This is a genomic window from Pseudomonas sp. BJa5 (genome assembly GCF_030272875.2).
Lineage (GTDB): Bacteria > Pseudomonadota > Gammaproteobacteria > Pseudomonadales > Pseudomonadaceae > Aquipseudomonas.
In genome coordinates, this window is sequence record NZ_JALRNG020000025.1 from 1 (window position 1) to 55,226 (window position 55,226).

Consider the following 55,226-nt stretch of genomic DNA (forward strand, 5'->3'; position numbering starts at 1 on the left):
CCTCCTCGCGCCCCTCCTTCCCTTCCCGCCCTGTTTTTGCCGCGGGGGGGGGGGGGGGGGGGGGGCGCGCTGGGCCCCCCCCCCCCCCCCCCCCCCCCCCCCCCCCCCCCCCCCTCCCACAGGGGTGTTCAGAAGCTGTAGGTCCCCGTCACCACCAGGCTGCGCGGATCGCCGAACTGGATCTGCGCGGCGCTGGTCGCCGAGCTGTAGTAGGTCTTGTCGGTGATGTTGTTCAACGCCGCACGCAGGTCCCAGTCCTTGGTGCGGAAACCGGCCAGGGCGTCCCAGCGCCCGTAGCCCGGCAGCACGGCGGTGTTCTGGTTGTCGGCATAACGCTCGCCGACCAGGGTCAGGCCGGTTTCGCCGTACCAGCCCATTTCCGGTTTCCAGGTCACGAACAGGCTGCCGTTACGCTTGGCGACGTTGCTCACGCGGTTGCCTTCCTGGCCGTTGTTGTCTTCGACGATGGTGGCGTCCTGCACGCCGATGCCGCCGCGCACATACCAGTTGCCGACGATGTTGCCGGTGGCGGTCAGCTCCACCCCGCGCGAGCGCTGCAGGCCGGTCTGCAGGGTGATGCCCGGGTTGTTCGGGTCGCTGGTGCGGCGGTTGTAGAGCTCCAGCTCGTAGATGGCCAGGGTGGTGCTCAGGCGATCGTCCAGCCAGTCGCTCTTGACCCCGATTTCCTTCTGCCGGGTTTCCTCCGGGCTGGTCTCGTTGGTGTTGCCGGCGGCGCCCGGGGTAATGCCGATCAAGCCGCCGCCCACCGGGGAGAAGGTCTTGCTCCAGGAGGCATAGAAGGAGTGATCCTGCCACGGCGAATAGACCACACCCAGACGCGGGCTGGTGCTGTCGCTGTCCTGCTGCTCGGAAATGCCGCGCAACTTGTTGGTGGTTTCCACTTCGAAGCTGTCGAAGCGCACGCCGGCCAGTACTTGCCATTGATCGTTCAGGCGGATCTGGTCCTGGACGTACAGGCCACGGCTGTCGACCACGGTGTGGTTGTTGCTGGAGACCACCATGGTGCCGGTGTGCTGCAGGTTACGGTTGGGGTTGTTCAGGTCCAGGCTCGGTACCGGGCGGGCACCGGGCCCCGAGGTGGCGGCGGTGTAGAGCAGCGGGTCGCGGCGCTGGTTGCCGAACTCAAGACCGGTCAGCAGGGTGTGCTGCAGGCCGAAGGTGTCGAAATTGCCTTCCAGTTCGAGGTTGTTGAACAGGTTGCGGGTGTTGAGGTCCTGCTGCCAGCGCTGGCGGATCACCTGGTTGGTGGTGGCGTTGTAGCCGGTCTGGTAGGTGTTGTCGAAGTCGCTGTTGAGCTTGAACAGGCCCAGGGTGTGGCGTGCCTGCCAGTTGTCGCTGAGCTGGTAGTTCAGGCGCGAGCGCAGCGACTGCGCCTTGTCGTCGATGAAGTCGCGCTGGGTGTCGCCGTAGGTGGTGTCGCGGCCGACATCGGCCGGGCGGCCGTTGACGCTGGGGATGCCACGGTCGGGGGTGCGGTTGTAGCGGCTGTACTCGTACTGCACCAGCCAGTTCAGGTCCGGGGTCAGCTGCCAGCTCATGGACGGGGCGAACAGCTGGCGGCTGCCGTCGATGCCGTCGCGGAAGCTGTTGTTGTCCTGGTTGCCCATGTTCAGGCGCAGGCTGATGGTGTCGGTCGGGTCGGCGCTGAGGTCGGCATACAGACTGCGCAGGTCTTCGCTGCCGCCCTGGGCCTCGATGCTCGAGCGCCGGCCGGCTTCGGGCAGCTTGCTCACGCGGTTGACGATGCCGCCCTGGCTGCCACGGCCATACAGCACCGCCGCCGGGCCCTTGAGTACCTCGATCCGCTCGATGTTATGCAGGTCGCGCACGTACTGGCTGTCGTCGCGGATGCCGTCCAGGTAGAAGTCGTTGCTGGCATCGAAGCCGCGGATGCGCACGCTGTCGAAGCGGGTATCGGCGCCGCTGCTGACGTTGGGGATACCGCTCAAGGCCTTGCCCAGATCGTTGGTGCCGTATTCCAGCACATTGCTGGTCTTCACCGCGTCGATGGTCTGGGGCACATAGCGTGCCGGTGTCGAGGTGCGGGTGGCGGTGGTGACCTCCTGGACCCGTGGATCATCCCGGTCGCGTTCGCTTTCGGCGGTCACCGAAAGCTCGGGCAGGGTGGTGCTGGCGGCGAAGGCCAGGCCGGAACTGAGGAACAGGGAGACACCCAACGACAAGGGTGACAGACGGCAAGGGGCAGGCATGAAAGACATCCGCGAGGGCATAAATGTGTGGACGGTGGGAAAAATGGGTCGCGAATGATAATGCTTGTTATTTGCTTGTGTTAATTGTTTCTAGGCGGCTGTCACGGGTATTTGTTTCTAAATATTTCATGATGTTAAAGTGCGGAAAGAAAATCGGTTTTCGCGTCTTTTCACGAATTTTTGACACATTGATCTGCACGCGGATAGGATTCGATCAACGCCTGTAGGCCCATCGGCCAAGAGTCCAGAATAAAAGGCCCGCTGCGAGAACTCGCATGCGGGCTTTTTGTTTTCAGACCCGTGAGCGTCAACCCACGCAGGGGGCGTGGTTTTTGGCGTCGGCCGCAGAGCGTCTTTGACTAAGCAATAAGGAAAATAAAATGTTGAAAACCAGGATCAGCCTGATCGCGCTGGGGCTCATGGCAGCGACTCAGGCCATGGCCAATGACCAGGCCGCAGCCAAAGGCTTCGTAGAAGACAGCAGCGCCAGCCTGTTGCTGCGCAACGGTTTCATCAACCGCGACAAGAAGCACGGTACCGAGGACCAGAGCGAGTGGGGCCAGGCCTTCATCGGCAAGTTCTCCTCCGGCTACACCCAGGGCACCGTCGGTGTCGGTGTCGACGCCTTCGGTCTGTACGCCGTGCGTCTGGACGGTGGTAAAGGTCGCAACGGCGGCGGCGGTATCGACTTCTTCAAACCGGGTGATGGCGACTCGCCAAGCAACCCGCAGAATTCCCCGCACAACCTCGCCCGTGGTGGCGCGGCCGTGAAATTCCGCATCTCCAACACTGTGCTCAAGTACGGTGACCAGATGCCGGAACTGCCGGTACTGCAGTACGACGACGGTCGCCTGCTGCCGGAAAGCTACACCGGTACCCTGCTGACCTCGCGTGAAATCTCCGGCCTGGAAGTCAACGCCGGTCGCTTCACCCAGGAAGCCCGCAAGAGTGCCGAAGGCCGTGACAGCGGTGGCCTGAAGTCGATCAACGTATTCGGCGGCAGCTACAAGTTCACCGACAACCTGTCGGCCTCCCTGTACACCTCCGACGTCGAAGACGTGCTGAAGAAGCACTACCTGGGCGTGAACTACGTTCACCCGATTGCCGACGACCAGTCGCTGACCCTGGACTTCAACGGCTACAAGTCGGACATCGACAAGAAGTACGTCTCCGCCGCAGGCCTGACCGGTGACTCCAACACCATCTGGAGCCTGGCTGCGACCTACGCCTTCGGTCCGCACTCGATCACCATCGCGCACCAGCGCAGCACCGGTGACACTGGTTACCAGTACGGCTTCTACCAGAACGCTGGCGGCGTGGGTGACGGTGGTTCGACCATCTACCTGGCCAACTCCTACTGGTCCGACTTCAACGCTGAAGACGAGCGTTCCTGGCAGCTGGGCTACGGCCTGGACTTCGGCGCCTTCGGCGTGCCGGGCCTGACCTACAAAGTGGCCTACGTGCGTGGTGACAACATCAACACCCACGGCTTCGGCGAAGGTACCGAGCGCGAGATCTTCAACCAGTTCAAGTACGTGGTTCAGGAAGGCCCTGCCAAGGACCTGTCCGTCAAACTGCGTGGTTCGTTCCTGCGTACCTCCGAGAGCGTTCGCCTGAACGGCTACAACGACGACGGCAACGAAGTCCGCGTATTCATCGAGTACCCGATCAGCATCTTCTGATCAATTGCGGGCAAGTTTCGCTCCTGTAGGAGCGGGCTTGCCCCGCGATCTGCACAATCAAGCTGGCGCCGTCACCTTGCGCTGAACCGCCGGCTTGATCGCCATCACTTCCCCCGTCTCCGGTTCGAAGCTGTCGCTGCGGGCCATCCGCCACATCCGTGCATAGAACTCACTGTCGATCGAGCCGCTGAGCAACTCACCGGGCTTGAGGAACACATGCAGCTGGGAAAACAGGCGAATCTCGCTGGCGCTGATGCGTCGCACCAGGTGCTTGGGCTTGAGTTGCGAGGGATGGTCGAGCCCGGCAGCGGCGAGCATCTCGGCCAGGGCGTGCAGGGTGTTGCGATGGAAGCTGTAGACCCGCTCGGCCTTGTCCGGTACTACCAGCGCGCGCTGGCGCAGCGGGTCCTGGGTGGCTACGCCGGTCGGGCACTGGTTGGTGTGGCAGCTTTGCGACTGGATGCAGCCAATGGCGAACATGAAGCCGCGCGCCGAGTTGACCCAGTCCGCACCGATGGCCAGCACGCTGGCAATATCAAAGGCGCTGACGATCTTGCCGGCGGCGCCGATGCGCACCTTGTCGCGCAGGTTCAGGCCGACCAGGGTGTTGTGCACGAACATCAGGCCTTCGCGCATCGGCACGCCGATGTTGTCGCTGAACTCCCGGGGCGCGGCGCCGGTGCCGCCTTCCTTGCCGTCGACGACGATGAAGTCCGGCACGATGCCGGTCGCCAGCATGGCCTTGGCGATGCCCATGAACTCCCAGGGATGGCCCAGGCAGAACTTGAAGCCCACCGGTTTGCCGCCGGACAACTCACGTAGCTGCGCAATGAACTGCAGCAACTCCACCGGCGTGCGAAAGGCGCTGTGGGCGGCGGGCGAAATGCAGTCTTCGCCGATCATCACCCCACGGGTGGCGGCGATTTCGGCGCTGACCTTGTGTGCCGGCAGTATCCCGCCATGCCCGGGCTTGGCGCCCTGGCTCAGCTTGATTTCGATCATCTTCACCTGCGGATCGCGGGCCTGCTCGGCGAAGCGCTCGGGGTCGAAGCGGCCCTCGGCGGTGCGACAGCCAAAGTAGCCACTGCCGATTTCCCAGATCAGGTCGCCACCGTGTTCGCGGTGGTAGGGGCTGATGCTGCCCTCGCCGGTGTCATGGGCAAAGCGCCCGCGCCTGGCGCCCTGGTTCAGCGCGGCAATGGCATTGGCGCTCAGGGCGCCGAAACTCATCGCCGAGATATTGAAGATCGACGCCGAGTAGGGCTGGCGGCACTGCGGGCCGCCGATGGCGATGCGAAACGACGCCGGGTCGGGGGTGTTGCTGGGCAGCATCGAGTGGCTGATGAACTCGAAGCCCGGGCGGTAGACATCGTTGAGGGTGCCGAAGGCCTTCTCGGCGCTTTCGTTCTTGGCCCGGGCGTACACCAGCGAACGCTGGGCGCGGGAGAAGGGCAGCTTGTCGTCGTCGCCTTCGAGCAGGTACTGGCGGATTTCCGGGCGTATGGTTTCGATCAGGTAACGGATATTGCCCAGGATCGGGTAGTTGCGCCGCACCGCGTGATGGGTCTGGCGCAGGTCGTTCAGGCCCACCAGGCTGAGCAGGGCGCAGATCAGGGTAAAGGGCCAGAGCCAGGTGTGGGTCGCGAGAAAGAACGGGCTGATGCAGGCGAAAAGCAGACAGCCGGCCAGACAGGCGTAGCGGCTGGGAAGCGAAGCTTTCATGGATCTTCCGCTGATGTGAGAGATCCTTCCTAGGATAGGGCAAGCGTCCGGAGGGAAAACCCGTGATTTCGGTAAAACACTTTTATGGACGCTGTGCTTGACCCGTGTCGGCAAGGGGCTGCGGCGAAAGTTCGCTCCAGCCTGATCCCAACTCCGGTAGTTGTATAACAGCCGCTTGCGCCTGCCGTGCTACAAGGCGGCTTCCGTCTTTTTCGAGTGTTGTCGCGTGAACTCCACTACCCGCACGCCAGTGGCCGGGCAGGGCTTCGGCCTGCTTTGCCTGGCCAGTTATCTGTTGTCGTTGTCCTACGGCTCGACCTTCCTGCTGTCACTGTTGGTCAGCAGCCGGGGCGGCAATGAACAGGATGCGGGGCAGATCATCTCCGTGGCGATGCTCAGCACGATTGTCGCCGTGCTCGGCAGTGGTCATCTGGCGGATCGACTGGGCTCGGCGCGAGCCATCGCGCTCTCGGCCTCATGCCTGGTGGCGGCCTGCCTGGGCTTTGCCCTGATTCCCGGCACGGGGGCGGGCCTGATGCTCTGCGGCCTGGTGCTGGGTCTTGGCTGGGGCGCGTTCTACACCCTGGGGCCGATCCTGGTGGCCGAACGGGTCGAGCTGCAGCGGCGTACCCACTGCTTCGCCCTGCTGTCGGGCAGCATGATGAGCGGCATCGGCTCGGCACCGCTGGTGGGTAAACTGGCCAGCCTGTTCGACTTGCCGATGCAGGTGGCCTTTCACGCCGCCGCGCTGGCGGCGCTCCTCGGGTTGCTGATCTTCAACCATCTGGCCCGTCAGCCACAGCCGTCCTCCAGCCGTGTCGGCATCAGTCGCCGCGCAAGTGCCCGGGTGCTGGGTTCGCCGGCGCGCTGGCCGATCCTGATGGTCGGCCTGGGCGGCGCGATATTCGGTGGCCTGGGCAGCTTCCAGACCTCCTACGCAGCGGCGCGTGGCCTGGACTACTCGCTGTTCTTCATCGGCTTCATGAGCGCGGCGATCAGCTGCCGCCTGTTGGTCGCCGGCTGGGTGGTCAAGCGCGGTGCCTACCGCGCCTCCTGCCTGCTCACCGGGTTTATCGTCCTGGCGGTGCTGGGGTTTGGCTGGTGGGTGCAGAACAACCTTGGCTACCTGCTGGCGGCCGCCTTGCTGGGCGTCGGCTATGGCCTGAACTACTCGGTGATCAACGGCCTGGCGGCCAACCAGGCGCCGGCCGGACACACACCGCAAGCCTTGCTGCTGTTCAGCCTGGCGTACTTTCTTGGCGTGTTCGGCTTCCCCTGGCTGGCCGGCAAGCTGATTGTCAGCGGCGGCACCGAGGCCATGCTGGTGGCCCTGCTGATCGTCGCCCTGCTGAACTGGCTGATCAGCTGCGCGCGCCTGTTCGGGCGCTGGCGTTCCAGCGTTGGTGCGCGAGCCGGTGCAATGTCGCCATTTATTGATCCTGATTAAATTTTGTTCAACCCGCTCGCCGTAGACTGCAGCCTCCTCACCCTAAGCAGGGGGACACGGCATGACCCTTATTGTCACCGGCGCGGCCGGCTTTATCGGCAGCAACCTGGTCCAGGCCCTCAACCAGCGCGGCGAAACCGAGATCATCGCCGTCGATGACCTGAGCGATGGCGACAAGTTTCGCAACCTCGCCGACGGCGAGATCGCCGACTACCTGGACAAGGACGACTTCCTCGAGCGCTTTGCCCGCGGCCAGTTCGGCAAGGTCCGCGCGGTGTTGCACCAGGGCGCCTGCTCCAGCACCGTCGAAGGCGACGGGCGCTTCATGATGGACAACAACTACCGCTACAGCCGCGACCTGCTCGACGCCGCCCAGGGCCTGCAGGTGCCGATGCTGTATGCCTCGTCGGCAGCGGTGTATGGCGCCGGCGGGGTGTTTCGCGAACAGCGCGAGAACGAGCGGCCATTGAACGTCTACGGCTACTCCAAGTTCCTCTTCGACCAGCGCGTGCGCCGGCAACTGCCGTCGGCGCGCAGCCAGATCGTCGGCCTGCGCTACTTCAACGTCTACGGCCCCCACGAACAGCACAAGGGCGCCATGGCCTCGGTGGCCCTGCACTGCATCAACCAGTACCGGGCGCACGGCAAGGTCAGCCTGTTCGGCAACTACGGTGATTACCCGGCTGGAGGGCACCTGCGTGACTTCGTGGCGGTGGAGGATGTGGTCAAGGTCAACCTGTTCTTCCTCGATCGACCGCACCTGAGCGGCATTTTCAATGTCGGCAGCGGTCGCGCCCAACCGTTCAACGACGTGGCCCTGGCGGTGATCAACTGCCTGCGCGAGCGCGAGGACCAGCCGCCGTTGTCGTTGGAAATGGCGTTGCTGGAGGGGATTCTGGAGTACAGCGAGTTTCCGGATCACCTGCGGGGCAAGTACCAGTGCTACACCTGTGCGGATCTGGAGGCGTTGCGCGAGGTGGGGTATCGCGAGCCGACGTTGACGGTGGAGCAGGGAGTGGCGCGGTATTGCGAGTGGTCTGCTTGCCTAGGCTCCTGATGAACGTTAGGCTTCTGCGGTCGCTGCTGATCAGCGACCGGGTTTGGTCGCCCGAACATGCAAATTGCAAATGCTCCCATCCACGAATGTTGGCGTTTTTCGTCCGCATCTTCGTGCTATGGCGGCTGTGCGCGGGAGGCATTCGTGCCTGCCGGGTTTGCCTTTTGCCCCGGTCGACCAACCTGCGTACAGCTGTCACCCAATTTGTTTGGTCGCAGACGGTGACAGCTCCACTGCAAGAGGAGCTTCACAATGACAAAGAAACTGGTTCCCGATCCCCCGCAATCCCTTCTCGGCAAGACTGCCGCAACCCCTTTCGGCTCCTGTGGCGCCGGACACCCACCTCTGTTCGCCGTGCGTGACGGTATCGAAGCCGAAGACGCCCTGGTCCATGCCTCGCTGTTACTGCAGGGCATCTACGATACGGCCCAGCAGGCGTGTGAGCACATCGACGGCTTGCCCAAGAAAGGCTTGCTCTGGTCTACCCTGCATTCCGCCGAAATGGCCAAGGGCCTGGTCGATGCGGTGCTGGATGGCCTGGAAAACGAAGCCCTGAACCGCAAAGCCTGACCCAACCGGGGGGGTAGGAGCGGGCTTGCCCCGCGATGCGATATGACTGACGGCCCGCAATCGCGGGGCAAGCCCGCTCCTACAGAGACAGATGCATGTCCCGGACGCTGTGGGAGCTGCCGATAGGCTGCGATCGGGCGCGAAGCGGCCGTAAAACCAGACCGCCACAACACATCTGACCCAATGAGATGGCTGGATGGCGACTGCTGCGCAGTCGATCGCAGGCTTCGCCTGCTCCCACAAAGACAATTGCTTTCCGGGTGCTCCGGGCAGGGCGCTCCGTCGGCCCGTCAGCAGGTCTGCTTGCTCATTGAGCCACTTTGGGTCACTGTAAAGACTATTGTCATTACATGAGGCCGACGCCATGGCGTCCATCAACGTTCGTATCGACGACGATCTCAAAGCACGCGCCTACCGTGAACTTGAAAAGCTTGGTGTCACCCCTTCTGAGCTGATGCGCCAAGCCTTGCAGTATGTGGCAGAGCGTGGGCAGCTTCCCTTCAAACCGGTCTTGATGACTGAAGAGGATGAGGCACTTCTCGCAACGGTTCGAAAGCGACTTGCCGCACCCCAGAGGGTGAAGGTTTCGCTGGATGACCTATAGCCTTGAGTTCGATGCGCGAGCGCTGAAGGAATGGCAAAAGGTCGGCGAGGGGGCTACAAGGGGCGGACTATGGTCGTAGATGTTGAGCATGGCTTCGTCGCGGTGGGCGCTGGCTTCCTGCTTCTCAGCTCGAGTGCCTGGGGTGTCGGTGTTGCCGCGAAGTTTGAGATAGTGGAGGCCATAGCGCTGTTCTTCCAGGATGACGCCGGCCGCGATCGCTTTTGTTATGAAGCGCTGCCAAGCAGTGTCTGTAGTGGTCAACTAATCCCGGACACTGCGTTAAGTTTTTCCTCAGCAACAGCGGGCGCGAGCCCGCTGTTGAATTGATGTGGCCGTTGTCAGTTGTAGTGCTGCATCAAAAACCGGTCGATATCCTGCTGTGCTAGCGAAGCGCTCATGTAGCCCACGGTCGGTACCCATTCCGTTTTCAGGCTGCGAAATAACCGTTCCATCGGCGCGTTGTCGTGGCAGTTTCCACGTCGGCTCATGCTCTGCTTGAAACGATAGCGCCACAGTCGCTGACGGAAGCTTCGGCTGCCGTATTGGCTTCCTTGGTCGCTGTGAAACAGAACGTTCTGAGGCCGACCACGCTGCTCATAGGCCATGTCCAAGGCCTTGATCACCAAGTCGGCATCGGGCTTCGATGAAAACGCCCAGCCCACCACGCGGCGGGCGAACAGATCGATCACAGCCGCCAAATAATGCCAGCGACCTTGAGCCCAGACATACGTGATGTCACCGCACCAGACCTCATTCGGTGCCGACACGGTGAACTCTCTATCCAGCACGTTCGGGATATCTGGCCGCTCCACCGTCGCCTTCTTGTAGGCATGTGAGCCGGGTTGCTTGCTGATCAACTTCATCTCTCTCATCAGCTTGCGTACCTTGAATCGCCCAATCGCTATGCCGTCCTCGCGCATCATGAACATGATGCTTCGGCTGCCCGCCGCGCTGCGGCTTTGAGTGAACAGCTCGTTCACGCGGCTGCGTAAAACCAACCGCTCAACGTCCGGAGATCGGCGCTTGCGGCAGTGCGCGTAATAGCAAGATCGGGTGACTTCAGATACCGAGCACAACAGATCAACAGACTCTTCAGCACGGAGTTGATCAATTACCGCGAACGCTCGTGCTCCTCGGCCATCAAGAGCGCGGTGGCCTTTTTTAAGATCGATTTTTCCCGTTCCAGCCGATTGATTCGAGCTTCCAGTTCCTGGATTTTCTGCTGTTCGGGCGTCAGCGCTTTACTGGTCGGCGTCACACCATTTCGCTCTTCCTGGAGCTGGTTGACCCATCGGCGCAGGGCCGATTCCACCAGCCCAAGCGAACGGGCTGCGTCGATGTGGCTGTAGCCCTGGTCGAGTACCAGGCTGGCAGCTTCGCGCTTGAACTCAGGGGTAAAGGAACGACGTTGCTTGGTCATCGGACACCTCTCTATGGCGAGCATTCTCGCCTAAATGGGTGTCCGGTTTCATTAGACCACTACAGCCGAGCGCCTTTGCTCTGTTGATAAGCGTTTACATCACCTCCACCGCTGGAAGGCGTCGCTGCTTGCGCTCGGTCGGGGGCTTCAACTCCCTGGGAAGGGTTGCTGTCCAGGTAGCCCCGATTTTCTACCCCACCGCAACACTCGGCGTAGGTAGCGCAGCACATGGACGGCTTTTGAGGGTATGCCCTCTCCTGCGATGTTGTCGATGAGGCGCTGCACCAGGGTGGGGAGAAGCAGCGGGCTGCTAAGTGGCCGAGGGGCCTCCCCATGCAATTGAACTTTTGCTCGGTTATGCTCGTACATGGACTCTCAAACTATTTGGTGGGACTGATCTCCACTGTGGCCTGGGCTCTAACGAGAAAGTGAAGATCGATCTAGTGGCGGGAATTCAGGGTGTTTGAGTGGCGGGGGGATGATCAACGAAGAGGCTGTAGATCGGATGTGTAAATGTTGTTGAAGCGTGTATAAGATCGTAAAGGCACAATAGTGCAATGGAGACAAAAAAAGTGAAGGCAAATGAGCCTAGATGCAGAAGAGTACTTTCTATCTTTTCTGCAGGTCTTTCTTTAGGGAAAAAATAAAGATTGCAGCGGCTCTCAATATTTTCTATAAGGTCGGAGGATAGGTCGCGCATCTGATAGTAAATATGTGAAAGATCTGGCTTGTTGTTTTCTTCAGACTCATCTGCGGTGCCACCTTCAGCGTTTTCGGCTTCGATAGGTTCTAGGTTTATGTCTCTGAGCTTAGATAGGTCTGAAGGTTCCAATAAGTCTTTTTTTACATGCGAGTTAAATTGAACCATTTTTAGCTCGATTTGAGTAATCAACCCTGCCAGAGTAGACTCAGTTCGAGCTGGTTGAAAATGGTCCTTGTTGACTTCGTCATCGAGCCAGTCAGCAATGTCTTCGATTTTTGATACAATGTAATCTTTACGTTTGATTGCTTCCGTTCGGTGTTTGGAGCGTCGATCAAGATAAAGCGTAAACGACCAGCCGAACAGCAATATTATTAGTTGAGCTGGAAGGTTTTGAAAATTCATTGTCTTGACTTCTCGGCAGCATCTATTCGCTCAGCAATTACTTTTTCAATGCTTTTTATCAGGCTGTGGGAATATGTTAGCTTTTTCTCTAACTCCGCAGCTGTAAATCCTTCTTCTCTTATTAAGCCACCGAAGGCTTCATCTAGAAATGAGCGGCCGTAACGATTATACCCATCGAGTATAACGTGGACACGATCATACTCTCTCAGCCGTGGAGCCAAGATGCGCTTCCTAAAATTCTCGCCACAAAATTCGCTGTCAGCAGGATATCTACCATAAGGCGCCTTGCTGAAATCATCTACAACGGTAATTTTGAATGGTTTAGAAGTCATGATATTTTAATGTTCCACTGAACTAGAGTTCCAGGAAATTTCCTGTGGAGCTTTTTCTCACCGGGTGTCTGATCGATTTGCCAGAAGGTATATAGCCCGTTGTTACTGAACACCCATAGCTTTCCTTCAGGTGTATCGCTGACCAAAGCCATGATGCTTTTACTCCCTTGACCATGTTTCTCCTTTTTCGTTCCTGTAATATCACCTTGCATTGATAGGTTAATGAGGCGCTCGTCTGGGATAATGGTTGGAATATATATGCTAAACCCAGATTTCTCAAGGTCAGGAAACTTTTCCAGTAGAAGTTGATGGTCTTTGGGATGGGTGGACTTTAAGGATGCTAGGAACCAAGGTCGATCGACTACCGTTTTAGGGATGCCTATGCCATTATCGTAGATAGCCAGATATAATTGATTTCCAATAACTGTGCACATCAGCCACCATTTTTTATCCTGTTTTTTACTTCCTGGATAGGCGTGCAGTCCTACATTGTTAATCGTTTCAGAAATCGCGTCAGCGTATACCCACTCTTCTTCAGGGGTCATCGATTTGTAAATGCGTTTCTGAATAAAATCGATGATTTCTTCCATGTGCTCGCTTCCGTAGCTTGAAATGATCGGAAGCGTTTTGTTGTTTTTCAAGTCATATTCGATTGGTTCGCCAGTTATGACTTTATGCAGATTCGTGGATTTAATTGAGCGGTTTACATGGTGGTGCTTTTCTGACCAAATTATCTCTGCTGAGCCTGAACGGTTCACTGACGCATTTTCGATGGCTGCATACACTAATACCATTGCGGCAGCTGAAACGTTGGAGGTTTTGCTGAAGTCAACAAGGCAGTTGCCTGCGCCAAAGTGCTTTTCTATCTGCTTCAAGAATTTTAGAGTCTGCGTATAAGGGCAGCGCCTTTTATCTTCTGAAAAATCGTAGATAGATATCATTTTCGGAGCCGTAATGAGCAGCTTGTCACCAACTCTGCGCTGCTCTTGGTAACGGTACGGATTGTATTTCCGAGGTTTTCTGCGGACAGCATTAAGCCAGCGTGAAACGCCGACACGATGCCTCAAACGAGCTGCTTCATTTTCAAGTCGTTTCATTGATTTTTCCATAAACCAATAGGCAGTAGGTAGTCGCTGATTCGGTTAGGGATCACGGGAAGGCTAGCTTCGACGCTCCGACAGCTATTCGATGCGCCTCGTCCAGCGCTACCAGAAAGCATTTCAGTATCCCCCCTTTAGAAACCACCACCTCGTCACCTGTTTTCGAGCCTAGCAGGCAGCGGCCTACGATAGCTTGCAAAGACAGTGTGGGCAATTTTTCGATGAGGGGGCTAGAGGTGCCGGAAACTGGAGCAGAAAAGGATTTCAGCAAAGCTATCGTCACTCGTTGCCGGTGCTGGTAGGGCATCGCTAGAGCTCGTTTTCGTCGGATAGGTGCTTTGGGGAACCTGAGCGCTTCAAGCGAAACTCAGCCTAGGTGGAGCACCAGAGCCTCAGGTGTGTGAGGCTCCCGAAGGTGGGAATGTCGTTAATCGACATTGGCTGAGCTGAGTTTGTTACGTAATCTGTTACGTATGGTGCATAAAGAAAGGGCCTGCATCGCTGCAAGCCCTTGATTTTTGTGGTGCCGGCACCAGGAATCGAACCCGGGACCTACTGATTACAAGTCAGTTGCTCTACCATCTGAGCTATACCGGCACAGGGGCGTCATTATAGCGATCGGTTTGCGTCTGTAAACCACTTCTGCAAGTTTCGTCGCAATGCCTGTTTTCAGTCGCTACCGCGAGGGATTTTCCTACCAGTCGCGGTGCAATGTCGTGGCGTTGGGTTCGGCTTTGGTCGGGTCGAACAGCAGCGGCTTGTGGTCGTGGCAGCCGCGCTTGTTGCAGTGGGTGTAAGGCTGGGCCGGCAGGCCCTGGTCGCCCAGGATTTGCATCTGGGGCATGTCCCAGCCGGTCACGGGCGCAGGGCTTGAGCCGCTGCAGCCGGCCAGGGCCGAGACCACGGCGAGCAGGGCGATGGGGTGCAAGGTGTTCACTGTGAGGTCCGTGTTCCGAAGGTTTCAGTCTTTGTTCAGTACGCGCGTGATGGTGCCGCCGCAGGCCTGGTAGCAGCTGTCGTAGTCGTTGCCGCAGGCATAGGCCGAGCCGCTGTTGTACGGGTAGCTGGGGTAGTAGCAGCTTTTGCGTGCGTCTTTCTTGCTCTTGCCGGCCTGGCAGTGCTGGTAGCTTCTGAGGTTGGCCTGGTACAGGGCCTGGTCGCTGTTTTCCTGCAGGCGGGCCATCTGTTTGCAGTGGTTGCGTTCGGTGGCGCAGCTGTTGATGCAGTTCATGCCCATCATGCTGGGCGGCGGGGCGTATCTATAGCTGTAGCTGGGGCCGCAGCCGCCGAGCAGGGCGGCAGCCAGCAGCAGCGCGGCGCGCCACGTGTGTGAGGTGCTCACGAGTTGTCGGTTCCTTGATCATTCTTCGCTGAACTCCAGCAGGTCGCCTGGCTGGCAGTTCAATGCGCGACAGAGCTTGTCCAGGGTCTCGATCTTGAAACCCTTGATCTTGCCGTTTTTCAGCAACGACAGGTTCGCTTCCGTTATCCCGATAATTTCGGCCAGATCCTTGGAGCGGATCTTGTTCTTGGCCATGACCACGTCGAGGCGGATGATTATCGGCATAGGGGGAAGCTAGACATAACAGTTGTGTTCATCGCTGATGGTTTTGGCGTCACGCATGAGGAGTGAAAAGGCGCAGAGCAAAATCCCTTTCATGATCTCGTAAACCGCCACGGATGATACACCGATCGATACGCTGAAGCTTCTTTCCCCGGCCGGCAGGTCGATGGCGAAGGCCAGGCCCTGGAGCGTGCCGATCACTGGCCAAAGCATCGGCGTGCAGATGCACAGCAGGCCCACCCACCACAGCAGCTTGATGTTCGGCGCGGTCCAGGTCTGGCCTCGGGACAGGCGCATGAAGAACAAGCCGGTGAGGAACAGCGCCAGTACCGACAGGCTGCTGGGGATCAGTTCCAGGGCCAGTACCAGGCCGAGTGCCAGGGTAGAAGGTTGGTAGTCCGCTGCCAGCAGCAGCGGCATCTGTTCGCCGTAGCTTTGCAGGTAGGCGCTTTGTACCTGGGCCTTGTCGAATATCCATAGCAGCAGGTTGCCGCCGAATTCGACCGCTGCGGTCGTCCAGGCCAGGAGTGCGGCGAAAGCGCCGATCAGGCGCAGACGCGAACGCGCGTAGGCCACTGTTTTGCTGTCCATCGATTGCCTCCGTTCAGGGTTGAGCGGTGGGCATTATTTTCTACAAATTATCGTATTACAATAATTAATTGTTGTATTTATGCGAGTGCGGCGTTTTGACTCGGTTGGGGGTGGGGGATTTTGGGGGCGTTTTCGCGGGGCAAGCCCGCTCCTACAGGTGGAGGATTGAGGTGGGAAGTATAATTTACGAAGCTTTCAGCAGGCTTTAAGGGGTTTTAACTGAATACGGGCGGTAAAGCGCGAAATTTAATTAGTAATTTTCTATCGTTTTGACTTTTGCGATGCCTTGAGTTAATTTGTTGTTCATTATGTTGAACAGTAAAGCGTTTCCGCTCTTCACCTCCCGTCTGGTTTCCCGTGAACGTCACTGGACCGGCGATCTCTAGCGCCTCCCCCGACAAACAGCGTTTTCTTTCTTTTTGTCTGTAGCCGTCGCCGTCAGCGCGCACGGTTTGTGTCGCCCGTGGGAGGGCATCATGCGTTCCTGGATCTATCTGTTCATCGCCATCATCGCCGAGGTGATCGGCACGGCGTCGATGAAATTCGCCGCCAGTCATTTCCCGATTCTTGGGCTTGCGCTGATGTACGCCATGATCGGTCTGTCGTACTTCTTCCTGGCCCTTGCGGTGAAACGTGTACCGGTGGGCGTTGCCTACGCACTGTGGGAGGGGATCGGTATCGTGCTTATCACTCTGGTCAGCGTCACCTGGCTGGGCGAAAGCCTGGGCCTGCTCAAGGCTGTGGGCCTGGGGGTGATGATCGCCGGTATCCTGCTGGTCAAGGCCGGTACCCGCGCTGCACCTGCCGAGCGTAACGGGGAGGCGCTGCCATGCTGAGCATGAACTGGATTCCTTTCGCCTGGCTGGGGCTGGCGATCGTGCTGGAAGTGATCGCCAACCTGCTGCTCAAGTATTCCGACGGTTTCCGCCGTCGTGGCCTGGGCTTCGCCTCGATTCTCTGTGTGCTGGCAGCCTTTACCGCGCTGGCCCAGGCGGTTCGCGATATCGAACTGTCGCTGGCGTATGCCATCTGGGGCGGCTTCGGCATCCTGGCGACCGTGGCCATGGGCTGGGCCTTGTTCGGTCAGCGCCTGGCCGGTCGCGGCTGGTTGGGGCTGGTGCTGTTGCTGGCAGGCATGAGCCTGCTGAAACTGGCCTGATTTTGCCGCTTAGAGCCATTTGCTAAATGGCTTATGCACAAGGCGCGTGCCAGGCCGACAGGACGTTTATCCGGCTAGCACGCGCCGCTGGTCTTTGCGCAAATGGCTGTTTTTGCTGGCTATCAGCCGCTGGGTGAAAAACAGCCAATCGTAGAAAGCGCTTGGATCCAAGGTTTTCGCGGTTTTTTTCAATGGGTTTCCCACAGACTTATCCACAGGCTGCGCACAGTGCTTGGTGGGCTTGCTGAGCGATGCGGTGTGGCTGAGCGATCGCAATCGCGGGGCAAGCCCGCTCCTACCGTTCGGCCAGGAGCATCAGGTTGCGTGGTGTCAGGGGCTGCTCGCAAAACACCCCCAGCTGCACCTGGTAACCCTGTTCCTGCAGGTACAGGGCACGGTCGAGCACCAGCCACAGTTCCAGCGGGCGGCGGAACAGGTTGCGCAGCAGCTCCAGGTTGCGGACCTCGGCCAGGCGTTGCCAGCCCGCCGCCTGCAGCGCATCCCAGTCGGGTTGCCGGTCGATCCGCAGGCCCTTGAGGTCAGCCAGTTCACGGCAGTAGTCGGCGAAGGGCTTGTGCAGCCAGCTGACCGGCAACGACGGCGTCGGCAGGTATTCATCCGAATTGCGCAGCTGGCGTTGCAGCAGGTCGAAGCCCAGGCGCCTGGCCATCGATTCGTCGCGCTGGCGGCGCACCCGCGCACCGGCGGTGACGGTTTCGCTCAGCGGCAGGCCCAGGTCATCGATGGATAGTTTTAGTGCCGATGTACTGGCGGCTGTGGATAACGGCTGGTATTGCGGCGCCCGGGTGCGGTTATAGCAGCAAGGGGCGATGGCCAGCTGGCGGCAGCCCTGCTGGCTGGCCAGTTGCATCAGGCGCACATGCAGGTCGCCGCAGGCGTGCAGGGCGACGGCGGTATGGCTGTCGTCCAGATGGCGGCCGGCATCGTCGGCCAGCACATCCTGCAACCGGTGCTCGGCGCCCAGGCCATGATGCTCGCTCAGTTGCCGACCCGCCTCGACCAGTGCCGGGTCGTATTCCAGGCAGGTCAGTCGCTGCTCGTCGCCTTGCAGCAGGCGCCGGCCCAGGTGGCCTTTGCCTGAGCACCAGTCGAGCCAGTGCTGCGCCGGGCGGCTGAAGTTCAGGTGGCTGGCGAAGGCTTCGATCTGCTGCCACTTGCGCCCCGGCACATCGACATTCAGGCGATGACTGGCTGCCGGCAGGGCGATTGTGGATAACTCGCCGATTTCGGACAGCGCCCTGGCCGTGCTTGCCAGCTGTGGAAAGGGCGCCGGGGCGGTGAGCAGTTCAGGGTGGTTGTGCGCCGCTTCGGCTTCGCTCAGCGAGCGCTTGCGCAGCCAGCTGGCCAGGGCCGGATGCTCGGCTTCCCAGGGCAGTTGCAGCTCGGTGAAGGGGCGCGGCCGCCACAGGGCCTGATGCGCGCACAGGAAACTGTCCAGCGCCTGGAAGCGGCTGAGCAGCTGGTCATGTTCGAGTGGGCGGGGCGTATTCATGGTCGGTAATGAAAACGGGGCTGTGATCAGCCCCGTTATACAGGTTTAGCGGCCCTGGCAGGCGTCGACCCGCAGCCAGCGTTCAAGTTGCTTGAACGCCTGCACCAGCAGGAACGAGATCACCAGGTAGAACAGGCCGGCAGCGAAGAAGATCTCCACCGGCAGGTAGGTGCGGGCGATGATGGTCCGGGCCATGCCGGTCAGTTCCAGCAGGGTCACGGTACTGGCCAGGGCGCTGGCCTTGAGCATCAGGATCACTTCGTTGCTGTAGGCCGGCAGGCCGATCCGCGCCGCCCGCGGCAGCATGATGTAGAACATCGCCTTGGCCCGGGACATGCCCAGCGCACGTGCCGCCTCGATCTCGCCACGGGGGATGGCCTGCAGCGCGCCGCGCAGGATCTCGGCGATGTAGGCGGCGGTGTGCAGGGTCATGGTCAGCACCGTGCACCAGAACGGATCACGCAGGTAGGGCCACAGCGAGCTGTTCCTGACTGCATCGAACTGGGCCAGGCCGTAGTACACCAGAAACAGCTGTACCAGCAGCGGCGTGCCACGGAAGAAGAAGATGTAGCCGTAGGGCAGGGCGCGCACGTACCAGTGCCGCGACGAGCGGGCGATGCCCAGCGGAATGGCCAGGATCAGGCCGGCGATGACTGCAATGGCCACCAGCTCCAGGGTCAGCGTGGCGCCCTGGGCCAGGCGTGGCAGCCACTTGATGATGACTTCCCAGTTCATTGGTTGGCCCTCGCGAAGCCGCGTGCGGCGCGTTTTTCCATGAAGTGCATGCCGGTCATGGCGAGGATGGTCAGGCCCAGGTAGATCACGGCGGCGACCATATAGAAGGTGAAGGGCTGCTTGCTTACTGTCACGGCGATCTGCGAATGACGCATGATCTCTTCCAGGCCGATCACCGAGACCAGCGCGGTGTCCTTCATCAGGATCATGAACAGGTTGCCCAGGCCCGGCAGGGCGATGCGCCACATCTGCGGCAGGATCAGCTTGGAGAAGATCCGTCCTTTGGACAGGCCCAGGGCCAGGCCCGCTTCGCGGTGGCCCTTGGGGATGGCCAGGATCGCACCACGGAAGACCTCGGTGGCATAGGCGCCGAAGCACAGGCCCAGGGCGATCACGCCCGCGGCAAAGGCGTTGAGCTCAAGGCCGGGAATATTCAGGGCTTCGCCCAGCCGGTTCATCAGGCTGACGGTGCCAAAGTAAATCAACAATACCCAGAGCAGTTCGGGCACGCCGCGAACCAGTGTGGAGTAGAAGCCACCCAGCCATTGCAGGGGTTTGTACGGCGAGGTCTTGGCCAGGGCGCCAAGCAGCCCCAGTACCAGTCCCAGGCACAGGGCCGACAACGCGAGTTTGACGGTCATCAGCGTCCCGGCCACCAGGGCCGGACCGAATCCGTAAAGATCAATATTCATGGGCAGGTTTGTTCAAGGGACCGGCATCGCCTCGTGGGCAATGCCGGTCGGGGCGAATCAATAGATGCTGAACGGGAAGTACTTGTCGTTGATCTTCTTGTAGGTGCCGTCGGCAACGATTTCCTTCAGTGCGGCGTTCAGCTTGTTGCGCAGTTCGTTGTCACCTTTGCGCACCGCGATACCGACCTTGTCGTCTTCGTTCACCGGCTCGCCTTTGAACTCGTAGTTCTTGCCGGCTTCGGACTTGAGCCAGTCGTAGTTGGCGTACTTGTCAGCCAGCAGGGCGTCGACGCGGCCCGAGGTCAGGTCCAGATAGGCGTTTTCCTGGCCGTCATAGAGGCTGACCTTGAAGTCACCGTCCATGCCGCCGTTGTCGTCCAGCCAGGTCGCGGCCTGGGTGGCACGCTGGGTGCCGATGGTCTTGCCCTTGAGCGAAGCGCGGTCGGTCTTGAAGTCGGCGCTCTTCAGTGCGATGAACTGCTGCTTGTTCGAGTAGTACGGATCGGTGAAGTCCACGGCCTGCTTGCGCTCGTCGGTGATCGACAGCGACGAGACGATGAAGTCGAACTTCTTGGCGTTCAGGGCCGGGATGATGCCGTCCCAGTCGGAGGTGACCACTTCGCACTCGACCTTCATCTTGGCGCACAGGGCGTCGCCGATGTCCTTGTCGAAGCCGACCACCTGGCCGCTGGCATCCTTGTTGTTGAACGGCGGGTAGGCCGCTTCGATGCCCATCTTCAGTTTCTCGGCAGCCATGGCATTGGCCGAGAACACCAGCGTGGCGGCAGCGGCCAGGAGGAATTTCTTATAGGTCTGCATGCGTGTTGCTCCGTTAGCGGTTGCTGGACATGAATTGTTTACAACGCGCCGAGGTCGGGTTCTCGAAAACCTGCTGCGGCGTTCCTTGCTCTTCGACCAGGCCCTGGTGCAGGAAGACGACTTCGCTGGACACCTGGCGGGCAAAGCCCATTTCGTGCGTAACCAGTAGCATGGTCCGGCCTTCGTCGGCGAGGGCGCGGATAACGTTGAGCACTTCCTGGACCATTTCCGGGTCCAGGGCCGAGGTCGGCTCGTCGAACAGGATGACCTTGGGCTTCATGGCCAGGGTGCGGGCAATGGCGGCGCGCTGTTGCTGGCCACCGGACAGTTCGGCCGGGTAGCTGTGGCGCTTGGCGTGGATGCCGACCTTGTTCAGCAGCGCTTCGGCGTGCTCGATGGCCTCGGCCTTGCTCTGGCCCAGCACCCGGCGTGGCGCCTCGATGATGTTGTCGAGGATGCTCATGTGCGGCCACAGGTTGAAATTCTGGAACACGAAGCCGATCTCGCTGCGCAGGCGATTGATCTGCTTGTTGTCGGCGGCGACCAGGTCGCCGTTCTTCGCCGCCTTGAGCTTGAGCTCTTCACCGGCCACCAGGATCTGGCCCTGGTGCGGGTTTTCCAGCAGGTTGATGCAGCGCAGCAGGGTGGACTTGCCGGAGCCGGAGGATCCCAGGATCGAGATCACGTCGCCATCGCGTGCGGTCAGCGAGATGCCCTTGAGAATCTCCTGTGCGCCGTAGCGTTTGTGCAGATTGCGGATTTCCAGCGCGGGCGTGGCCTCAGCCATGTGCGGTCCTCATGTGTTCTGGTGCGCTCCTGCCGTTGGCGGCCTTCCTGGCGAGCGCCAAGCTAGCATAGCGGCCGAATGACAGCCAACAAGGTCGGGAGGGGCAAGCGGTTGCCGGGAGGGCGGGTGTCGCATCGCTGCAGTGGACTGTCGCGCGGATGTCCGCCTGCCCTCGATTCCCGGGCCGGAGCCTTGATGAAAAAAGGCGCGATGGTGACAGTTTTGGCCTGTGCTGGGAAGTCGTTTCTGACCTTGCGCACAGGTTTGCGCCTGGAATCGCGGCTTTGGTTGTACCTTTGGGTTGCGCCTTTTTGCTTCCTGGGAGTGCGTAAGGTGTTACCGCTGACTGCTTGTGGTGCACCTGGGCAATTGTAAGTGGGTATTTCAGTAATTAGCTTATTCCTGAGCTTTCTAGGTGGGCTTTCGGTCAGGTGATGGCCGAAAGGCCTGCAAGCCCTGCTGGGCCGGGGCTGCGGAAACGTTTCTACCGAACGGTCATGAGAGTGGCGCGGTTATTGCGTGAGTGTTCAGCAACAGGATGTAGCACTCTTTTTATCCAAGGCGCGCCTCAGGTCGCAGGATCAAAACGCAATTCTTGCAAAGGTAGTTTTATGAGCGGTACGCACAATTCCAATGACCTCGCTCAGGGGCTCAAACAGCGGCATGTCACCATGCTGTCCATTGCCGGTGTGATCGGTGCCGGCCTGTTCGTCGGTTCCGGCCACGCCATTGCCGCCGCAGGCCCCGCCGTGCTGCTGGCCTACGCCGCTGCCGGTACCTTGGTGGTGCTGGTGATGCGCATGCTGGGTGAGATGGCGGTTGCCTCGCCGGATACCGGCTCCTTCTCTACTTATGCCGACAAGGCCATCGGCCACTGGGCCGGCTTTACCATCGGCTGGCTGTACTGGTGGTTCTGGGTGCTGGTGATCCCGCTGGAGGCCAACGCCGCGGCGACCATCCTGCATGCCTGGTTCCCCGATATCGGCATCTGGGTCTTCACCCTGGTCATCACCCTGCTGCTGACCGCGACCAACCTGTTCAGCGTGAAGAACTACGGTGAGTTCGAGTTCTGGTTCGCCCTGCTCAAGGTGGTGGCGATCATCGGCTTCATCATCCTCGGCGTGGCCGCGGTGTTCGGCCTGCTGCCCAACAGCCAGGTCAGCGGCGTCAGCCACCTGATGGACACCCAGGGCTTCATGCCCAACGGCCTGGGCGCGGTGCTGGCCGCCATGCTGACCACCATGTTCTCGTTCATGGGTACCGAGATCGTGACCATTGCGGCTGCCGAATCCAAGGATCCGGGCAAGCAGATCTCCAAGGCCACCAACTCGGTGATCTGGCGGATCTTCCTGTTCTACCTCGTGTCGATCTTCCTGGTCGTGGCCCTGGTGCCGTGGAACAGCCCTGAGCTGGCCGAAGTGGGCTCCTACCAGACCGTGCTCAACCTGATGGGCGTGCCTAACGCCAAGCTGATCGTCGACATCGTGGTCCTGATCGCGGTAACCAGCTGCCTGAACTCGGCGCTGTACACCTCCTCGCGCATGCTCTTCTCCCTGAGCAAGCGTGGCGATGCACCGGCCATGGCTCAGCGCACCACCTCCAGCGGTACCCCGTACGTCGCGGTAGTGCTGTCGACGGCGGCGGCGTTCCTGACAGTGATCGCCAACTACCTGGCCCCGGCTGCGGTGTTCGAGTTCCTGCTGGCCAGCTCCGGCGCCATCGCCTTGCTGGTGTACCTGGTGATTGCTGTGTCGCAGCTGCGCATGCGCCGCCAGCGCATGGCCCGTGGCGAGAAGATCGCCTTCAAGATGTGGCTGTTCCCGGGCCTGACCTGGGCGACCATCCTGTTCATCGTTGCGATCCTGACCGTGATGTTCATTCGTCCGGACCATCGCATCGAGATCATCGCCACCGCGTTGCTGTCCATTGGCGTGGTTGCAGCGGGCCTGCTGGTCGCGCGCAAGCGCAAGGCCGAAGCGGCCGGGCGTGTGGTGCTGAACAACTGATTCGGTGCCGATGAAATGAGAAAGGCCGCGATCTGTGAGGATCGCGGCCTTTTTTGTTCCTGCTGGCCTCATCGCGGGGCAAGCCCGCTCCTACCGGTGGGAGCGGGCTTGCCCCGCGATGAGGCCCTTCAGGTCAACCGAACTTCTTCTGCTGCTTGGACACCGCCTCGGACGCCGCGATGTAGGCTTCCTGGAACTCGTCGCTTTCCAGCCAGGCCATGGTGGCGTCTTCGTCGGTGCCGTCCAGCCATTTGCGGTAGGCGGTGAAGACCATGACGATGTAGTCGGTGGCGTGTTCTTCCTTGTGACCCTTGAGCACCAGGGCCAGCAGCGGGTCGACCAGGAACACCGAGATCAGTGCCACCAGGCCGTTTTCCTGGGCCTGCTTCATTTTCTCGAACAGGGCGTTGTAGCTGCCCGATTCCATGGCCTTGTTGAACACCTGCTCGACGCTGGCGCTGGAGCTTTCGCCGCTGCTCTTGACCGCCTGGCCGCTACGCACCATGCGGTTCTCGCGGGCCTTGGTGGCGGCGCGCTTGGCGCGTTTCTGTTGTTTGCTGCTGGAGGCCATCGGTGCACCCTTGTGCTGAGTCTGACAAATGCTGCGTATTGAAACGCAGTTGGCAGGGAAACCCAAGCACGTCAGTTGACCGGCGGGCGCTCATCCTCTCCCGGCACCCGTGCGGCACGGTCTACCAGCAGCGGGTCGGGCTGGTGGGCCACGCGCAGGTCCTTGCCCGGATAGTCCAGCGAATGCAGGAAGTGACGGATGCAGTTGATCCGCGCGCGCTTCTTGTCATCGGACTTGATCACCGTCCATGGCGCATCGGCGGTGTCGGTATGGAAGAACATCGCTTCCTTGGCGGCGGTGTATTCGTCCCACTTGTCCAGTGACTTGATGTCGATGGGCGAGAGTTTCCAGTGTTTGAGCGGGTCGTCGCGGCGCGAGATGAAGCGGCGCAGTTGTTCTTCGCGGTTGACCGAGAACCAGTATTTGAACAGCAGGATGCCGCTGTTGCAGAGCATGCGCTCAAGGTCGGGCGCCTGGCGCATGAATTCCAGGTACTGCAGGGGCGAGCAGAACTCCATGACCCGCTCGACGCCGGCGCGGTTGTACCAGGAGCGGTCGAAGAAGACCATTTCGCCCGAGGTGGGCAGGTGCTGGATGTAACGCTGGAAGTACCACTGGCCCTTCTCCTGGTCGGAAGGCTTCTCCAGGGCGACGATCCGCGCGCCGCGGGGGTTGAGGTGCTCCATGAAGCGCTTGATGGTGCCGCCTTTGCCGGCCGCGTCGCGGCCTTCGAACAGCACGACGATGCGCTGGCCGGTTTCCTTGACCCAGCTTTGCACCTTGAGCAGCTCGATTTGCAGTTCGTGCTTGGCTTTTTCGTACTCGGCGCGACGCATGCGGGTGCGATAGGGGTAGCTGGCCGGCAGTTTCGCCGTGGTGCTGTCTTCGTTCGAACCGCGCGGGGCCGAGGCGACTTTAAGGGCGGCCGGTTGCTGACTGATGGCGCTGATTTCACCGTTGGCGGTGGCGCTCGCCGCTTTACGCGGGGTGCGCGGTCTGCGCGGCTGGCGGGGGGTGATGGTGCTTGCAGGCGATTGCGCTGCGGGCAAGGGCAGGGGCAGGGCGGTGGATTCTTCGGTCATGAGTGGCCTGTGGGTCTTTTGAATGTCCGCCAGACAGCTTAAGGCGCTGATGCAAATCCATATTGACGGTGATCAAGCGCCCTGGGGTGAGCGTGAGTCCCTGGCAAAAACCAGATGTTTGCTACGCTTCAAGAGGCGGCGTTGAAGCTGGGATCTGCAGCTTGCAGTGTCGGCTTTCACCTTCCTGACAGCGTTCCACTCATTCAAATCCGGCCATGACTACATGGAGTTGCAATGCGCATTCCATTCTATTTCGGGTTGTCAGCTGTGCTTTTCTTGAACGGTTCCTGCTGGGCGGTACAGCCAGTGGATGCGATCGCATTTTCACCTTCGCCAGCACCTGCACCTGCGCCAGCAGCAACGCCTGCACCTGCACCTGCACCTGCACCAGCGCCGGCAGCACCAGCTCCCGCCCCGGCGCCGGCTCAAGAGGCCGTGTTCACGCCGGAGAAGCTGGATCAAATGCTGGCGCCCATTGCGCTTTATCCGGATCCGCTGCTGGCCCAGGTACTGATGGCTACCACCTACCCCGGGGAGGTTGGCGAGGCAGTCACCTGGTCCAAGGCGCACCCGGATGCCAAGGGCGACGATGCGGTCAAGCAGGTGGCGAGCCAGCCCTGGGACCCGAGCGTGCAGGCGCTGGTCGCCTTCCCGCAGGTGCTGGCAACGCTGGGGCAGGATCCCGTCTGGGTGCAGCGCCTGGGTGATGCCTTCCTGGCGCAGCCCAACGATGTCATGACCAGCGTGCAGCGCTTGCGCCATCAGGCGCAGGCCGCAGGCAACCTGCAGAGCAACCAGTACCAGAACGTGACGATCCAGAACGCTGCGCCGCCAGCGCCCAGGGCCGATACCTCAGCCCCGGCTTCGGCCCCTGCACCTGCGCCTGCCAGCAGTTCCACCATCATCATTCAGCCGGCCGATCCGCAGGTGGTGTACGTACCCACCTATAACCCGACCACCACCTACGGTACCTGGGCCTACCCGTCGTCGCCGCCGACCTACTACCCGCCGCCCCCGGCCTATTACCCTGGCCAGGCACTGGTGGCCGGGCTGGCGTTCGGCGCCGGTGTGGCGATCATCGGCTCGTTGTGGGGTGAATGCGACTGGAACGACAACGACGTCGACATCGACGTCAACCGCTATAACAACATCAATCGCAACAACCAGATCACCAACAACAGGTGGGAGCACAACCCGGTCCATCGCAATGGCGTGCCCTATCGCGACAGCCGGAGCCGCGAGCAGTATGGCCGGCAACTGAACGGTGCCACCCAGCGCCAGGCCTATCGCGGGGACACCGCCCAGCGCACCCAGGTCCGTGAAAATGCTCAGCGCACCCAGGCCCGCGAAAACGCCCGCCAGTCGATGGAAAAGGCCGGCTTCGAACGGCCAGCCACCAGCAACCGCGAAGCCCGTGATCAAATGCGCGAAGCCCGCGCCGAGGGCGGCACTCGCCTGCAGCAGGGGGCGGACAGGCCGAGGACAGCAGACAGAACGAGGGCGGAGGACAGGCCCAGGACGGCAGACAGAAGCCAGGGCACTGCCAGGACCGCGCGGGAGAACCAGCAGCCGCGCAGGCAGGCCGACCAGGTGAGCCAGCGCAGGGAAGGGCAGTCGCAGGCGCGTCAAACGGCGAGCAAGCGGCCAGCCGCCAGCACCGGCAGTGCCCGCAACAATGCGTTTGCCGGCGCCCGCTCCCCTTCCCAGGTCAGCAGCCAGGCCAATCGTGGCCGGCTCAGCCAGGCATCGGCCCAGCGCCCCAGTAGCGCACGAGCTTCCGGTCGCCAGGTCAGTCGGCCGGCCAGTGCACCTGCACGTTCAGGGAGGGGGCGCCGTTGAATAATCATTCTGCAGTGAAGATGCACATGGGGAAGCTGGTGCATGCCCTGGCGTTAGTCGCAGGCCTTGGCTGGTCGCTCATCGTTGCGGCGCAGGAGGTGTTTCCAACGCCGGAAAAGGCCGCCCAGGCATTCGTCGAAGCGCTGGGTACGGGGCAGGCCGATCATAAGCGCCTGGCAGCGCTTCTCGGTGAGGAATGGCACAGTTTCGTCCCGCGCGAAGGCTCGGAACGTGATGATGTGGACGCATTCCTGAAGCAATACCACGAGCAAAACCACATCGAGAAGGTCAGTGACAGCAAGGCGGTCCTGGCGGTCGGCAGTGACAACTGGGAGCTGCCCATTCCCATGATCAAAGGCACGAAGGGCTGGCGCTTTGATCTCAAGGCCGGTCTTGCCGAGGTCAAGGCACGGCGGATCGGGCGCAACGAACTCGCGGCGGTGCAGTCGGCGCTGGCCTACCACGATGCCCAGATGGACTATGCGGCAGAGGATCGTGACGGGGACGGAGCACTTGAGTATGCGCAGAAAATCTTCAGCACCCCCGGCAAGCACGACGGGCTCTACTGGGAGGACGACGACAGCGGCCAGATCAGCCCGTTGGGCCCTGAGTTCGGCAAGACCATTGCCGGCGAAGCCTGGCATGGCTACCGCTTTCGCATCCTGGATGGCCAGGGGCCTTCAGCCCCGGGTGGCGCCTACAGCTACCTCATCGGCGACAAGATGAGCCGCGGCTTTGCCCTGATCGCCTGGCCGGCGAAATACGATGACACTGGGGTGATGAGCTTCATGATCAGTCATGACGGCGAGGTGTTCGAGAAAGACCTGGGGCCCGGTGGAGAGAAGCTGGCCAAGGCGATGAAGCGCTTCGACCCGGATGACAGCTGGAAGGAAGTGACTGACGATCAGCAGCCGGGGGGCTGAACTCGCAGGCAACAAAAAACCCCAAGGACAGTTGTTCCTTGGGGTTTTCGTATGGATGGTGCCCAGAGACGGAATCGAACCGCCGACACGGGGATTTTCAATCCCCTGCTCTACCGACTGAGCTATCTGGGCAGCGGTACTAAAAAACCCCAAGGACATGGTGTTCCTTGGGGTTTCGGTATTAGTGGTGCCCAGAGACGGAATCGAACCGCCGACACGGGGATTTTCAATCCCCTGCTCTACCGACTGAGCTATCTGGGCAACGGGGCGCATTAAAAGGCTTTTTCGGATTTGCGTCAACGACTTTTTAAAAATTTTTTAAATTAATTCCGTCGCTTACGTTTTCCACGGGTTATTCGGAAGGCGGCACGTAGCCTTCGGCCTTCTCGTGTTCCTCGCCGGCGAAGAACTTGTCCATCTCGCCCTGGAGGAATTTGCGGTCCTCGGCGTTCATCATGTTCAGGCGCTTCTCGTTGATCAGCATGGTCTGTTCTTTCTGCCAGTCGGCCCAGGCCTTCTGCGAGATGTGTTCGTAGATGTCCTGGCCCTTGGCGCCCGGGTAGGGTGGGCGCTCCAGGCCTGGCAGTTGTTCGTTGTACTTGCGGCACATTACGGTACGGGTCATCGCGACTCTCCTGCGATCAAGACGTCGGCCGCGCGTTTGAGCAGTTTCTTCACCGGAGCGGCGAGCCCCAGGCGCGGCGGGGTGGCGAGGTTATACCAGAGCCAGTCGGCCTCGGCCACGTGCGACCGGGTGTCGTCGACCCGGACCAGCCAGGGTTCGATGGCCAGCTGGAAGTGGCTGAAGGTGTGGGTCAGGCCGTCCAGTGCCTGGCTATCGGCCAGGTCCAGGCCATGTTGCTCGGCCAGATCGTCGAGCTGCTCCAGGTTGTCGAGCTCCGGCAGGCTCCACAAGCCACCCCAGAGGCCCGTGGAAGGCCGACGGTAAAGCAGGATGGCGCCGTCGTGGTTGGCCAGCAGCGGCATCAGGGTGCGCCGCTGGGGCAGCTCCTTGCGCGGCTTGGGCAGCGGGTAGCGGGTCTCCTGGCCGAGCAGGTGCGCTTGGCAGCCGAGCTTGAGCGGGCACAGCAGGCAACTGGGTTTGCTGCGGGTGCACAGGGTGGCGCCCAGGTCCATCATCGCCTGGGTGTAGTGGTTGACCCGGGCGTGCGGGGTAAAGCGCTCGGCATTGGCCCACAGAGCCTTGGCCACCTTGGGCTCGCCCGGGTAACCCTCCTGGGCGGTGTAGCGGGCCAGCACGCGCTTGACGTTGCCGTCGAGGATCGGCGCGCGCAGGCCCATGCTGATGCTGGCGATCGCACCGGCGGTGGACAGGCCGATGCCGGGCAGCTCGGTGAGTTTTTCGACATCGCGGGGAAACTCGCCGCCGTACTGCTCGACGACGATCTTCGCGGTCTTTTGCAGGTTGCGCGCGCGGGTGTAGTAACCCAGGCCCGTCCACAGGTGCAGCACTTCGTCCTCAGGGGCCTCGGCCAGGGCCTGCACGGTCGGCAGGGCGTCCATGAAGCGGCTGAAGTAATTGAGCACGGTGCTGACCTGGGTCTGCTGCAACATGATCTCCGACACCCACACCCGATACGGGGTGATGCCCTGTTGCCAGGGCAGGTCGTGGCGGCCGTTGCGGTCGTACCATTCCAGTACGGCGCTGGAAAACTGCTCGGGGCTCATCGTTTGAACAACCCCTTGAGTGCATCCTTGAGTTCCGGGCTGACCTTGTCACCGAGCTTCTCGTCGATCTTCTCGCCGAGTTTCTCGCTGGCCCGGTCACCGGCCAGCCGGGCGGCGACCTTGCCCAGGGCGTCCTTGTCCAGACGGCAGGCCTTGGCCCCCAGCTCCAGCGGGCCGCGGCAGCGCAGCGGCAGTTCGAGGCCGACATATCGCTCGCCGACCTGGCAGGCCGGGTCGGGCATGTCGCGCTTGTCGCCTTCGACGATCACCCCGATGCGGTAGTCCATGCCCAGCACGCGCAGGTCGATGTCGCCCTGGCCGTTGACGCTCAGGCCCGGAATGCGCGCCATCAGGTTGGGGTTGCTGGCCACGCCGTTGCGCACTGCCAGGCTGCCCTTGAGTTCTTCGAACGGCGTGTCCTTGCCCCGCGGCTCGCCGCTCAGGTCCTTGCGGTTGAGGGTGGCGATGGCCTGGCACAGCTGCTGTTCGAGGTTGGCATTGACCAGCACGCCCTGGTTGATGACAAAGCTGGCATTGCCGTTGAGGGTGTCGATCAGGGCTTTCTGGCTGTTGCCGGTGGCGGTCAGGTCGCTGGTCAATGTCAGCAGGCCTTTGACCGGAGGTGTTTCACCCTGGCTCTTGATGAAGTGTTCCACCGGTACCCGGTTGATCTTGGTGCTCAGGCCGACCTGCGGCACCGCCGGGCGCACGTCGAGGGTGCCCTTGGTGCTGAAGTCACCGTTGTAGAGGCCGCCGCTCAGGGTTTCCAGGGTGATCAGGCCGCCCTGGCCCTGGGTCTTGAGATGAGCGTTGTCGATCGGCAGTTTCTCCAGGGTCAGCAGGCCGAAGGTCAGGTCGGCCTGCAGGTCGAGCTGGCGCAGGCGGTCGACCGGCAGCAGCTTGTCGTTGCTCCAGGCCACCTGGGTGGGGGCGTCCGGCAGCGGCGTGTTGCCGGCGCTGGCGAGGGCGCCGGCTTCCTTGCTCTTGACCTCGGCCTGGCGCGCCGCCGTGGCGCTGGCAGCCGCTTCGCTCTTGGCCGGCATATAGCGGTCGGCGTCGAACTTGTCGGCCTTGAGCTGGATGCGCAGGGCTTGCTTGGCGACGTCTTCGATGGCCACGCGGCCGCTGAAGGTGCTGTCGTCGAGTTTGACCGCCAGATCTTCCAGGGCCAGGCTGTTGGGGCTGCCTTGCAGGCGGCTGACCATCTCGAACTTGCCCAGGCTGGTGGCATCGACCGAGGCCGGCAGCGGGTGGCCGATGCTGTCCATGAAGGTGCGCAGGTTGAGCTGGGCAATGGACAGGCCGCCGCTGAGTTGCGGAGTCTTGTCCAGTTCGCGCAGGTTCAGCTCGCCAAGGGCGCGCAGCTGGTTGGCGGAAAGCTTCAGGCCGTTCCACTCGGCGACGTTGGCCGCCAGGTCGACCAGCAACTGGCCCTGGGCGGCGAAGGTCAGGGTCTTGCCCTGCAGCGGCTCGCCCGAGGCTTCGCCACTGAGCTTCATGTCTTCGAACTGGTAGCGCTTGAGGCGACGGTCGAAGCGCAGCTCACCGTTGAGCTCGGTGCGCGCCTTGATCACCGGTTGCCCGGCGCTGAGGAAAGCGGTCAGTTTCAGCGGGATTTCCACCCCTTCATGCACGGCGCCGGTGCTCAGCTGGATGCTTTCGGCACCGAAGGTCTGGCCGCTGCGCGCATCGCTGTACTGCACCCGGGCGTTGTTCACGGTCAGGCTGTCGATGTCCAGCCTGACCGGACGGTCGCTGGCGCTGTCCTTGGACTCGGCCTTGGTGCTGGCATCGCCGGCAGGCGCGGAAGCGGTGGCGTCGGTCGGCGTCGCCGGGGCGCTCGGCAGCGGCTTGCCGATATCTTCCCAGTTGCCATGGCCGTTTTCGTCGCGGCTCAGGGTCAGGCTCAGGCCTTCGACGCGCACGTCGCTCATCTGCACTTCACGGCGCAGCAAGGGCAGGACGCGGACGGACAGTCCAAGCATCTGCAGGTCGGCAAACGGCACTTTCGGGTTGTTCAGGGTGGCGATGCTGGCTTCATGCAGCTCCAGCCCCAGCCAGGGGAACAGGCTCCAGCCGATGTCGCCATTGAGCGTCAGCTCGACGTGGGCCTTTTCGCGTGCCAGCTGGCGAATCTCGTCTTTGTAGTCGTTGGGATCGAAGAGGTGGGTCAGGGCGAAGCCCAGAGCCACAATGATCAGCAACAACCCGAGAAGCACCAGCCCCAGGATTTTGCCGAACGCTTTCATGGGCGAGTCCTTGTAGTCCGAATTCATAAGTCAGCCGCAGAGTATAGCGCTGCGATTGTCGTCACTGGGTGACCGAGGTTTTCTGAAGATTTCTCCTACAGCGCATGCAGATTGAACTGCGTGAGTAATGCATGCATTTGCGCGTTTCGACAACGATGGGGATGACAGTTCCTTGTTCGAGGGCATCAGATGCCGAAGAAAAGGCAGTATCAGCTTGCTATCAGTGAGGGCGGCTAATGCTACCCTTGCGCCGCTCACAGGCCCTGGCGTGGCGATTTGTCGCGATTTACAAGGCAATTGTGCCAATGCAGCGAGTCAGGGTTCGCGGGCCGGTGGGCTGACCTTTCTACACAGAGAACATAACAATGAGCAGCAGTATCACCGCAGGCGCCCTGGTGGGCAGCCCCGGTTTCCTGTCCAAGGAACGGATCATCGCCGCCCCCGGCTTCAATCGCTGGCTGGTGCCGCCGGCGGCCCTGGCGATTCACCTGTGCATCGGCATGGCCTACGGCTTTTCGGTGTTCTGGCTGCCGTTGTCGCAAGCCATCGGCATCACTGCCCCGGTGGCCTGTGCACCTGACATGGGCTTCCTGGCCCGCTTGTTCAGCGCCGACTGTGACTGGCAGATTTCGATGTTGAGCTGGATCTACACGCTGTTCTTCGTGTTCCTGGGTTGCTCGGCCGCCATCTGGGGTGGCTGGCTGGAGCATGCCGGGCCGCGCAAGGCCGGGGTGGTATCGGCGCTGTGCTGGTGCGGTGGGCTGCTGATTTCGGCGTTCGGTATCTACAGCCATCAGCTGTGGCTGATGTGGCTGGGCTCGGGGGTGATCGGTGGCATCGGCCTGGGGCTGGGCTACATCTCGCCGGTATCGACCCTGATCAAGTGGTTCCCGGACAAGCGCGGCATGGCCACCGGCATGGCGATCATGGGCTTCGGTGGCGGGGCCATGGTCGGTGCGCCACTGGCCGCGGCGCTGATGAACCACTTCGCCAGCCCCGAAGGCGTCGGCGTGTGGCAGAGTTTCGTGGTGATGGCGGCGATCTACTTCGTGTTCATGATCGGCGGCGCCCTGGCCTATCGCGTGCCGCCCAGCGGCTGGAAGCCCGAAGGCTGGAGCGCACCGCTGAAAAAAGCCGCCAACGCGATGATCACCCACCGGCATGTGCATGTCAGTGTGGCGTGGAAAACCCCGCAATTCGTGCTGATCTGGCTGGTTCTGTGCCTGAACGTGTCGGCGGGTATCGGTATCCTCGGCATGGCCTCGCCGTTGTTGCAGGAAGTATTCGCCGGCAAGTTGCTGGGCAACGACCTGAGCTTCAGCGAGCTCAACAGCGCGCAACTGGCGCAGATCGCTGCGATTGCCGCCGGATTCACCGGCCTGCTCAGCCTGTTCAACATCGGCGGACGCTTCTTCTGGGCGTCGTTTTCCGACTACATCGGCCGCAAGAACACCTATTTTGCCTTCTTTGCCCTGGGCGTTGCCCTGTATGCGCTGGTGCCGAACATGGGCCACCTGGGCAATATCGCCCTGTTCGTGGCGGCGTTCTGCATCATCCTGTCGATGTACGGCGGTGGCTTCGCCACGGTTCCGGCCTACCTGGCCGACCTGTTCGGCACCCAGATGGTCGGCGCCATTCACGGTCGCCTGTTGACCGCCTGGGCCGCCGCCGGCGTGCTCGGTCCGGTGCTGATCACCTACCTGCGCGAGTATCAGCTGGCGCTGGGCGTGGAGCGGGCGGCGGTCTACGACATCACCCTGTACATCCTCGCCGGCCTGCTGGTGCTGGGGTTCCTCTGCAATGCCCTGGTGCGTCCGGTGGCCGACAAGCACTTCATGACCGACGCGCAACTGGCCGCCGAGCAGGCGCTGGGCCATGACCAGGGCAGCGGCACTGTTCGCGCCCTGGAATGGAAGGCCGCGCCGGGCAGCCTGCCGCTGGTGGTCGCGGCCTGGCTGGTGGTGGGTATTCCGCTGGCCTGGGGGATCTGGGTGACGTTGCAGAAGACGGCGGTGTTGTTCAATTAACCTGTGGCATGGGGCTGCGTTGCAGCCCATCGCAGGCTTCGCCAGCTCCCACAAAGACAGTTGCTCCCACAAGGGTTCCCGGCCTGCCCCGGACGCTGTGGGAGCTGCCGATAGGCTGCGATCGGGCGCGAAGCGGCCGTAAAGCCAGACTGCCTCAGTACATCTGACCCAATGAGGTGGCCGGATTGCGACTGCTGTGCAGTCGATCGCAGGCTTCGCCAGCTCCCACAAAAACAGTTGTTCCTGCGGGAACATTGTGGGAGTTGGCGGTTTCCCAGGTAAATCCCCTGCCATATGTCATCTTCGTTTCATGCCAGGCGCTTCTGGGCCTATAATGATCACCTTTTTCGCCCAATGATTTTGCGGAGCTGGTGATGGTCGAACGTAAGGCTTCCGTCGAGCGCAATACTCTGGAAACCCAGATCAAGGCCTCGATCAACCTGGATGGCAGCGGCAAGGCCCGATTCGATATCGGTGTGCCTTTCCTTGAACACATGCTCGACCAGATCGCCCGGCATGGGCTGATCGACCTCGATATCGAGTGCAAGGGCGACCTGCATATCGACGATCACCATACGGTCGAAGACGTCGGCATCACCCTGGGCCAGGCCTTCAACCAGGCCATCGGCGACAAGAAGGGCATCCGCCGCTACGGCCATGCCTATGTGCCGCTCGACGAAGCGCTGTCGCGCGTGGTCATCGACTTCTCCGGTCGTCCCGGCCTGCAGATGCACGTGCCCTACACCCGTGCCTCGGTGGGCGGCTTCGATGTCGACCTGTTCCAGGAATTCTTCCAGGGCTTCGTCAACCACGCCAACGTCACCCTGCACATCGACAACCTGCGCGGGCACAACACCCACCACCAGATCGAGACGGTGTTCAAGGCTTTCGGCCGCGCCCTGCGCATGGCCATCGAGCTGGATGAGCGCATGGCCGGGCAGATGCCCTCGACCAAAGGTTGCCTGTAATGCAGACAGTTGCCGTTATCGACTATGGCATGGGCAACCTGCACTCGGTGGCCAAGGCCCTGGAGCACGTTGGCGCCGGCAAGGTGCTGATCACCAGCGACGCCGCGGTGATCCGCGAGGCCGATCGGGTGGTGTTCCCGGGCGTAGGCGCGATCCGCGACTGCATGGCCGAGATTCGCCGCCTGGGCTTCGACAGCCTGGTGCGTGAAGTGAGCCAGGACCGCCCGTTCCTGGGGATCTGCGTCGGTATGCAGGCGCTGCTCGATCACAGCGAAGAGAACGACGGTGTCGACTGCATCGGCCTGTTCCCGGGCAATGTGCGCTTCTTCGGCAAGGACCTGCATGAAGACGGCGAGCACCTGAAGGTGCCGCACATGGGCTGGAACGAAGTCAGCCAGACCATCGACCACCCGCTGTGGCACAACATCCCCGACCTTGCGCGTTTCTACTTCGTGCACAGCTACTACATCAATGCGGCCAAGGCCCTGCAGGTGGTGGGGCGTGGTCACTACGGCGTCGATTTCGCCGCCGCACTGGCCGAAGGCTCGCGTTTTGCCGTGCAGTTCCACCCGGAAAAGAGCCATACCCATGGCTTGCAGCTGCTGCAGAACTTCGCGGCCTGGGACGGACGCTGGTAATGAGCAAGTCCAGGACCAAGGCACCGATCCTGACCCTCGCCCCCGAGCAGGAGCGCGAGGCGCTCGACACCCTCAAGCGCTTTCTCGAAACGCGCTTCGAGCTGCAACTGGGTTCGTTCGAGGTGGCCGAGGTCCTGGAGTTGTTCAGCAAGGAGATTGCTCCGCACTATTACAACAGGGCGATTTTCGACGTGCAGACGCACCTCAAGGAGAGGTTCGAGAGCATCGAAAGCGACTTGTGGGCGCTCGAGAAGAACTGACTTCCCGGGCATCGCTGTTTACCGAATTGAACAGGTTTTCCAGATGCTGATTATCCCCGCTATCGATCTTAAAGACGGTGCCTGCGTACGTCTGCGCCAGGGCCGCATGGAAGATTCCACGGTGTTTTCCGATGACCCGGTGAGCATGGCCGCCAAATGGGTCGAGGGCGGCTGCCGTCGTCTGCATCTGGTCGACCTCAACGGCGCCTTCGAAGGCCAGCCGGTCAACGGCGAGGTAGTGACCGCCATCGCCAAGCGCTACCCGAACCTGCCGATCCAGATCGGCGGCGGCATCCGTTCGCTGGAAACCATCGAACACTACGTCAAGGCCGGCGTCAGCTACGTGATCATCGGCACCAAGGCGGTCAAGCAGCCGGAATTCGTCGCCGAGGCCTGCCGCGCGTTCCCGGGCAAGGTGATCGTCGGCCTGGACGCCAAGGACGGCTTCGTCGCCACCGACGGCTGGGCTGAAGTCAGCTCGGTGCAGGTCATCGACCTGGCCAAGCGTTTCGAGGCCGATGGCGTCTCGGCGATCGTCTACACCGACATCGCCAAGGACGGCATGATGCAGGGCTGCAACGTGCCGTTCACCAAGGCCCTGGCCGAAGCCACCAAGATCCCGGTGATCGCCTCCGGCGGCATCCACAACCTGGGTGACATCAAGGCCCTGCTCGATGCCAAGGCACCGGGCATCATCGGCGCGATCACCGGCCGCGCCATCTACGAAGGCACCCTGGATGTCGCCGAGGCGCAAGCCTTCTGCGACGCCTACAAAGGCTGAGGAGAACGCCATGGCCCTGGCCAAACGCATCATCCCTTGCCTGGACGTGGATAACGGCCGGGTGGTCAAGGGCGTCAAGTTCGAGAACATCCGCGATGCCGGCGACCCGGTGGAAATCGCCCGGCGCTACGATGAACAGGGCGCCGACGAGATCACCTTCCTCGACATTACCGCCAGCGTCGATGGTCGCGACACCACCCTGCACACCGTCGAGCGCATGGCCAGCCAGGTGTTCATCCCGCTGACCGTGGGCGGTGGCGTGCGCACCGTGCAGGACATCCGCAACCTGCTCAACGCCGGTGCCGACAAGGTCTCGATCAACACCGCCGCGGTGTTCAACCCGGAGTTCGTCGGTGAAGCCGCCGCGCACTTCGGCTCCCAGTGCATCGTGGTTGCCATCGATGCCAAGAAGGTTTCCGCGCCGGGTGAACCTCCGCGCTGGGAAATCTTCACTCACGGCGGACGCAAGCCGACCGGCCTGGACGCGGTGGAGTGGGCGAAGAAGATGGAAGGCCTGGGGGCCGGTGAGATCCTGCTCACCAGCATGGACCAGGACGGCATGAAGAATGGTTTCGACCTGGGCGTGACCCGGGCCATCAGCGATGCCCTGGGTATTCCGGTGATCGCTTCCGGTGGTGTGGGCAACCTGCAGCACCTGGCCGACGGGATCCTCGAAGGCCATGCCAGCGCAGTGCTGGCGGCGAGCATCTTCCACTTCGGCGAGTACACCGTGCCGGAGGCCAAGGCCTACATGGCACAGCGCGGTATCGTCGTTCGTTGATGGTCCCTTGATCGCGGGGCAAGCCCGCTCCCACAGGTACTGTGGGAGCGGGCTTGCCCCGCGATGCATCCGTCAGCCGTGGTTCTTGCCCAGCAGGGCGTGGTACAGCTCGCTGTCGCCCAGAATCCCCACCACTGAATTACCTTCCTGCAGCACCAGCTTGTTACCGGTCTGGTAACGGATCTGCAGTGCCTCGCGCATGCCGATGCTGGCGCTGACCAGGGTCGGCCGGCGGCCCAGGTCTTCCACTGCCTCGCCGGGCGTCCAGTTCTGCAGATCGAGACCGTTGACGCCCTGGCGCGCACCCTTGATGGTGTTGCCTTCGGCCAGGTCCAGCCAGGAATCGCCACTCGGATCGATGCACACCGAGCCATTGATGCGCTTGCACTGGTCCAGGGTGCGCATCAGGCTGCGGCCACACAGTACGTTGAGCGGGTTGGTGTGGGCGACGAAGGTACGCACGTACTCGTCGGCCGGGTTGAGGACGATCTCTTCAGGCTTGCTGTACTGGATGATCTTGCCGTCCTTCATGATCGCGATCCGGCTGCCCAGTTTCAGCGCCTCGTCCAGGTCATGGCTGACGAACACGATGGTCTTGCTCAGCTTGCGTTGCAGTTCCAGCAGCTCGTCCTGCAGGCCCTGGCGAATCAGCGGGTCGAGGGCCGAGAAGGGTTCGTCCATCAGCAGGATGTCGGCGTCCATGGCCAGGGCGCGGGCCAGGCCGACGCGCTGCTGCATGCCGCCGGACAGTTCGTCGGGCTTCTTGTTGCGCCATTGGGTCAGGCCGACCAGTTCGAGCTTTTCATCGACCAGCTTGCGCCGTTCCTTTTCGGGGCGGCCCTGCATTTCCAGGCCGAAGCTGATGTTCTCGCGCACCGTGAGCCAAGGCATCAGGGCGAACTTCTGGAACACCATGGCGATGCGCTTGGTGCGCATCATCTTCAGCTCCGCCGGGGTGCAGTGGGCGATGTCGATGTGCGAGCCTTCATGCTCGACGAACAGCTTGCCGCGGCTGACGGTGTTGAGGCCGTTGATGCAGCGCAGCAGGCTGGACTTGCCCGAGCCGGACAGGCCCATCAGTACGCAGATCTCGCCTTTTTTGATATCCAGGTTGGCCTTTTCCACGCCCACCACCAACCCGGTTTTCTTCAGGATCTGCTCCCGCGAAAGGCCCTGGTCGAGCAGGCTGAGGGCCTCGCGCGGTCGGCTGGAGAAGATGACGTCTACATCTTCGAAGCGAATAATGCTCATGCTTCACCCCTTGCTGGTACGTCGGGTTGTTTGCAGATACGGTCGAGCATGATCGCCAGCAGGACGATCGCCAGGCCCGCTTCGAAGCCCAGGGCGATATCGGCAGTGTTCAGTGCGTTGACCACAGGTTTGCCCAGGCCATCGGCACCCACCAGGGCGGCGATCACCACCATCGACAGCGACAGCATGATGCACTGGGTGACGCCGGCGGCGATGCTCGGCATGGCATGGGGCAGTTCGATGCGTGAGAGCAGCTGGCGACGGGAGCAGCCGAAGGCCTTGCCGGCATCGAGCAGCTCTTGTGGTACGTCGCAGATGCCCAGGTAAGTCAGGCGGATCGGTGCGGCGATGGCGAACACCACCGTCGAGATCAGCCCCGGTACCACACCCAGGCCGAACAGGGTCAGGGTCGGGATCAGGTACACGAAGGTCGGGACCGTCTGCATCAGGTCGAGGACCGGGCGCATGGCGGTGTAGAACATCGGTTTGTGCGCGGCGAGAATGCCCAGCGGCACGCCGATGGCCACGCAGACCAGGGTGGCGAACAGCACCTGGGCCAGGGTCTCCATGGTCTCCTGCCAGTAACCGAGGTTGAGGATCAGCAGGAAGGACAGTGCGCAGAAAGCGGTCAGCGCCCATTTACGCTGGATCAGGTGCGCGATCACCGCAACCAGGCCGATCAGGACGAAGGGATTGAACCAGGTCAGTGCCCCGGTCACACCATGAATCATGAATTCCAGTGCTTCGGCGAAAGCGTCGAAGTAGTTGGCGCCGTGTTGGGTCAACCATTCGACGAAGCCGGCGATGTACTGGCCCAGTGGTATTTTTTCATCGATCAACATGATAGCGAGCGTCCACCTGCAAAAGTTTGAAGTCACACCTGCGGCGGGCATGCCCGCCGCAGGCAGTGCTTACTGCGTGAGTTTGGCCTTGGCCGCCTCCAGGCCCGGCTTGCCGTCAACGGTGGTGACCCCGGCCAGCCAGGTGTCGAGCACCTGCGGGTTCTTTTTCAGCCAGGCCTTGGCTGCGGCGTCGGGTTTCATCTTGTCGTCCAGGACGTTGCCCATCAGGCTGCTTTCCATGTCGAGGGTGAAGGACAGGTTTTTCAGCAGCTGCCCGACGTTGCTGCATTCCTGTACATAGCCCTTGCGGGTATTGGTCAGTACCGTGGCCTTGCCGTATTCGGGGCCGAAGAACTCATCGCCGCCGTCCAGGTACTTCATCTTGAAGCGAGTGTTCATCGGGTGCGGTTCCCAGCCCAGGAACACCACGTCGGTGCCGCGGCGCTCGGCGCGATCAACCTGCGAGAGCATGCCTGCCTCGCTGGATTCGACCACCTTGAAGCCGGCGTCCTTGAGACCAAAGGCGTTCTTGTCGATCATGCTCTGGATAGTGCGGTTGCCGTCGTTGCCGGGCTCGATGCCGTAGATCTTGCCGTCCAGTTCCTTCTTGAATTTCGGAATGTCGGCGAAGGTCTTCAGGCCCTTGTCATACAGCGCCTGGGGCACGGCCAGGGTGTACTTGGCGTTTTCCAGGTTGGCCCGCACGGTTTCCACCGTGCCGGCGTCGCGGTACTGCTTGATGTCGTTTTCCATGGTCGGCATCCAGTTGCCGAGGAACACGTCCATGTTCTTGCCGTCGGCCAGCGACTTGTAGGTCACCGGCACCGAAATCATGGTGGTCTTGGTCTTGTAACCCAGTGATTGCAACACGACGCTGGTGACCGCGGTGGTCACGGTGATGTCGGTCCAGCCGACATCGGAGAAGTTGACGGTGTGACACTGCTCGGGCTCTGCGGCCTGTGCCAGCACCGGCAGGCTCAGCAGCGCGGTCAGCAATAGCGAGGGTGAACCTTTCATGCGATGGACTCCTGATGGTTTTCTCGGATGTCCCACGGGACCGCCGTGCTTTTTGGTTTGCAGCGGTCGGGCCAGGCTATCGGGCGATAGCGGGACGGGTGCCGTGCAATCGAGTCGATAACGATCATCTAACAGCGAAAATCAAACGCCTACAGGGTGCGTCGTATCCAGTACAGAGAGGGTCGCATCCAGTGTCGAGGAGGTCGTTTACAGATTTATCCGGTCCCGTAAACGCGGTTTCGGTACCTCTGCACCGCAAAAAAACGGCGCAAGAATGTGACTGACAGCTGGCGGCGTTGCTGGGCAAGAACGCGTCGGTTGCAGACGTCAGAAGCCTGCTCAAAAGCCTGATGATGCGCGAAATCGGCGGATTGCCGCCCTTTAAGCGTAGCAGTTGCACCGCCCTTGGCTCGGGCCCCGGGTGGCTGCTCTATCAGGAGGTAGGTGGCATGGCCATCAGTGTGTTCGACCTGTTCAAGATCGGTGTCGGTCCATCCAGTTCCCACACCGTCGGGCCCATGCGCGCCGCGGCGCTGTTCGTCCAGGGGCTGCGCGAGCGCGGCGAACTGGAGCAGGTGCGGCGTGTCGAAGTGCGGCTGTACGGCTCGTTGTCGGCCACCGGCATTGGCCATGGCAGCGACAATGCGGTGATCATGGGCCTGATGGGCGAATGGCCGGATGCGATCGACCCGTCGCAGATCGGCCCGCGCATCGCCGCATTGCGCGAAACAGACACCTTGCTGCTCGACAGCCGGCTGGAAGTCGGTTTCGTCTGGGCGCGCGACATGCTGCTGCTGGACGAGAACCTTCCTTATCACCCCAACGCCATGACCCTGATCGCCGAAGGCGCTTCGGGCGAGTTGCACCGCGATACCTATTACTCGGTCGGTGGCGGCTTTGTGGTCGACGCCGCCCAGGCCGCCAGCGGTGTGCTGGACGCCGACAACACCGTGTTGCCCTACGATTTCAACAGCGCCGTGGAACTGCTGGAACTGTGCGAGCAAAACGACCTGCGCGTGTCGCAATTGATGCTGGAAAACGAGAAGGTCTGGCGCAGCGAAGCGGAGATTCGCGCCGGCTTGCTCAAGCTCTGGCATGCCATGCAGGACTGCGTCGAGAACGGCCTGAAATACGAAGGCACGTTGCCGGGCGGGCTGAATGTGAAGCGCCGTGCGGCCAAGCTGCATCGCAGCCTGCAGGAGCTGAACAAGCCCAATGTGATCGGCTCGACCTTGAGCGCCATGGAGTGGGTCAACCTCTACGCCCTGGCGGTCAACGAAGAGAATGCGGCCGGCGGGCGCATGGTCACGGCACCGACCAATGGCGCGGCCGGCATCATCCCGGCGGTGCTGCACTACTACATGCGTTTCAGTGACGAAGTCAGCGAGGCGAACGTGGTCGACTTCTTCCTGGGAGCTGCGGCAGTGGGCATCCTGTGCAAGAAGAACGCGTCAATCTCGGGCGCCGAGGTCGGTTGCCAGGGCGAGGTCGGTTCGGCCTGCGCCATGGCTGCTGCCGGTCTTGCCGAAGTGCTCGGGGCAACGCCGGCACAATTGGAAAACGCCGCCGAGATCGGCCTGGAACACAACCTGGGGCTGACCTGCGACCCGGTGGGCGGGCTGGTCCAGGTGCCGTGCATCGAACGCAACGCCATTGCGGCGGTGAAGGCGATCAACGCGGCGCAAATGGCCCTGCGCGGCGACGGCGAGCACTTCATCTCACTCGACCGGGTGATCCGCACCATGCGCGATACCGGCGCCGACATGCACGACAAGTACAAGGAAACCTCGCGTGGTGGCCTGGCGGTCAGCGCCATCGAATGTTGATGCTTTGTAGGTCCTGCGCCTTTTTTGCCCACAGTCGCTCGCTGCGCCGCCTTTTGGCGCAGCGCAGCTAAACATCCCGTTCAAGCAGCTGTTACCCGGGCCACTGGCGCCTTGGGTGACATCTGTGTATGTCGTTTCTGAGCATCCTTCCCACAAGTGCTACCGAATTGCTCACGTTTCCTACAGAGCGGCGCTAGCCCGTACCTTTGCGTTTATAAATCTGCCTCGCAGCAGCGGCCATATAGACGCTGCGCGACGTCGTTTTTGGTTTTTATTGGACGGTCATTCAATTTACGGCATGGCATTTGCGTTGTGATTTGGCAAAGCCCCTGCATTCGAATCGGGGCCGTGACAAAAAAAGCCCGTGCCTGCCTGAGGCGCACCCTGCATTGTGTGAGGAGATACCGCGATGACGTCGTACAACTCCGGGACCCCAACCCAGAACCGCGCACCTCAATCCATCGGCTTCCTGCTGCTGGATAACTTCACCCTCATCTCCCTGGCGTCGGCGGTCGAGCCGCTGCGCATGGCCAACCAGCTGTCCGGCCGTGAACTGTATCGCTGGAGCACCTTGAGCGTGGATGGCGGCCAGGTGTGGGCCAGCGACGGCTTGCAGATCACCCCCGATGCGGCCATGCACAAGGCGCCGCCCATGGACACCGTGATTGTCTGCGGCGGTGTCGGTATCCAGCGCACGGTCACCCGCGAGCATGTCACCTGGCTGCAGAGCCAGGCCCGCCAGTCGCGCCGCCTGGGTGCAGTGTGCACCGGCAGTTGGGCGCTGGCCTGCGCCGGCCTGCTCGACGGTTTCGATTGCAGCGTGCACTGGGAATGCCTGGCGGCGATGCAGGAAGCCTTCCCGCGGGTGAGCATGAGCACCCGCCTGTTCACCCTTGACCGCAACCGCTTCACCAGCTCCGGTGGCACTGCGCCGCTGGACATGATGCTGCACCTGATCAGCCGCGATCACGGCCGTGAACTGTCGGCAGCGATCTCCGAAATGTTCGTCTACGAGCGCATCCGTAACGAGCAAGATCACCAGCGCGTGCCGCTCAAGCACATGCTCGGCACCAACCAGCCGAAACTGCAGGAAATCGTCGCGCTGATGGAGGCCAACCTGGAAGAGCCGATCGACCTGGACGAACTGGCCGTGTATGTCTCGGTGTCGCGTCGCCAGCTCGAACGCCTGTTCCAGAAATACCTGCACTGCTCGCCGTCGCGCTACTACCTGAAACTGCGCCTGATCCGTGCCCGGCAACTGCTCAAGCAGACGCCGATGTCGATCATCGAAGTGGCTTCGGTGTGCGGCTTTGTCTCTACGCCGCACTTCTCCAAGTGCTACCGGGAGTACTTCGGTATTCCACCGCGTGACGAGCGCGTCGGTTCCAACACCGCACAACAGGTGGCAATGATGCCGATTCCGCAGGCGCTGGTGCTGTCGCCGCTGGCCGGGCCGATGTCGGCGCTGAGCCAGGCGCGCAATGAGTCGACCTTTGCCAGTGTGAGGCTGTAGCCGAAGGCCCTTTGGGCCTTATCGCAGGCTTCGCCAGCTCCCACAGATAACCGCTGTGGGAGCTGAAAGAACTGAGCTGATCCAACTTTTGGGGTACAGATCAAACTGTGGGAGCTGGCGAAGCCTGCGATGGGGTCACCCGCGATTACTGTTGAACTGCGCCAACGCCGGCAACAGCTGCTTCTCGATCGCCTGGCGCACGGCCGGCAGGATGGTCGCGTTGCCGGTGTACATCTGCTCGACCATACCCTTAAGGGCCTTGGCCCGCGGTTCGCTCAGGCCGCGCACCGCGTATTCACAGGCCTGTTCGGCGCTGGCATCGGCCGGCATCTCGAAACCCAGGGCGCGCAATTGGCCCAGCAGGTCGTCCTGATCAATCAAATCCGCATGCATCATGGTGGTTGTCCTTGTTAGCAGGTGTGATCGCCATCGATTCTGTGGGCGCCCGGGCACTGCGGCAAGGACAGAATGTCGCAATGGCTGCATTACCTATGAACAGGTCGTTTTCGGGCAAATCGGGGCGGGGCAGAGGCGGCACACTGAGGCCATGCACAGTCACAGGAAGGTTTGGTCACCCTCCGCACAGCGCATGTGAATGCTCGCTCTTGGCCCCGGTTGCGTCACGGCTCCGGGGCCATTTTTTGTTTGGTGATCGGGGGTGTAGCAATCGCGGGACAAGCCCGCTCCTACGGTGGGAGCGGGCTTGCCCCGCGATAAGGCCCTAGCCTGGTAACCCGATCACCCGGCCGACAAACTCGGCCGGTGCAAGGTCAGCCTGCTCAGCCACAACCCCCTGCAGCCGCTCGACGACATCGACCGCAAAGGGCGCCGACCGGGGGCCGGCCAGGTCCACATGCAAGAGCATCTGCTCGCTGGCCGCCAGGGCTTCGTCAAAGCCCTGGCGATGCAGGCTGTGGTACAGGTGCAGGCGCTTGCGATCGAAGCCGATCACCTGGGTCTGCACCCAGACCTCAGTCTCAAGCTTCACCTCATGCAGGTAGTTCAGGTGGCACTCCAGGGTGAACAACGAGTGGCCGCTGGCGCTGCGGTTGTCGCTGTCCAGGCCGATGCGGTCCATGAAGGCATCGGTGGCATAGCTGAAGATCAGCAGGTAGAAGGCATCGCGCAGATGCCCGTTGTAGTCGACCCAGTCCGCCTGGACGGGGGTTCGATAGGTGATCAGTGCGGGCATCATAAGCTCCGGTCAGTCGCTGAAGTTCATACCATGCCTGGCCTTGGTGGTTTTCACCGCATCCAGTACGGCCAGCAGGCAATCATCACGATAGCGCTCCAGCGAGCTGATGCTGCGTTCCCCCAGTTGTTCGCCGGTGCCTTCGACCACGGCGTCGATCAGGCCGTCGGTGAGTTCCGGTGCCGGCAGGTAGGTCCAGGGCAGTTGCAGCGCCGGGCCGAACTGGGCCATGAAGTGACGCATGCCGGCGTCGCCTCCGGCCAGGGTGTAGGTCAGGAAGGTGCCCATGAACGACCAGCGCAGGCCTGCGCCAAAGCGGATGGCATCGTCGATTTCACCGGTCGTCGCAACGCCATCGTTGACCAGGTGCAGGGCCTCGCGCCACAGCGCTTCGAGCAGGCGGTCGGCGATAAAGCCCGGGACTTCCTTGCGTACATGCAGGGGCCGCATGCCGAGCTTGGTGTAGACGGTTTTCGCCGCTTCAATCGCCTCCGGGGCGGTCTTGTTGCTGCCGACGATTTCCACCAGTGGCAGCAGGTACACCGGGTTGAACGGGTGGCCGACCACGCAGCGCTCCGGGTGGGTCGCCGACTCGTAGAATTCGCTGGGCAACAGGCCCGAGGTGCTGGAGCCGATCAGCGCATCGGGCTTGGCCGCGGCGCTGATCTTGCTGTGCAGGTCGAGTTTCAGCTCAAGGCGCTCCGGGGCGCTTTCCTGGATGAAGTCGGCATCGCGCACGCATTCCTCGATGGTGGCGACAAAGCGCAGGCGGTCCTGGGACGCGCCGGGTGCCAGGCCCTGCTTTTCCAGGGCCGGCCAGGCATTGGCGATGCGTTTGCGCAGCGCCGCCTCGGCGCCCGGCGCCGGGTCCCAGGCCACCACGTCCAGGCCGTGGGCCAGGGCGCGGGCCACCCAGCCGCTGCCGATCACGCCGCTGCCCAGGGCTGCAAAGGTCTTGATCTCGGTAATAAAGCTCATCGTGCTCTCCTGCAATCAGCGACGGGTCAGGTTCATTTTGGCGCGACCTTCGGCCGGGGTGAGTACCCGTGCGCCGAGGCGGCTGAGGATTTCCGTGGCGCGTTCCACCAGTTGGCCATTGCTGGCCAGCACGCCCTTGTCCAGGTACAGGTTGTCTTCCAGGCCGACCCGCACGTTGCCACCGAGCAGTACCGCCTGCGCGGCCATCGGCATCTGCATGCGACCGATGCCGAAGCCGGCCCAGGTCACGCCGGCGGGCAGGTTGTCGACCATGGCTTTCATGGTGGTGGTGTCGGCCGGAGCGCCCCAGGGGATGCCCAGGCACAGCTGGAACAGCGGATCGTCGAGCAGGCCTTCCTTGATCATTTGCTTGGCGAACCACAGGTGGCCGGTGTCGAAGATTTCCAGCTCGGCCTTGACCCCCAGTTCGGTGATGCGTTTGGCGCCGGCGCGCAGTTGGGCCGGGGTCGAGACATAGATGCTGTTGCCGTCGCCGAAGTTGAGGGTGCCGCAGTCCAGGGTGCAGATCTCCGGCAGCAGCGCCTCGACGTGGGCCAGGCGCTCCAGCGGGCCGATCAGGTCGGTGCCGGCGCCGAACTCCAGCGGCGTCTCGCCCGGGCCGATCTCCAGGTCGCCGCCCATGCCGGCGGTGAGGTTGACGATGATGTCCACATCCGACTCGCGGATGCGCTCCATGACTTCGCGGTACAGCGCGACATCGCGGCTGAAGCGCCCGGTCTGGGGGTCGCGGACATGGCAGTGGACCACCGTGGCGCCGGCCTTGGCGGCCTCTACGGCGGCTTCGGCGATCTGTTTCGGGGTGACCGGGACCAGGTGGCTCTTGCTGGCGGTGTCGCCGGCGCCGGTCAGGGCGCTGGTTTTGTTGCGGTCGTGTTTCTTGCGGGGTTTCTTTCCGGGGTGGGGGGGCCTGGGGGGGGCAAGCCCGCTCCTACCGGGGGCCCTGTGGGCGGGGGCTGCCCCCGCGATAGGGACTGTCAGTTGGCGGTAAGCTGGAGGTTGTCGGCGGCCGGCTTGCCATCGAGGGTGGTCACCCCCTCAAGCCAGCGCTTCTGATCTTCGGGATGGTCCCTGAGCCACTGGCGGGCAGACTCCAGGGCATCCTTGTGCTCGAGCAGCGGCTGCATCATGCGGCTCTCGTCCTCGGCGCTGAAGCTCAGGTTGGTCAGCAGCCTGTTCACGTTCGGGCAGCGCTCGGCGTAGTCCGGGGCGGTGACGGTCCACACCGTGGCACGGCCTTCGTTCGGTCCCAGGGCGCCTTCGCTGCCGCTCAAGTAGGCCATGTCGATGTTGACGTTCATCGGGTGCGGCGCCCAGCCGAAGAACACCACCGCCTCCTTGCGCCGCACGGCGCGGTCGACGGCGGCGAGCATGCCGGCTTCGCTGGACTCGACCAGCTGGAACTTGCCCAGGCCAAACTGGTTCTTGCTGATCATTGCCTTGATCTGGGTGTTGGCGCCGGAGCCGGGTTCGATGCCGTAGATCTTGCCGCCCAGTTCCTTCTCGAACCTGGCGATGTCGGCAAAGGTCTTCAGGCCCTTGTCGGCCAGGTACTTGGGCACGGCGAGGGTCGCGCGGGCATCGTCCAGGCTCGGCTGGTCGAGGACCTTGACCTGTTTGGCGTCGATGAAGGGGGTGATGGTCTGGGTCATGATCGGGTTCCAGTAGCCCAGGAACAGGTCCAGGCGCTGGTCGCGGATGCCGGCGAAGATGATCTGTTGCGAAGCACTGGTCTGCTTGGTCTTGTAGCCCAGGCCGTCGAGCAGGACCTGGGTCATTGCACTGGTGGCCATCACATCGGTCCAGTTGACCACGCCAAGGCGAACGTTCTTGCAGGCGGCCGGTTCCGTGGCCATTACGTTGGTGCTGAGGATTGCGGTACCGACGAGCGTGAGCAGGCTACGACTGATCAATCTGTTCATGGTGGCTCCTCCAACGGCAGTTCTAATTGTTATAAGGGGCGGCCTCTGCGTGCCGTCCCGATCAAACTACGCCGACGTCCGGGACAAAATTCGCACCCTGGCGACCAGCACTTGCACAGTGGCGACCTGCAGGGTATTAACCGCAGATCCGTGGCCGTCGAGTCGTTCGCTATGCCCCAGGATTTCTACTTTCTGCTGCTTCCCGGTTTTTCTGCCATCGGCTTCATCTCGGCGGTCGAACCGCTGCGGGTGGCCAACCGCTTTCGCGCCGGGCTGTATCGCTGGCAGGTGCTGAGCATAGAGGGTGGGGCGGTGCAGGCCAGCAATGGCATGTCGGTCAACGCCGACGGCGCCCTGCAGCCCCTGGCCAAGGGCGCGACTCTGCTGGTGGTGGCCGGTTTCGAGCCGCTGGGCAGCTACGGCCCGGCGCTGCAGCACTGGCTGCGCAAGCTCGATCATGAAGGCGTGGTGCTGGGTGGGATCGACACCGGTACTGTGGTGCTGGCCGAGGCGGGGTTGCTCGACGGGCACCGGGTGACGCTGCACTGGGAGGCACTGGAGGCGTTCAAGGAGTCCTACCCGCAGCTTCAGGCGACCCAGGAGCTGTTCGAAGTGGACCGGCGGCGCATCACCTCGGCCGGTGGCACCGCCTCGATCGATCTGATGCTCGACCTGATCGCCCAGGCCCATGGCCCGCAGTTGGCGATCCAGGTGTCCGAACAGTTCGTACTGGGGCGCATCCGCCCGCGCCAGGACCACCAGCGCATGCAGATTGCCTCACGCTATGGCATCAGCAACAAGAAGCTGGTGCAGGTGATCGGCGAGATGGAGCGCAACACCGAGCAACCGCTGAACACCCTGGTGCTGGCCGAGCAGGTGCAGGTCACCCGGCGCCAGCTGGAGCGCCTGTTTCGCCTGTACCTGCAGGACACGCCCAGCGGCTTCTACCTGCGCCTGCGCCTGGACAAGGCGCGCCAGTTGTTGCGCCAGACCGACATGAGCGTGCTGGAGGTGAGCATTGCCTGTGGCTTCGAATCGGCCTCCTACTTCACCCGCTGTTACCGCAGCCGCTTCGAGCGCTGCCCGCGCGAAGACCGCAAGGCCCGCGCTGCCAGCCTCAGCGGCGCTTGAGCAGCAGGGCGCAGGCGCTCTTGTAGGCTTCGTGCTGGTACTTGTTCAGGGACGCCGGCAGTTCGATGTCGTGCTTCTTGGCCTGGGCGCTGACGGTCTGCGGCGAGACCAGCTCCACCGTGCAATTGTCCAGCAACTGCAGGATGCCTTCGATCTTGAAGGTGGTCGGGCCGCCGGCGAAGTCGCCCTTCTTGCTGCGCTTCTTGATCGCCAGGTGGCTGATGCCGTGTTCAGCGACAAATTGCCGTGCCTGGCTGGCGAAGGCTTTGACGTTATCCGCCAGTTCGTCGTCCTCCAGGCCGATTTTCTTGGTGGCCAGGGCCACGTGCGTCGGGCTTGCGCCGTCCAGCGTGGCGACCGCCAGCAGCGCTTCGCTGCCCTTGATTTCAATTCCGCAGATTTTCATGCTGTTCTCAATCGGAGCTTTGCAGGCCCAGGGTCTGCAAGTATTCGGAGCGATCATCGCTACGTTGGGCCAGGCAAGTGTTCAGGGCCGCGTCGAAGGGCTTGCCAGGCGTCAGGTCGAAGGTTTCAACCTTGCAGTCGGCGTCGCGCACCTGTTTCCACAGGGTTTCGGCGCTGTTCAGGCGCTTGCTCAGGTCGCTGATCTTCGCCTCCTGGCCGGCATACTGCTCCTTGATCCGCTCCAGCAGGTCGGCGAACGCGGCGTCGAGTTCACGCTCGGCGGTGGTGCGGCTGAACAGTGCGCAGTCGTAGTTCTGCTGGTCGGTCTCGACGTTGTCGCACGGCGTACTGTCTTCTTCACTGGCGTGGGCACCCAAGGCCAGGGTAGCCAGGACCAGCCATACCATCGATCTCATTCGGTCATCCTCCGAGGGGAACATGGGCACCGATTCTCGCTCAGCGCCCTGGTAAAGAACAGTGTGGCGACGGTCTCGCCACGATTGTTCATCTTGGGCCTTGCTGCGCCTTTGTCGTGGTTTGACGCTTTCGGCAATTCCCCTGTCGTTTTTGCATCTTAGCGACCTGGCCCCGAGGCATATGCTGGTCCCAAAGCGCCGGCACACGATTCGGCGCAGGACTTGCCAATAAAGGGGACAGCCTGATGAGCCCAGCCGAATTACACGCCGACAGCATCGTTATCGACGGGCTGATCATTGCCAAATGGAACCGCGAGCTGTTCGAGGACATGCGCAAGGGTGGCCTGACCGCCGCCAACTGCACGGTGTCGGTCTGGGAGGGCTTTCAGGCCACGGTCAACAATATCGCCGCCAGCCAGAAGCTGATCCGCGAGAACAGCGACCTGGTGATGCCGGTGCGCACCACCGCCGACATCCGCAAGGCCAAGGAGCTGGGCAAGACCGGCATCCTCTTCGGCTTCCAGAACGCCCACGCCTATGAAGACCAGATCGGCTACGTCGAGGTGTTCAAGCAGCTGGGCGTGGGCATCGTGCAGATGTGCTACAACACCCAGAACCTGGTCGGCACCGGCTGCTACGAGCGTGATGGCGGCCTGTCGGGCTTCGGCCGGGAAATCGTCGCGGAAATGAACCGCGTCGGCGTCATGTGCGACCTGTCCCACGTCGGCTCGAAAACCTCCGAAGAAGTCATCCTCGAATCGAAAAAGCCGGTGTGCTACTCCCACTGCCTGCCGTCCGGGCTCAAGGAACACCCACGCAACAAGTCCGATGAAGAGCTCAAGTTCATTGCCGACCATGGCGGTTTCGTCGGCGTGACCATGTTCGCGCCGTTCCTGGCCAAGGGCATCGACTCGACCATCGACGACTACGCCGAAGCCATCGAATACACCATGAACATCGTTGGCGAAGACGCCATCGGCATCGGCACCGACTTCACCCAGGGCCATGGCCAGGACTTCTTCGAGTACCTGACCCACGACAAGGGCTACGCCCGGCGTCTGACCAACTTCGGCAAGATCATCAACCCGCTGGGGATCCGCACTGTCGGCGAATTCCCCAACCTCACCGAGACCCTGCTCAACCGCGGCCATTCCGAGCGCGTGGTGCGCAAGATCATGGGCGAGAACTGGGTGAACGTACTCAAGGACGTGTGGGGCGAGTAAGCCTTACTCCAAGTCTGTCCGCCCCGGCCAGTACGCCGGGGCCATCAATCAAAATTCTTCTGGAGTTGAGTTTCCATGGCCAAGATCGCCCCGCAATTGCCTATCGAAGTCGACAGCGAAACCGGTGTCTGGACCAGCGACGCCCTGCCGATGCTCTATGTGCCACGGCATTTCTTCGTCAACAACCACATGGGCATCGAGGAAGTGCTGGGCGCCGACGCCTACGCCGAGATCCTCTACAAGGCCGGCTACAAATCCGCCTGGCACTGGTGCGAGAAAGAGGCCGAGTGCCATGGCCTGGAAGGCGTGGCGGTGTTCGAACACTACATGAAGCGCCTGTCGCAGCGCGGCTGGGGCCTGTTCAAGATCCAGGACATCGACCTGGAAGCTGGCACCGCCAGCGTCAAGCTCGAGCATTCGGCCTTCGTCTACGTGTACGGCAAGGTCGGGCGCAAGGTCGACTACATGTTCACCGGCTGGTTCGCCGGCGCCATGGACCAGATCCTGGCTGCCCGCGGCAGCTCCATCCGTACGGTCGCCGAGCAGGTCTACGGCGGTTCGGAAGAAGGCCACGACGACGGCCTGTTCATCGTCAAGCCGCTGTAAGTCGAGGATCTCGCCATGGCTTTCGAAGCAATGTTCCAGCCGATCCAGATCGGCAAACTGACCATCCGTAACCGGGTCATCAGCACTGCCCACGCCGAGGTCTACGCCACCGACGGCGGCATGACCACCGAGCGCTACGTCAAATACTACGAAGAGAAAGCCAAGGGCGGCATCGGCCTGGCCATCTGCGGCGGCTCTTCGGTGGTGGCCATCGACAGCCCGCAGCAATGGTGGGCGTCGGTGAACCTGTCCACCGACCGCATCATCCCGCACTTCCAGAACCTGGCCGACGCCATGCACAAGCATGGCGCCAAGATCATGATCCAGATTACCCACATGGGCCGGCGCTCGCGCTGGGACGGCTTCAACTGGCCGACCCTGATGTCGCCGTCGGGCATCCGCGAACCCGTGCACCGCGCCACCTGCAAGACCATCGAGCCGGAGGAGATCTGGCGGGTGATCGGCAACTACGCGCAAGCGGCGCGCCGGGCCAAGGAAGGCGGCCTGGACGGCGTCGAGCTGTCGGCGGTGCACCAGCACATGATCGACCAGTTCTGGAGTCCGCGGGTCAACAAGCGTACCGATGAGTGGGGCGGCACCTTCGAGGGCCGCATGAAGTTCGGCCTGGAAGTGCTCAAGGCCGTGCGCGCCGAGGTCGGTCCGGACTTCTGCGTGGGCATGCGCATCTGCGGCGACGAATTCCACCCCGATGGCCTCAGCCACGAGGACATGAAGGAAATCGCCAAGTATTACGACGCCACCGGTATGGTCGATTTCTTCGGCGTGATCGGCTCGGGTTGCGACACCCACAACACCCTGGCCAACGTCATCCCGAACATGAGCTACCCGCCGGAGCCGTTCCTGCACCTGGCCGCCGGGATCAAGGAAGTGGTCAAGGTGCCGGTGCTGCACGCGCAGAACATCAAGGACCCGAACCAGGCCACGCGTATCCTCGAAGGCGGCTACGTGGACATGGTCGGCATGACCCGTGCGCACATCGCCGACCCGCACCTGATCGCCAAGATCAAGATGGGCCAGGTCGACCAGATCAAGCAGTGCGTCGGTGCCAACTACTGCATCGACCGCCAGTACCAGGGCCTGGATGTGCTGTGCATCCAGAACGCCGCGACCTCCCGTGAATATATGGGCGTGCCGCACATCATCGAGAAGTCCACCGGGCCCAAGCGCAAGGTGGTGGTGGTTGGCGCAGGCCCTGCCGGGATGGAAGCGGCCCGGGTCTCGGCCGAGCGTGGCCATGACGTCACCCTGTTCGAGAAGAAGGACGCCATCGGCGGGCAGATCAGCATCGCCGCCAAGGCACCGCAACGCGACCAGATTGCCGGTATCACCCGCTGGTACCAGCTGGAGCTGGCGCGCCTGAAGGTGGACCTGCGCCTGGGTACCGCCGCGGATATCGACACCATCAAGGACCTGCGCCCGGATGTGATCGTGCTGGCCGTGGGCGGTCATCCGTTCCTGGAACAGAACGAACACTGGGGCGCCGCCGAGGGCCTGGTGGTCAGCAGCTGGGATGTGCTCGACGGCAAGGTCGCGCCAGGCAAGAACGTGCTGGTCTACGACACCATTTGCGAGTTCACCGGCATGTCGGTGGCCGACTATATCGCCGACAAGGGCAGCCAGGTGGAGATCGTCACCGACGACATCAAGCCGGGCGTGGCCATCGGTGGTACGTCGTTCCCGACCTACTACCGCAGCATGTACCCCAAGGAAGTGATCATGACCGGCGACCTGGCGCTGGAAAAGGTCTACCGCGAGGGCGACAAGCTGGTGGCGGTGCTGGAGAACGAATACACCGGCGCCAAAGAGGAGCGGGTGGTCGACCAGGTGGTGATCGAGAACGGTGTGCGGCCGGACGAAGCGCTCTACTACGGGCTCAAGGACGGTTCGCGCAACAAGGGCCAGATCGACATCGAGGCACTGTTCGCGATCCAGCCGCAGCCGATCCTCAGCCAGCCGGGCGAAGGCTATCTGTTGTATCGCATCGGCGACTGCGTGGCACAGCGCAATACCCATGCGGCGATCTACGACGCCCTGCGCCTGTGCAAGGACTTCTGATCGGCCCCTGTGGGAGCGGGCTTGCCCCGCGATAGCGGTGTGTCAGCTACATGGCTATCGCGGGGTAAACCCGCTCCCACAGTGTCATTTCCAAAGCGCGATTGCTGTGGGAGCTTCCCATGTTGAACACCCTTCTACCCATCCTGCTGTTCGCCGCCCTGGGCCTGGCGGTCCTCGGCGCCTTGCGGCGCGTGCGGATGTGGCGCCAGGGTCGGCCGTCCAAGGTCGACCTGCTCGGCGGCCTGCTGGCCATGCCGCGGCGCTACATGGTCGACCTGCACCATGTGGTCGCCCGTGACAAATACATGGCCAACACCCACGTCGCCACGGCGGGCGGTTTCGTCCTGGCCGCAGTACTGGCGATCCTGGTGCATGGTTTCGGCCTGCATAACCAGATCCTGGGCTATGCCTTGCTGTTCGCCACGGTGCTGATGTTCAGCGGTGCCCTGTTCGTCTACAAGCGCCGGCTCAACCCGCCCTCGCGCCTGTCCAAAGGCCCGTGGATGCGCCTGCCGAAAAGCCTGCTGGTGTTCGCCGCGAGTTTCTTCATCGCCACCTTGCCGGTCGCCGGCATCCTGCCGGAAGGCTTCGGTGGCTGGCTGCTGGTCGCCTTGCTCGGGGTTGGCGTGCTCTGGGGTGTGTCCGAGCTGTTCTTCGGCATGACCTGGGGCGGGCCGATGAAGCACGCCTTCGCCGGTGCCTTGCACCTGGCCTGGCACCGCCGTGCCGAACGCTTTGGCGGCGGTCGCTCCACCGGCCTCAAACCCCTGGATCTGGAAGATCCCGAGGCGCTGCTGGGGGTGGAAAAGCCCAAGGATTTCACCTGGAACCAGTTGCTCGGCTTCGACGCCTGCGTGCAGTGCGGCAAATGCGAAGCCGCCTGCCCGGCCTTTGCCGCCGGGCAACCGCTGAACCCGAAAAAGCTCATCCAGGACATGGTCGTGGGCCTCGCCGGCGGCACCGATGCCAAGTTCGCCGGCAGCCCGTATCCGGGCAAACCAGTCGGTGAACACGGCGGCAACCCGCATCAGCCGATCGTCAACGGCCTGGTCGATGCCGAAACCCTGTGGTCGTGCACCACCTGCCGCGCCTGCGTGGAGGAGTGCCCGATGATGATCGAGCACGTCGATGCCATCGTCGACATGCGCCGTCACCTGACCCTGGAAAAAGGCGCGACGCCGAACAAGGGCGCCGAAGTCCTGGACAACCTGATCGCCACCGACAACCCCGGCGGTTTCGCCCCGGGCGGACGGATGAACTGGGCGGCGGACCTGAACCTGAACGTGCTTGGCGACACCAAGACCGCCGAAGTGCTGTTCTGGGTCGGCGACGGCGCCTTCGACATGCGCAACCAGCGTACCCTGCGCGCCTTCGTCAAAGTGCTCAAGGCCGCACAAGTGGACTTCGCCGTGCTCGGCCTGGAAGAGCGCGACAGCGGCGACGTGGCCCGACGCCTGGGTGACGAGGCGACCTTCCAGCAACTGGCCCGGCGCAATATCCAGACCATGGCCAAGTACAGCTTCAAGCGTATCGTCACCTGCGATCCGCACAGCTTCCATGTGCTCAAGAACGAATACGGCGCCTTCGGCGGCGACTACCTGGTGCAGCACCACAGCACCTACATTGCCGAACTGATCGGTGCCGGCAGGCTCAACCTCGGCCAGCACAAGGGCGGCAGCGTGACCTATCACGATCCGTGCTACCTGGGCCGCTACAACGGTGAGTACGAAGCGCCGCGCGATGTGCTGCGCGCCCTGGGCATCGAGATCAAGGAGATGCAGCGTTCGGGCTTCCGTTCGCGCTGCTGCGGCGGTGGCGGCGGTGCGCCGATCACCGATATCCCGGGCAAGCAGCGGATTCCCGACA

The 55,226-nt window shown here is 62.1% G+C and carries 52 protein-coding genes, 3 tRNA genes and 3 pseudogenes (1 of these 58 running past the window's edge); 23 read left to right on the plus strand and 35 right to left on the minus strand.

Going from position 1 to position 55,226, the window contains the following annotated elements; genetic code table 11:
• Nucleotides 1-128: 128 nt before the first annotated feature.
• On the minus strand, nt 129-2,231 hold the full coding sequence (locus tag M2D63_RS15265) for a TonB-dependent siderophore receptor (protein WP_285863778.1): 2,103 nt from the start codon (nt 2,229-2,231) through the stop codon (nt 129-131).
• A 380-nt stretch (nt 2,232-2,611) separates the two neighbouring features.
• Between M2D63_RS15265 and M2D63_RS15270 the strand changes: the two genes are divergently transcribed.
• Complete coding sequence (locus M2D63_RS15270) at nt 2,612-3,913, plus strand: OprD family porin (protein WP_285863779.1); 1,302 nt, start codon at nt 2,612-2,614, stop codon at nt 3,911-3,913.
• A 57-nt stretch (nt 3,914-3,970) separates the two neighbouring features.
• Here the strand turns inward: M2D63_RS15270 and M2D63_RS15275 are convergent, their stop codons facing one another.
• Nucleotides 3,971-5,635, minus strand: a complete 1,665-nt coding sequence (locus M2D63_RS15275) for an FMN-binding glutamate synthase family protein (protein ID WP_285863780.1) — start codon at nt 5,633-5,635, stop codon at nt 3,971-3,973.
• Between the two features lie 226 nt (nt 5,636-5,861).
• On the opposite strand from M2D63_RS15275, the gene M2D63_RS15280 reads away from it, so the two are divergent.
• The 4 genes from M2D63_RS15280 (at nt 5,862) to M2D63_RS15295 (ending at nt 9,313) form a co-directional block, all read left to right on the plus strand.
• Entirely contained in the window at nt 5,862-7,082 is a 1,221-nt protein-coding gene (locus tag M2D63_RS15280) for an MFS transporter (RefSeq protein WP_285863781.1), read from the plus strand.
• A 61-nt stretch (nt 7,083-7,143) separates the two neighbouring features.
• Nucleotides 7,144-8,139: an ADP-glyceromanno-heptose 6-epimerase gene (gene rfaD, locus M2D63_RS15285; protein ID WP_285863782.1), complete on the plus strand. Its 996-nt coding sequence runs from the start codon at nt 7,144-7,146 to the stop codon at nt 8,137-8,139.
• A 252-nt stretch (nt 8,140-8,391) separates the two neighbouring features.
• Nucleotides 8,392-8,709 carry a DUF3077 domain-containing protein gene (locus tag M2D63_RS15290; RefSeq protein WP_285863783.1) on the plus strand — a complete coding sequence of 106 codons (318 nt, stop codon included), beginning with the start codon at nt 8,392-8,394 and terminating at the stop codon, nt 8,707-8,709.
• Between the two features lie 364 nt (nt 8,710-9,073).
• Nucleotides 9,074-9,313, plus strand: coding sequence for a type II toxin-antitoxin system RelB/DinJ family antitoxin (locus tag M2D63_RS15295; protein ID WP_285863784.1), 240 nt, complete (start codon nt 9,074-9,076; stop codon nt 9,311-9,313).
• On the opposite strand, the pseudogene M2D63_RS15300 reads toward M2D63_RS15295, so the two are convergent.
• The 11 genes and pseudogenes from M2D63_RS15300 to M2D63_RS15350 all read right to left on the minus strand — a co-directional run.
• A pseudogene (locus M2D63_RS15300) lies at nt 9,308-9,571 on the minus strand (hypothetical protein); the annotation flags it as partial. The gene M2D63_RS15295 and the pseudogene M2D63_RS15300 sit on opposite strands and share 6 nt — an antisense overlap.
• Nucleotides 9,571-10,733 (minus strand): annotated as a pseudogene (locus M2D63_RS15305) (IS3 family transposase). The pseudogenes M2D63_RS15300 and M2D63_RS15305, both read right to left, overlap by 1 nt.
• A 97-nt stretch (nt 10,734-10,830) precedes the next feature.
• Nucleotides 10,831-11,068, minus strand: a pseudogene (locus M2D63_RS15310) (integrase); the annotation flags it as partial.
• A 119-nt stretch (nt 11,069-11,187) separates the two neighbouring features.
• On the minus strand, nt 11,188-11,838 hold the full coding sequence (locus M2D63_RS15315; RefSeq protein ID WP_285863785.1) for a hypothetical protein: 651 nt from the start codon (nt 11,836-11,838) through the stop codon (nt 11,188-11,190).
• Complete coding sequence (locus M2D63_RS15320) at nt 11,835-12,170, minus strand: STAS-like domain-containing protein (protein ID WP_285863786.1); 336 nt, start codon at nt 12,168-12,170, stop codon at nt 11,835-11,837. Before M2D63_RS15320 ends, M2D63_RS15315 begins: the two co-directional genes overlap by 4 nt.
• A complete protein-coding gene (locus M2D63_RS15325) occupies nt 12,167-13,267 on the minus strand; it encodes a hypothetical protein (RefSeq protein WP_285863787.1) in 1,101 nt (366 codons plus the stop codon). Before M2D63_RS15325 ends, M2D63_RS15320 begins: the two co-directional genes overlap by 4 nt.
• 524 nt (nt 13,268-13,791) lie before the next feature.
• A tRNA-Thr gene (locus tag M2D63_RS15330) sits at nt 13,792-13,867 on the minus strand.
• A gap of 97 nt (nt 13,868-13,964) precedes the next feature.
• Nucleotides 13,965-14,207: a hypothetical protein gene (locus M2D63_RS15335; protein ID WP_285863788.1), complete on the minus strand. Its 243-nt coding sequence runs from the start codon at nt 14,205-14,207 to the stop codon at nt 13,965-13,967.
• A gap of 24 nt (nt 14,208-14,231) precedes the next feature.
• A complete protein-coding gene (locus M2D63_RS15340) occupies nt 14,232-14,612 on the minus strand; it encodes a hypothetical protein (RefSeq protein WP_285863789.1) in 381 nt (126 codons plus the stop codon).
• A gap of 18 nt (nt 14,613-14,630) precedes the next feature.
• The gene (locus M2D63_RS15345; RefSeq protein ID WP_285863790.1) at nt 14,631-14,837 is read right to left on the minus strand and encodes a helix-turn-helix transcriptional regulator; all 207 of its coding nucleotides are present in this window, start codon (nt 14,835-14,837) and stop codon (nt 14,631-14,633) included.
• Nucleotides 14,838-14,846: 9 nt separating this feature from the next.
• Entirely contained in the window at nt 14,847-15,425 is a 579-nt protein-coding gene (locus tag M2D63_RS15350) for a hypothetical protein (protein ID WP_285863791.1), read from the minus strand.
• 476 nt (nt 15,426-15,901) lie between these two features.
• Here M2D63_RS15350 and M2D63_RS15355 point away from each other — a divergent pair, with 476 nt between their 5' ends.
• Together M2D63_RS15355 and mdtI are read left to right on the plus strand one after the other, a co-directional pair.
• The gene (locus tag M2D63_RS15355; RefSeq protein WP_285863792.1) at nt 15,902-16,261 is read left to right on the plus strand and encodes an SMR family transporter; all 360 of its coding nucleotides are present in this window, start codon (nt 15,902-15,904) and stop codon (nt 16,259-16,261) included.
• Nucleotides 16,255-16,584 carry a multidrug/spermidine efflux SMR transporter subunit MdtI gene (gene mdtI / locus M2D63_RS15360; protein WP_285863793.1) on the plus strand — a complete coding sequence of 110 codons (330 nt, stop codon included), beginning with the start codon at nt 16,255-16,257 and terminating at the stop codon, nt 16,582-16,584. Before M2D63_RS15355 ends, mdtI begins: the two co-directional genes overlap by 7 nt.
• A 295-nt stretch (nt 16,585-16,879) precedes the next feature.
• Here the strand turns inward: mdtI and M2D63_RS15365 are convergent, their stop codons facing one another.
• Genes M2D63_RS15365 through M2D63_RS15385 form a run of 5 tightly spaced genes read right to left on the minus strand, consistent with a single transcriptional unit; the run spans nt 16,880 to nt 21,130 of the window.
• Nucleotides 16,880-18,097, minus strand: a complete 1,218-nt coding sequence (locus M2D63_RS15365) for a methyltransferase (RefSeq protein ID WP_285863794.1) — start codon at nt 18,095-18,097, stop codon at nt 16,880-16,882.
• 45 nt (nt 18,098-18,142) lie between these two features.
• Nucleotides 18,143-18,832 (minus strand): ABC transporter permease, encoded by a 690-nt coding sequence (locus M2D63_RS15370; protein WP_285863795.1) that lies wholly within the window; start codon nt 18,830-18,832, stop codon nt 18,143-18,145.
• Nucleotides 18,829-19,524 (minus strand): ABC transporter permease, encoded by a 696-nt coding sequence (locus tag M2D63_RS15375; protein ID WP_285863796.1) that lies wholly within the window; start codon nt 19,522-19,524, stop codon nt 18,829-18,831. Before M2D63_RS15375 ends, M2D63_RS15370 begins: the two co-directional genes overlap by 4 nt.
• 57 nt (nt 19,525-19,581) lie before the next feature.
• Nucleotides 19,582-20,343, minus strand: coding sequence for an ABC transporter substrate-binding protein (locus tag M2D63_RS15380; RefSeq protein ID WP_285863797.1), 762 nt, complete (start codon nt 20,341-20,343; stop codon nt 19,582-19,584).
• 13 nt (nt 20,344-20,356) lie between these two features.
• The gene (locus M2D63_RS15385) at nt 20,357-21,130 is read right to left on the minus strand and encodes an ABC transporter ATP-binding protein (protein WP_285863798.1); all 774 of its coding nucleotides are present in this window, start codon (nt 21,128-21,130) and stop codon (nt 20,357-20,359) included.
• Between the two features lie 611 nt (nt 21,131-21,741).
• Here M2D63_RS15385 and gabP point away from each other — a divergent pair.
• Nucleotides 21,742-23,136, plus strand: a complete 1,395-nt coding sequence (gene gabP, locus M2D63_RS15390; RefSeq protein ID WP_285863799.1) for a GABA permease — start codon at nt 21,742-21,744, stop codon at nt 23,134-23,136.
• A gap of 133 nt (nt 23,137-23,269) precedes the next feature.
• On the opposite strand, the gene M2D63_RS15395 is transcribed toward gabP, so the two are convergent.
• Together M2D63_RS15395 and ppk2 are read right to left on the minus strand one after the other, a co-directional pair.
• Nucleotides 23,270-23,707 (minus strand): hypothetical protein, encoded by a 438-nt coding sequence (locus M2D63_RS15395; protein ID WP_285863800.1) that lies wholly within the window; start codon nt 23,705-23,707, stop codon nt 23,270-23,272.
• Nucleotides 23,708-23,778: 71 nt separating this feature from the next.
• A complete protein-coding gene (ppk2, locus tag M2D63_RS15400) occupies nt 23,779-24,789 on the minus strand; it encodes a polyphosphate kinase 2 (RefSeq protein WP_285863801.1) in 1,011 nt (336 codons plus the stop codon).
• Nucleotides 24,790-25,023: 234 nt separating this feature from the next.
• Between ppk2 and M2D63_RS15405 the strand changes: the two genes are divergently transcribed.
• Both M2D63_RS15405 and M2D63_RS15410 read left to right on the plus strand, forming a co-directional pair.
• Entirely contained in the window at nt 25,024-26,628 is a 1,605-nt protein-coding gene (locus tag M2D63_RS15405; RefSeq protein ID WP_285863802.1) for a DUF3300 domain-containing protein, read from the plus strand.
• Between the two features lie 26 nt (nt 26,629-26,654).
• Nucleotides 26,655-27,551 (plus strand): DUF2950 domain-containing protein, encoded by an 897-nt coding sequence (locus tag M2D63_RS15410; protein ID WP_285863857.1) that lies wholly within the window; start codon nt 26,655-26,657, stop codon nt 27,549-27,551.
• Nucleotides 27,552-27,607: 56 nt separating this feature from the next.
• Here the strand turns inward: M2D63_RS15410 and M2D63_RS15415 are convergent.
• The 5 genes from M2D63_RS15415 to M2D63_RS15435 all read right to left on the minus strand — a co-directional run bounded on the left by M2D63_RS15415 (nt 27,608) and on the right by M2D63_RS15435 (nt 31,489).
• Nucleotides 27,608-27,683, minus strand: a tRNA-Phe gene (locus M2D63_RS15415).
• 53 nt (nt 27,684-27,736) lie between these two features.
• Nucleotides 27,737-27,812 (minus strand) — tRNA-Phe (locus M2D63_RS15420).
• A gap of 91 nt (nt 27,813-27,903) precedes the next feature.
• Nucleotides 27,904-28,176, minus strand: a complete 273-nt coding sequence (locus M2D63_RS15425) for an oxidative damage protection protein (RefSeq protein WP_285863803.1) — start codon at nt 28,174-28,176, stop codon at nt 27,904-27,906.
• The gene (mutY, locus tag M2D63_RS15430) at nt 28,173-29,240 is read right to left on the minus strand and encodes an A/G-specific adenine glycosylase (RefSeq protein WP_285863804.1); all 1,068 of its coding nucleotides are present in this window, start codon (nt 29,238-29,240) and stop codon (nt 28,173-28,175) included. The genes M2D63_RS15425 and mutY overlap by 4 nt, the downstream gene beginning before the upstream one ends.
• Entirely contained in the window at nt 29,237-31,489 is a 2,253-nt protein-coding gene (locus M2D63_RS15435; protein ID WP_285863805.1) for an AsmA family protein, read from the minus strand. Before M2D63_RS15435 ends, mutY begins: the two co-directional genes overlap by 4 nt.
• Nucleotides 31,490-31,854: 365 nt before the next feature.
• Between M2D63_RS15435 and M2D63_RS15440 the strand changes: the two genes are divergently transcribed.
• From M2D63_RS15440 to hisF, 6 genes are all read left to right on the plus strand, one after another.
• Nucleotides 31,855-33,516: an OFA family MFS transporter gene (locus M2D63_RS15440; protein ID WP_285863806.1), complete on the plus strand. Its 1,662-nt coding sequence runs from the start codon at nt 31,855-31,857 to the stop codon at nt 33,514-33,516.
• Nucleotides 33,517-33,890: 374 nt separating this feature from the next.
• Entirely contained in the window at nt 33,891-34,484 is a 594-nt protein-coding gene (gene hisB, locus M2D63_RS15445; RefSeq protein WP_028942262.1) for an imidazoleglycerol-phosphate dehydratase HisB, read from the plus strand.
• Complete coding sequence (gene hisH / locus M2D63_RS15450) at nt 34,484-35,122, plus strand: imidazole glycerol phosphate synthase subunit HisH (RefSeq protein WP_285863808.1); 639 nt, start codon at nt 34,484-34,486, stop codon at nt 35,120-35,122. The genes hisB and hisH overlap by 1 nt, the downstream gene beginning before the upstream one ends.
• Nucleotides 35,122-35,382, plus strand: a complete 261-nt coding sequence (locus tag M2D63_RS15455) for a DUF2164 domain-containing protein (protein ID WP_285863809.1) — start codon at nt 35,122-35,124, stop codon at nt 35,380-35,382. The genes hisH and M2D63_RS15455 overlap by 1 nt, the downstream gene beginning before the upstream one ends.
• A 43-nt stretch (nt 35,383-35,425) precedes the next feature.
• Nucleotides 35,426-36,163 carry a 1-(5-phosphoribosyl)-5-[(5-phosphoribosylamino)methylideneamino]imidazole-4-carboxamide isomerase gene (hisA, locus tag M2D63_RS15460; protein WP_285863810.1) on the plus strand — a complete coding sequence of 246 codons (738 nt, stop codon included), beginning with the start codon at nt 35,426-35,428 and terminating at the stop codon, nt 36,161-36,163.
• Nucleotides 36,164-36,173: 10 nt separating this feature from the next.
• Nucleotides 36,174-36,944 (plus strand): imidazole glycerol phosphate synthase subunit HisF, encoded by a 771-nt coding sequence (hisF, locus tag M2D63_RS15465; protein WP_285863811.1) that lies wholly within the window; start codon nt 36,174-36,176, stop codon nt 36,942-36,944.
• 72 nt (nt 36,945-37,016) lie between these two features.
• On the opposite strand, the gene choV is transcribed toward hisF, so the two are convergent.
• The 3 genes from choV to M2D63_RS15480 all read right to left on the minus strand — a co-directional run bounded on the left by choV (nt 37,017) and on the right by M2D63_RS15480 (nt 40,054).
• On the minus strand, nt 37,017-38,195 hold the full coding sequence (choV, locus tag M2D63_RS15470; RefSeq protein WP_285863812.1) for a choline ABC transporter ATP-binding protein: 1,179 nt from the start codon (nt 38,193-38,195) through the stop codon (nt 37,017-37,019).
• Nucleotides 38,192-39,040, minus strand: a complete 849-nt coding sequence (choW, locus tag M2D63_RS15475) for a choline ABC transporter permease subunit (protein WP_285863858.1) — start codon at nt 39,038-39,040, stop codon at nt 38,192-38,194. The genes choV and choW overlap by 4 nt, the downstream gene beginning before the upstream one ends.
• Before the next feature lie 66 nt (nt 39,041-39,106).
• Nucleotides 39,107-40,054 carry a choline ABC transporter substrate-binding protein gene (locus tag M2D63_RS15480; RefSeq protein ID WP_285863813.1) on the minus strand — a complete coding sequence of 316 codons (948 nt, stop codon included), beginning with the start codon at nt 40,052-40,054 and terminating at the stop codon, nt 39,107-39,109.
• Nucleotides 40,055-40,503: 449 nt separating this feature from the next.
• Here M2D63_RS15480 and M2D63_RS15485 point away from each other — a divergent pair, with 449 nt between their 5' ends.
• Together M2D63_RS15485 and M2D63_RS15490 are read left to right on the plus strand one after the other, a co-directional pair.
• Nucleotides 40,504-41,880 carry an L-serine ammonia-lyase gene (locus M2D63_RS15485; RefSeq protein WP_285863814.1) on the plus strand — a complete coding sequence of 459 codons (1,377 nt, stop codon included), beginning with the start codon at nt 40,504-40,506 and terminating at the stop codon, nt 41,878-41,880.
• A gap of 409 nt (nt 41,881-42,289) precedes the next feature.
• A complete protein-coding gene (locus tag M2D63_RS15490; RefSeq protein WP_285863815.1) occupies nt 42,290-43,393 on the plus strand; it encodes a GlxA family transcriptional regulator in 1,104 nt (367 codons plus the stop codon).
• Nucleotides 43,394-43,528: 135 nt separating this feature from the next.
• Here the strand turns inward: M2D63_RS15490 and M2D63_RS15495 are convergent, their stop codons facing one another.
• From M2D63_RS15495 to choX, 5 genes are all read right to left on the minus strand, one after another.
• Nucleotides 43,529-43,789, minus strand: coding sequence for a hypothetical protein (locus tag M2D63_RS15495; RefSeq protein WP_157190855.1), 261 nt, complete (start codon nt 43,787-43,789; stop codon nt 43,529-43,531).
• A gap of 325 nt (nt 43,790-44,114) precedes the next feature.
• Nucleotides 44,115-44,585 (minus strand): thioesterase family protein, encoded by a 471-nt coding sequence (locus M2D63_RS15500; RefSeq protein ID WP_285863817.1) that lies wholly within the window; start codon nt 44,583-44,585, stop codon nt 44,115-44,117.
• 12 nt (nt 44,586-44,597) lie between these two features.
• A complete protein-coding gene (locus M2D63_RS15505; RefSeq protein WP_285863818.1) occupies nt 44,598-45,563 on the minus strand; it encodes an L-carnitine dehydrogenase in 966 nt (321 codons plus the stop codon).
• A gap of 15 nt (nt 45,564-45,578) precedes the next feature.
• Nucleotides 45,579-46,433, minus strand: a complete 855-nt coding sequence (locus tag M2D63_RS15510; RefSeq protein WP_285863859.1) for a 3-keto-5-aminohexanoate cleavage protein — start codon at nt 46,431-46,433, stop codon at nt 45,579-45,581.
• Between the two features lie 125 nt (nt 46,434-46,558).
• Nucleotides 46,559-47,503, minus strand: a complete 945-nt coding sequence (gene choX / locus M2D63_RS15515; protein ID WP_285863819.1) for a choline ABC transporter substrate-binding protein — start codon at nt 47,501-47,503, stop codon at nt 46,559-46,561.
• Nucleotides 47,504-47,674: 171 nt separating this feature from the next.
• Between choX and M2D63_RS15520 the strand changes: the two genes are divergently transcribed.
• The gene (locus M2D63_RS15520) at nt 47,675-48,634 is read left to right on the plus strand and encodes a GlxA family transcriptional regulator (protein WP_285863820.1); all 960 of its coding nucleotides are present in this window, start codon (nt 47,675-47,677) and stop codon (nt 48,632-48,634) included.
• On the opposite strand, the gene M2D63_RS15525 is transcribed toward M2D63_RS15520, so the two are convergent.
• Nucleotides 48,621-49,040 (minus strand): DUF3010 family protein, encoded by a 420-nt coding sequence (locus tag M2D63_RS15525; RefSeq protein ID WP_285863821.1) that lies wholly within the window; start codon nt 49,038-49,040, stop codon nt 48,621-48,623. The genes M2D63_RS15520 and M2D63_RS15525 overlap by 14 nt on opposite strands.
• A 7-nt stretch (nt 49,041-49,047) precedes the next feature.
• Entirely contained in the window at nt 49,048-49,455 is a 408-nt protein-coding gene (locus M2D63_RS15530; RefSeq protein WP_285863822.1) for a lysozyme inhibitor LprI family protein, read from the minus strand.
• 245 nt (nt 49,456-49,700) lie between these two features.
• On the opposite strand from M2D63_RS15530, the gene M2D63_RS15535 reads away from it, so the two are divergent.
• From M2D63_RS15535 to dgcB, 4 genes are all read left to right on the plus strand, one after another.
• Complete coding sequence (locus M2D63_RS15535) at nt 49,701-50,678, plus strand: dipeptidase (protein ID WP_285863823.1); 978 nt, start codon at nt 49,701-49,703, stop codon at nt 50,676-50,678.
• Nucleotides 50,679-50,753: 75 nt separating this feature from the next.
• Nucleotides 50,754-51,284, plus strand: coding sequence for a DUF5943 domain-containing protein (locus M2D63_RS15540; RefSeq protein WP_285863824.1), 531 nt, complete (start codon nt 50,754-50,756; stop codon nt 51,282-51,284).
• Nucleotides 51,285-51,299: 15 nt separating this feature from the next.
• Complete coding sequence (gene dgcA, locus M2D63_RS15545) at nt 51,300-53,360, plus strand: dimethylglycine demethylation protein DgcA (RefSeq protein ID WP_285863825.1); 2,061 nt, start codon at nt 51,300-51,302, stop codon at nt 53,358-53,360.
• Nucleotides 53,361-53,479: 119 nt separating this feature from the next.
• A protein-coding gene (gene dgcB, locus M2D63_RS15550) for a dimethylglycine demethylation protein DgcB (RefSeq protein WP_285863826.1) crosses the window boundary here: on the plus strand, nt 53,480-55,226 show its 5' portion. 203 nt of this gene lie beyond the right edge of the window; the window shows 1,747 of its 1,950 coding nt (coding positions 1-1,747); the start codon lies at nt 53,480-53,482; its stop codon lies beyond the right edge, outside the window.

What these genes read in the sequence shown, in the direction of transcription:
- M2D63_RS15275 (WP_285863780.1), bottom strand. Translation starts at nt 5,635, where the DNA reads ATGAAAGCTTCGCTTCCCAGCCGCTACGCCTGTCTGGCCGGCTGTCTG.
- M2D63_RS15290 (WP_285863783.1), top strand. Translation starts at nt 8,392, where the DNA reads ATGACAAAGAAACTGGTTCCCGATCCCCCGCAATCCCTTCTCGGCAAG.
- M2D63_RS15355 (WP_285863792.1), top strand. Translation starts at nt 15,902, where the DNA reads ATGCGTTCCTGGATCTATCTGTTCATCGCCATCATCGCCGAGGTGATC.
- gabP (WP_285863799.1), top strand. Translation starts at nt 21,742, where the DNA reads ATGAGCGGTACGCACAATTCCAATGACCTCGCTCAGGGGCTCAAACAG.
- hisH (WP_285863808.1), top strand. Translation starts at nt 34,484, where the DNA reads ATGCAGACAGTTGCCGTTATCGACTATGGCATGGGCAACCTGCACTCG.
- M2D63_RS15500 (WP_285863817.1), bottom strand. Translation starts at nt 44,585, where the DNA reads ATGCCCGCACTGATCACCTATCGAACCCCCGTCCAGGCGGACTGGGTC.
- M2D63_RS15345 (WP_285863790.1), bottom strand. Translation starts at nt 14,837, where the DNA reads ATGCCGATAATCATCCGCCTCGACGTGGTCATGGCCAAGAACAAGATC.
- M2D63_RS15395 (WP_285863800.1), bottom strand. Translation starts at nt 23,707, where the DNA reads ATGGCCTCCAGCAGCAAACAACAGAAACGCGCCAAGCGCGCCGCCACC.
- M2D63_RS15410 (WP_285863857.1), top strand. Translation starts at nt 26,655, where the DNA reads ATGGGGAAGCTGGTGCATGCCCTGGCGTTAGTCGCAGGCCTTGGCTGG.
- M2D63_RS15530 (WP_285863822.1), bottom strand. Translation starts at nt 49,455, where the DNA reads ATGAGATCGATGGTATGGCTGGTCCTGGCTACCCTGGCCTTGGGTGCC.
- M2D63_RS15435 (WP_285863805.1), bottom strand. Translation starts at nt 31,489, where the DNA reads ATGAAAGCGTTCGGCAAAATCCTGGGGCTGGTGCTTCTCGGGTTGTTG.
- M2D63_RS15365 (WP_285863794.1), bottom strand. Translation starts at nt 18,097, where the DNA reads ATGAATACGCCCCGCCCACTCGAACATGACCAGCTGCTCAGCCGCTTC.
- dgcA (WP_285863825.1), top strand. Translation starts at nt 51,300, where the DNA reads ATGGCTTTCGAAGCAATGTTCCAGCCGATCCAGATCGGCAAACTGACC.
- choV (WP_285863812.1), bottom strand. Translation starts at nt 38,195, where the DNA reads ATGAGCATTATTCGCTTCGAAGATGTAGACGTCATCTTCTCCAGCCGA.
- M2D63_RS15315 (WP_285863785.1), bottom strand. Translation starts at nt 11,838, where the DNA reads ATGAATTTTCAAAACCTTCCAGCTCAACTAATAATATTGCTGTTCGGC.
- mdtI (WP_285863793.1), top strand. Translation starts at nt 16,255, where the DNA reads ATGCTGAGCATGAACTGGATTCCTTTCGCCTGGCTGGGGCTGGCGATC.
- M2D63_RS15505 (WP_285863818.1), bottom strand. Translation starts at nt 45,563, where the DNA reads ATGAGCTTTATTACCGAGATCAAGACCTTTGCAGCCCTGGGCAGCGGC.
- M2D63_RS15425 (WP_285863803.1), bottom strand. Translation starts at nt 28,176, where the DNA reads ATGACCCGTACCGTAATGTGCCGCAAGTACAACGAACAACTGCCAGGC.
- M2D63_RS15370 (WP_285863795.1), bottom strand. Translation starts at nt 18,832, where the DNA reads ATGAACTGGGAAGTCATCATCAAGTGGCTGCCACGCCTGGCCCAGGGC.
- mutY (WP_285863804.1), bottom strand. Translation starts at nt 29,240, where the DNA reads ATGAGCCCCGAGCAGTTTTCCAGCGCCGTACTGGAATGGTACGACCGC.
- M2D63_RS15375 (WP_285863796.1), bottom strand. Translation starts at nt 19,524, where the DNA reads ATGAATATTGATCTTTACGGATTCGGTCCGGCCCTGGTGGCCGGGACG.
- M2D63_RS15385 (WP_285863798.1), bottom strand. Translation starts at nt 21,130, where the DNA reads ATGGCTGAGGCCACGCCCGCGCTGGAAATCCGCAATCTGCACAAACGC.
- hisB (WP_028942262.1), top strand. Translation starts at nt 33,891, where the DNA reads ATGGTCGAACGTAAGGCTTCCGTCGAGCGCAATACTCTGGAAACCCAG.
- ppk2 (WP_285863801.1), bottom strand. Translation starts at nt 24,789, where the DNA reads ATGACCGAAGAATCCACCGCCCTGCCCCTGCCCTTGCCCGCAGCGCAA.
- M2D63_RS15265 (WP_285863778.1), bottom strand. Translation starts at nt 2,231, where the DNA reads ATGCCTGCCCCTTGCCGTCTGTCACCCTTGTCGTTGGGTGTCTCCCTG.
- M2D63_RS15295 (WP_285863784.1), top strand. Translation starts at nt 9,074, where the DNA reads ATGGCGTCCATCAACGTTCGTATCGACGACGATCTCAAAGCACGCGCC.
- rfaD (WP_285863782.1), top strand. Translation starts at nt 7,144, where the DNA reads ATGACCCTTATTGTCACCGGCGCGGCCGGCTTTATCGGCAGCAACCTG.
- M2D63_RS15485 (WP_285863814.1), top strand. Translation starts at nt 40,504, where the DNA reads ATGGCCATCAGTGTGTTCGACCTGTTCAAGATCGGTGTCGGTCCATCC.
- M2D63_RS15270 (WP_285863779.1), top strand. Translation starts at nt 2,612, where the DNA reads ATGTTGAAAACCAGGATCAGCCTGATCGCGCTGGGGCTCATGGCAGCG.
- M2D63_RS15525 (WP_285863821.1), bottom strand. Translation starts at nt 49,040, where the DNA reads ATGAAAATCTGCGGAATTGAAATCAAGGGCAGCGAAGCGCTGCTGGCG.
- M2D63_RS15480 (WP_285863813.1), bottom strand. Translation starts at nt 40,054, where the DNA reads ATGAAAGGTTCACCCTCGCTATTGCTGACCGCGCTGCTGAGCCTGCCG.
- M2D63_RS15380 (WP_285863797.1), bottom strand. Translation starts at nt 20,343, where the DNA reads ATGCAGACCTATAAGAAATTCCTCCTGGCCGCTGCCGCCACGCTGGTG.
- choX (WP_285863819.1), bottom strand. Translation starts at nt 47,503, where the DNA reads ATGAACAGATTGATCAGTCGTAGCCTGCTCACGCTCGTCGGTACCGCA.
- hisF (WP_285863811.1), top strand. Translation starts at nt 36,174, where the DNA reads ATGGCCCTGGCCAAACGCATCATCCCTTGCCTGGACGTGGATAACGGC.
- M2D63_RS15520 (WP_285863820.1), top strand. Translation starts at nt 47,675, where the DNA reads ATGCCCCAGGATTTCTACTTTCTGCTGCTTCCCGGTTTTTCTGCCATC.
- M2D63_RS15490 (WP_285863815.1), top strand. Translation starts at nt 42,290, where the DNA reads ATGACGTCGTACAACTCCGGGACCCCAACCCAGAACCGCGCACCTCAA.
- M2D63_RS15540 (WP_285863824.1), top strand. Translation starts at nt 50,754, where the DNA reads ATGGCCAAGATCGCCCCGCAATTGCCTATCGAAGTCGACAGCGAAACC.
- M2D63_RS15325 (WP_285863787.1), bottom strand. Translation starts at nt 13,267, where the DNA reads ATGAAACGACTTGAAAATGAAGCAGCTCGTTTGAGGCATCGTGTCGGC.
- M2D63_RS15350 (WP_285863791.1), bottom strand. Translation starts at nt 15,425, where the DNA reads ATGGACAGCAAAACAGTGGCCTACGCGCGTTCGCGTCTGCGCCTGATC.
- hisA (WP_285863810.1), top strand. Translation starts at nt 35,426, where the DNA reads ATGCTGATTATCCCCGCTATCGATCTTAAAGACGGTGCCTGCGTACGT.
- M2D63_RS15535 (WP_285863823.1), top strand. Translation starts at nt 49,701, where the DNA reads ATGAGCCCAGCCGAATTACACGCCGACAGCATCGTTATCGACGGGCTG.
- M2D63_RS15495 (WP_157190855.1), bottom strand. Translation starts at nt 43,789, where the DNA reads ATGATGCATGCGGATTTGATTGATCAGGACGACCTGCTGGGCCAATTG.
- M2D63_RS15320 (WP_285863786.1), bottom strand. Translation starts at nt 12,170, where the DNA reads ATGACTTCTAAACCATTCAAAATTACCGTTGTAGATGATTTCAGCAAG.
- M2D63_RS15405 (WP_285863802.1), top strand. Translation starts at nt 25,024, where the DNA reads ATGCGCATTCCATTCTATTTCGGGTTGTCAGCTGTGCTTTTCTTGAAC.
- M2D63_RS15440 (WP_285863806.1), top strand. Translation starts at nt 31,855, where the DNA reads ATGAGCAGCAGTATCACCGCAGGCGCCCTGGTGGGCAGCCCCGGTTTC.
- M2D63_RS15455 (WP_285863809.1), top strand. Translation starts at nt 35,122, where the DNA reads ATGAGCAAGTCCAGGACCAAGGCACCGATCCTGACCCTCGCCCCCGAG.